The 57671-nt window shown below is 38.3% G+C and carries 52 protein-coding genes and 1 pseudogene (1 of these 53 running past the window's edge); 20 read left to right on the forward strand and 33 right to left on the reverse strand.

Annotation, left to right across the window (positions count from 1 at the left end):
* Window positions 1-590 precede the first annotated feature (590 nt).
* The 6 genes from H4J54_RS08675 to H4J54_RS08695 form a co-directional block, all read right to left on the reverse strand.
* Window positions 591-959, reverse strand: a complete 369-nt coding sequence (locus tag H4J54_RS08675; RefSeq protein WP_310650108.1) for a YqhA family protein — start codon at window positions 957-959, stop codon at window positions 591-593.
* Window positions 956-1093: a hypothetical protein gene (locus tag H4J54_RS19430; RefSeq protein ID WP_259367397.1), complete on the reverse strand. Its 138-nt coding sequence runs from the start codon at window positions 1091-1093 to the stop codon at window positions 956-958. Before H4J54_RS19430 ends, H4J54_RS08675 begins: the two co-directional genes overlap by 4 nt.
* Before the next feature lie 31 nt (window positions 1094-1124).
* A complete protein-coding gene (locus tag H4J54_RS08680; RefSeq protein ID WP_182190494.1) occupies window positions 1125-2051 on the reverse strand; it encodes a bestrophin family protein in 927 nt (308 codons plus the stop codon).
* A gap of 93 nt (window positions 2052-2144) precedes the next feature.
* Complete coding sequence (gene fghA / locus H4J54_RS08685; RefSeq protein WP_220464213.1) at window positions 2145-2996, reverse strand: S-formylglutathione hydrolase; 852 nt, start codon at window positions 2994-2996, stop codon at window positions 2145-2147.
* Between the two features lie 81 nt (window positions 2997-3077).
* Window positions 3078-4208 carry an S-(hydroxymethyl)glutathione dehydrogenase/class III alcohol dehydrogenase gene (locus tag H4J54_RS08690; protein WP_220464212.1) on the reverse strand — a complete coding sequence of 377 codons (1131 nt, stop codon included), beginning with the start codon at window positions 4206-4208 and terminating at the stop codon, window positions 3078-3080.
* A gap of 210 nt (window positions 4209-4418) precedes the next feature.
* Complete coding sequence (locus H4J54_RS08695) at window positions 4419-4745, reverse strand: multidrug efflux SMR transporter (protein ID WP_182190495.1); 327 nt, start codon at window positions 4743-4745, stop codon at window positions 4419-4421.
* A 180-nt stretch (window positions 4746-4925) separates the two neighbouring features.
* Between H4J54_RS08695 and H4J54_RS08700 the strand changes: the two genes are divergently transcribed.
* From H4J54_RS08700 to H4J54_RS08715, 4 genes are all read left to right on the forward strand, one after another.
* A complete protein-coding gene (locus tag H4J54_RS08700; protein ID WP_182190496.1) occupies window positions 4926-5792 on the forward strand; it encodes a LysR substrate-binding domain-containing protein in 867 nt (288 codons plus the stop codon).
* Window positions 5793-6146: 354 nt separating this feature from the next.
* Window positions 6147-6530 carry a VOC family protein gene (locus H4J54_RS08705; RefSeq protein ID WP_182190497.1) on the forward strand — a complete coding sequence of 128 codons (384 nt, stop codon included), beginning with the start codon at window positions 6147-6149 and terminating at the stop codon, window positions 6528-6530.
* A 182-nt stretch (window positions 6531-6712) separates the two neighbouring features.
* The gene (locus tag H4J54_RS08710; protein WP_182190498.1) at window positions 6713-6979 is read left to right on the forward strand and encodes a DksA/TraR family C4-type zinc finger protein; all 267 of its coding nucleotides are present in this window, start codon (window positions 6713-6715) and stop codon (window positions 6977-6979) included.
* 462 nt (window positions 6980-7441) lie between these two features.
* Window positions 7442-7843 carry a CBS domain-containing protein gene (locus H4J54_RS08715; protein ID WP_220464211.1) on the forward strand — a complete coding sequence of 134 codons (402 nt, stop codon included), beginning with the start codon at window positions 7442-7444 and terminating at the stop codon, window positions 7841-7843.
* A gap of 223 nt (window positions 7844-8066) precedes the next feature.
* Here the strand turns inward: H4J54_RS08715 and H4J54_RS08720 are convergent, their stop codons facing one another.
* From H4J54_RS08720 to H4J54_RS08735, 4 genes are all read right to left on the reverse strand, one after another.
* Window positions 8067-8564, reverse strand: a complete 498-nt coding sequence (locus tag H4J54_RS08720) for a regulatory protein RecX (protein ID WP_182190499.1) — start codon at window positions 8562-8564, stop codon at window positions 8067-8069.
* 283 nt (window positions 8565-8847) lie between these two features.
* Window positions 8848-10128, reverse strand: coding sequence for a hypothetical protein (locus H4J54_RS08725; protein WP_182190500.1), 1281 nt, complete (start codon window positions 10126-10128; stop codon window positions 8848-8850).
* Between the two features lie 609 nt (window positions 10129-10737).
* On the reverse strand, window positions 10738-11925 hold the full coding sequence (locus H4J54_RS08730) for a cystathionine beta-lyase (RefSeq protein WP_182190501.1): 1188 nt from the start codon (window positions 11923-11925) through the stop codon (window positions 10738-10740).
* 529 nt (window positions 11926-12454) lie between these two features.
* Window positions 12455-14908, reverse strand: coding sequence for a DNA polymerase II (locus H4J54_RS08735; RefSeq protein WP_182190502.1), 2454 nt, complete (start codon window positions 14906-14908; stop codon window positions 12455-12457).
* An 83-nt stretch (window positions 14909-14991) separates the two neighbouring features.
* Here H4J54_RS08735 and dinG point away from each other — a divergent pair, with 83 nt between their 5' ends.
* Window positions 14992-17106 carry an ATP-dependent DNA helicase DinG gene (dinG, locus tag H4J54_RS08740; protein WP_182190503.1) on the forward strand — a complete coding sequence of 705 codons (2115 nt, stop codon included), beginning with the start codon at window positions 14992-14994 and terminating at the stop codon, window positions 17104-17106.
* Between the two features lie 73 nt (window positions 17107-17179).
* Here dinG and H4J54_RS08745 read toward each other — a convergent pair whose 3' ends face one another.
* Window positions 17180-18139 (reverse strand): magnesium transporter CorA family protein, encoded by a 960-nt coding sequence (locus H4J54_RS08745; RefSeq protein WP_182185427.1) that lies wholly within the window; start codon window positions 18137-18139, stop codon window positions 17180-17182.
* 311 nt (window positions 18140-18450) lie between these two features.
* On the opposite strand from H4J54_RS08745, the gene H4J54_RS08750 reads away from it, so the two are divergent.
* Together H4J54_RS08750 and H4J54_RS08755 are read left to right on the forward strand one after the other, a co-directional pair.
* The gene (locus tag H4J54_RS08750) at window positions 18451-19803 is read left to right on the forward strand and encodes a magnesium transporter (protein ID WP_182136827.1); all 1353 of its coding nucleotides are present in this window, start codon (window positions 18451-18453) and stop codon (window positions 19801-19803) included.
* A 24-nt stretch (window positions 19804-19827) separates the two neighbouring features.
* Window positions 19828-20937 carry a DUF21 domain-containing protein gene (locus H4J54_RS08755; protein WP_182190504.1) on the forward strand — a complete coding sequence of 370 codons (1110 nt, stop codon included), beginning with the start codon at window positions 19828-19830 and terminating at the stop codon, window positions 20935-20937.
* Window positions 20938-21090: 153 nt separating this feature from the next.
* Here the strand turns inward: H4J54_RS08755 and H4J54_RS08760 are convergent, their stop codons facing one another.
* The 4 genes from H4J54_RS08760 to H4J54_RS08775 all read right to left on the reverse strand — a co-directional run bounded on the left by H4J54_RS08760 (window position 21091) and on the right by H4J54_RS08775 (window position 25105).
* Entirely contained in the window at window positions 21091-21957 is an 867-nt protein-coding gene (locus tag H4J54_RS08760) for a universal stress protein (RefSeq protein WP_182190505.1), read from the reverse strand.
* A 192-nt stretch (window positions 21958-22149) separates the two neighbouring features.
* Window positions 22150-22353, reverse strand: a complete 204-nt coding sequence (locus H4J54_RS08765) for a hypothetical protein (protein WP_182136830.1) — start codon at window positions 22351-22353, stop codon at window positions 22150-22152.
* 189 nt (window positions 22354-22542) lie between these two features.
* On the reverse strand, window positions 22543-23757 hold the full coding sequence (locus H4J54_RS08770) for a CaiB/BaiF CoA-transferase family protein (RefSeq protein WP_182190506.1): 1215 nt from the start codon (window positions 23755-23757) through the stop codon (window positions 22543-22545).
* A gap of 91 nt (window positions 23758-23848) precedes the next feature.
* Window positions 23849-25105 carry a bifunctional alpha/beta hydrolase/OsmC family protein gene (locus H4J54_RS08775; RefSeq protein WP_182190507.1) on the reverse strand — a complete coding sequence of 419 codons (1257 nt, stop codon included), beginning with the start codon at window positions 25103-25105 and terminating at the stop codon, window positions 23849-23851.
* A 180-nt stretch (window positions 25106-25285) separates the two neighbouring features.
* On the opposite strand from H4J54_RS08775, the gene H4J54_RS08780 reads away from it, so the two are divergent.
* The 4 genes from H4J54_RS08780 to H4J54_RS08795 all read left to right on the forward strand — a co-directional run bounded on the left by H4J54_RS08780 (window position 25286) and on the right by H4J54_RS08795 (window position 28293).
* A complete protein-coding gene (locus tag H4J54_RS08780) occupies window positions 25286-26506 on the forward strand; it encodes a Xaa-Pro peptidase family protein (protein WP_182190508.1) in 1221 nt (406 codons plus the stop codon).
* A gap of 385 nt (window positions 26507-26891) precedes the next feature.
* Window positions 26892-27194, forward strand: a complete 303-nt coding sequence (locus H4J54_RS08785) for a YciI family protein (protein ID WP_182190509.1) — start codon at window positions 26892-26894, stop codon at window positions 27192-27194.
* Window positions 27195-27209: 15 nt separating this feature from the next.
* Complete coding sequence (locus tag H4J54_RS08790) at window positions 27210-27614, forward strand: lysozyme inhibitor LprI family protein (protein ID WP_182190510.1); 405 nt, start codon at window positions 27210-27212, stop codon at window positions 27612-27614.
* 238 nt (window positions 27615-27852) lie between these two features.
* Window positions 27853-28293 (forward strand): hypothetical protein, encoded by a 441-nt coding sequence (locus tag H4J54_RS08795; RefSeq protein ID WP_182190511.1) that lies wholly within the window; start codon window positions 27853-27855, stop codon window positions 28291-28293.
* A 51-nt stretch (window positions 28294-28344) separates the two neighbouring features.
* On the opposite strand, the gene H4J54_RS08800 is transcribed toward H4J54_RS08795, so the two are convergent.
* The 6 genes and pseudogenes from H4J54_RS08800 to H4J54_RS08825 all read right to left on the reverse strand — a co-directional run bounded on the left by H4J54_RS08800 (window position 28345) and on the right by H4J54_RS08825 (window position 33167).
* A complete protein-coding gene (locus H4J54_RS08800) occupies window positions 28345-29082 on the reverse strand; it encodes a DUF1461 domain-containing protein (RefSeq protein WP_182190512.1) in 738 nt (245 codons plus the stop codon).
* A 21-nt stretch (window positions 29083-29103) separates the two neighbouring features.
* On the reverse strand, window positions 29104-29838 hold the full coding sequence (locus tag H4J54_RS08805; protein WP_259367031.1) for a hypothetical protein: 735 nt from the start codon (window positions 29836-29838) through the stop codon (window positions 29104-29106).
* Window positions 29838-30650: a hypothetical protein gene (locus H4J54_RS08810; protein WP_182190513.1), complete on the reverse strand. Its 813-nt coding sequence runs from the start codon at window positions 30648-30650 to the stop codon at window positions 29838-29840. Before H4J54_RS08810 ends, H4J54_RS08805 begins: the two co-directional genes overlap by 1 nt.
* A 70-nt stretch (window positions 30651-30720) precedes the next feature.
* Window positions 30721-31086: pseudogene (locus tag H4J54_RS08815) on the reverse strand (cupredoxin domain-containing protein); the annotation flags it as partial.
* Window positions 31083-32498 (reverse strand): ATP-binding protein, encoded by a 1416-nt coding sequence (locus H4J54_RS08820; protein WP_182190515.1) that lies wholly within the window; start codon window positions 32496-32498, stop codon window positions 31083-31085. The pseudogene H4J54_RS08815 and the gene H4J54_RS08820, both read right to left, overlap by 4 nt.
* Window positions 32499-32507: 9 nt before the next feature.
* Window positions 32508-33167, reverse strand: coding sequence for a response regulator transcription factor (locus tag H4J54_RS08825; protein ID WP_182190516.1), 660 nt, complete (start codon window positions 33165-33167; stop codon window positions 32508-32510).
* A gap of 504 nt (window positions 33168-33671) precedes the next feature.
* Between H4J54_RS08825 and H4J54_RS08830 the strand changes: the two genes are divergently transcribed.
* Together H4J54_RS08830 and H4J54_RS08835 are read left to right on the forward strand one after the other, a co-directional pair.
* Window positions 33672-34205 (forward strand): hypothetical protein, encoded by a 534-nt coding sequence (locus H4J54_RS08830; RefSeq protein ID WP_182190517.1) that lies wholly within the window; start codon window positions 33672-33674, stop codon window positions 34203-34205.
* A gap of 192 nt (window positions 34206-34397) precedes the next feature.
* On the forward strand, window positions 34398-34886 hold the full coding sequence (locus H4J54_RS08835) for a YchJ family metal-binding protein (protein ID WP_182190518.1): 489 nt from the start codon (window positions 34398-34400) through the stop codon (window positions 34884-34886).
* On the opposite strand, the gene H4J54_RS08840 is transcribed toward H4J54_RS08835, so the two are convergent.
* The 3 genes from H4J54_RS08840 to H4J54_RS08850 all read right to left on the reverse strand — a co-directional run bounded on the left by H4J54_RS08840 (window position 34883) and on the right by H4J54_RS08850 (window position 37624).
* Window positions 34883-35416, reverse strand: coding sequence for a VC2046/SO_2500 family protein (locus H4J54_RS08840; protein ID WP_220464209.1), 534 nt, complete (start codon window positions 35414-35416; stop codon window positions 34883-34885). The two genes, H4J54_RS08835 and H4J54_RS08840, sit on opposite strands and share 4 nt — an antisense overlap.
* A 123-nt stretch (window positions 35417-35539) precedes the next feature.
* Window positions 35540-36832: an ATP-binding protein gene (locus H4J54_RS08845; RefSeq protein WP_182190519.1), complete on the reverse strand. Its 1293-nt coding sequence runs from the start codon at window positions 36830-36832 to the stop codon at window positions 35540-35542.
* A 75-nt stretch (window positions 36833-36907) separates the two neighbouring features.
* Window positions 36908-37624, reverse strand: a complete 717-nt coding sequence (locus tag H4J54_RS08850; RefSeq protein ID WP_182190520.1) for a response regulator — start codon at window positions 37622-37624, stop codon at window positions 36908-36910.
* Window positions 37625-38006: 382 nt separating this feature from the next.
* On the opposite strand from H4J54_RS08850, the gene H4J54_RS08855 reads away from it, so the two are divergent.
* Entirely contained in the window at window positions 38007-39266 is a 1260-nt protein-coding gene (locus tag H4J54_RS08855) for an MFS transporter (protein ID WP_182190521.1), read from the forward strand.
* Window positions 39267-39546: 280 nt separating this feature from the next.
* On the opposite strand, the gene H4J54_RS08860 is transcribed toward H4J54_RS08855, so the two are convergent.
* From H4J54_RS08860 to H4J54_RS08895, 8 genes are all read right to left on the reverse strand, one after another.
* Complete coding sequence (locus H4J54_RS08860; RefSeq protein ID WP_182190522.1) at window positions 39547-41817, reverse strand: hypothetical protein; 2271 nt, start codon at window positions 41815-41817, stop codon at window positions 39547-39549.
* 2 nt (window positions 41818-41819) lie between these two features.
* On the reverse strand, window positions 41820-44342 hold the full coding sequence (locus H4J54_RS08865) for a hypothetical protein (RefSeq protein WP_182190523.1): 2523 nt from the start codon (window positions 44340-44342) through the stop codon (window positions 41820-41822).
* Window positions 44342-46042 (reverse strand): BatA domain-containing protein, encoded by a 1701-nt coding sequence (locus H4J54_RS08870; RefSeq protein WP_182190524.1) that lies wholly within the window; start codon window positions 46040-46042, stop codon window positions 44342-44344. The genes H4J54_RS08865 and H4J54_RS08870 overlap by 1 nt, the downstream gene beginning before the upstream one ends.
* On the reverse strand, window positions 46042-46977 hold the full coding sequence (locus H4J54_RS08875; RefSeq protein ID WP_182190525.1) for a DUF58 domain-containing protein: 936 nt from the start codon (window positions 46975-46977) through the stop codon (window positions 46042-46044). Before H4J54_RS08875 ends, H4J54_RS08870 begins: the two co-directional genes overlap by 1 nt.
* A gap of 15 nt (window positions 46978-46992) precedes the next feature.
* Window positions 46993-48030 (reverse strand): MoxR family ATPase, encoded by a 1038-nt coding sequence (locus H4J54_RS08880; protein ID WP_182190526.1) that lies wholly within the window; start codon window positions 48028-48030, stop codon window positions 46993-46995.
* A 73-nt stretch (window positions 48031-48103) separates the two neighbouring features.
* Window positions 48104-48805, reverse strand: coding sequence for a DUF4159 domain-containing protein (locus tag H4J54_RS08885; RefSeq protein ID WP_182190527.1), 702 nt, complete (start codon window positions 48803-48805; stop codon window positions 48104-48106).
* 102 nt (window positions 48806-48907) lie between these two features.
* Window positions 48908-50275, reverse strand: coding sequence for a TldD/PmbA family protein (locus tag H4J54_RS08890; RefSeq protein WP_182190528.1), 1368 nt, complete (start codon window positions 50273-50275; stop codon window positions 48908-48910).
* 49 nt (window positions 50276-50324) lie between these two features.
* Window positions 50325-51953 carry a TldD/PmbA family protein gene (locus H4J54_RS08895; protein ID WP_182190529.1) on the reverse strand — a complete coding sequence of 543 codons (1629 nt, stop codon included), beginning with the start codon at window positions 51951-51953 and terminating at the stop codon, window positions 50325-50327.
* Window positions 51954-52406: 453 nt separating this feature from the next.
* Here H4J54_RS08895 and xthA point away from each other — a divergent pair, with 453 nt between their 5' ends.
* Window positions 52407-53216, forward strand: coding sequence for an exodeoxyribonuclease III (gene xthA / locus H4J54_RS08900; RefSeq protein WP_182190530.1), 810 nt, complete (start codon window positions 52407-52409; stop codon window positions 53214-53216).
* A 75-nt stretch (window positions 53217-53291) separates the two neighbouring features.
* Window positions 53292-54116, forward strand: a complete 825-nt coding sequence (gene rlmA / locus H4J54_RS08905; protein WP_259367029.1) for a 23S rRNA (guanine(745)-N(1))-methyltransferase — start codon at window positions 53292-53294, stop codon at window positions 54114-54116.
* A gap of 78 nt (window positions 54117-54194) precedes the next feature.
* Here rlmA and yfbV read toward each other — a convergent pair whose 3' ends face one another.
* Window positions 54195-54626, reverse strand: coding sequence for a terminus macrodomain insulation protein YfbV (yfbV, locus tag H4J54_RS08910; protein ID WP_182190532.1), 432 nt, complete (start codon window positions 54624-54626; stop codon window positions 54195-54197).
* A 671-nt stretch (window positions 54627-55297) separates the two neighbouring features.
* Here yfbV and H4J54_RS08915 point away from each other — a divergent pair.
* The 4 genes in view from H4J54_RS08915 to H4J54_RS08930 are tightly spaced (at most 15 nt apart) and all read left to right on the forward strand, a layout consistent with a single transcriptional unit that may run on beyond the window.
* The gene (locus H4J54_RS08915; RefSeq protein ID WP_182190533.1) at window positions 55298-55678 is read left to right on the forward strand and encodes an ACT domain-containing protein; all 381 of its coding nucleotides are present in this window, start codon (window positions 55298-55300) and stop codon (window positions 55676-55678) included.
* Between the two features lie 13 nt (window positions 55679-55691).
* Complete coding sequence (locus H4J54_RS08920) at window positions 55692-56036, forward strand: ArsC family reductase (protein ID WP_182190534.1); 345 nt, start codon at window positions 55692-55694, stop codon at window positions 56034-56036.
* 15 nt (window positions 56037-56051) lie between these two features.
* Window positions 56052-57200: a succinyl-diaminopimelate desuccinylase gene (dapE, locus tag H4J54_RS08925; RefSeq protein WP_182190535.1), complete on the forward strand. Its 1149-nt coding sequence runs from the start codon at window positions 56052-56054 to the stop codon at window positions 57198-57200.
* A gap of 1 nt (window position 57201) precedes the next feature.
* Window positions 57202-57671, forward strand: the 5' portion of a protein-coding gene (locus tag H4J54_RS08930; RefSeq protein WP_259367028.1) for a M15 family metallopeptidase. The gene runs 208 nt beyond the window's last position; 470 of the gene's 678 nt are visible here — the first part of the coding sequence; it begins with the start codon at window positions 57202-57204; the stop codon falls past the right edge of the window.

Raw genomic sequence — 57671 nt, forward strand, 5'->3', positions numbered from 1 at the left:
ACCTTTCAAGATCGCTTCAACCATTAATTGCGTATTTTCTGAAGGAGCATGCGCTACAATTAAAAGTGTTTTCATTGGTCAACTCACTTTGACTTAAAACGCCCCTTTGGAAATAAAGGTTCATCGAAGCTTAGTCCGTTTATAGTGACATAGTCAATTTAGCCACAAAGTTAGCATTAACAGTTTGATGACGAATGACCCCTGTGGTGGCTCAGTTCTCTGTCAGAGTAAATACAAGTCTATGCCTCCTGAAAGCTCATATCTGCCTGTTACATCCCATCTCATAACGCTAGCTTTTGCCACCAAGGGGACATTAGCACCAACAAATATTAGTGCTAAAAACTAAACTGATTGGGAGTTTGGTTTACTCGTCACTTATGCCACAAAACGGTCCTACTTTTTATGTCAATTATTACCAATATAATGTCCACTATCCTCAAGGATAGTGGACATTATAAGTATTTTCTATTTCGCCCTATTGCGTGATAGAAAACCACTAAAGGACAGACCAAACTAACGTAGCGAATACAAAAGAACTCCTCTATTGCAAAGTACCTATACCTATATGTTTAATCACTCTCATTTCCATCCTATTTTTCCTCACGACCTAATCCCAAAAACTTTAAACTGCCAGAAAGCATTAGAATAGAAATAGGCAGTATTAATATCTCCCACTTGAAGTTATTAACATTAATCAAAATAATTTCAAGAAACTTTACAAACAGGATAATAATAATGGCTTCACCCAAGATACTTTTTAAACGGCCAATGTTTAGCGTGCTTATCCATTTGAGTACGGAGGTTTTCTTCGCCAGTTTCTTATCAGAAATAAATAAGGTGAATACACCATGAGCGAATATATAAAATACCAGAGCAATAATAAAAGTATCCAATGATTTAATCAAATATGTCGTTGCTACCTCAGCGCTATCAAGGTGAGACAAACTTTCATTACTCACTTCACCAAAAAAAAGGCGGTATAGGCTGAATAAGTTTTCATTGCCCCAACAACAAACAGTAAAACAGAGCCTAATAGCGAGCAAAAAATGGCTATCCAGCTAATCAATCGAAATATATTAAATTTTTTTTTCATAGTTAAATCCTTCAATTGTTTTTTATATACCTCATTCAAGGCGGTGTTTTACTGGCTGTATAGGTTTGGGGAAATCAGACGCCCCCAAAATTTCTAATAGATTAATTTCAGTGTTACGGGACATAGTCGTTAACGCTAAATCGTTCGCAGAAACGCCAAACGGCTCTTCTAATTCTTCACTTAAGGCATCTAGACCAAAAAAAGTGTAGGCAACTATTGCGCAAAACAACGGCGTTAGCAAGCCTTGTGACGCGACAATACCAAAGGGTAATATCAAGCAGTATAGATAAGCGGTTCGCTGTACAAGTAACAAGTAGGCAAACGGTAATGGCGTGTTATGAATTCGCTCACATGCAGCCTGTACTGCTGCCATAGAGCTAATATGGTCATCAAGACTTTGTATTAAGAAATCAGACAATAGTTTTTTATGGCGACAGCTTCCTAGCTTTTTTCCCATCAGGCGTAACAGCGCGTCAGGTAAATTTTTTGACTGGCGTAAAGGCTCAATATCCTCAGGTTCAAGGTGTTTTTCTATTTCGCCCCAAGGATCAGATTCTCTAAGCTGATGTCTTAACGCATGATTAAAAGCGATCGTTAGATATATCATGCGTTTTTGTACTTCTACGCCACCTTTAGCTTCGCCATCTATATAGGAAGTAACCTGCCTCGATAGGCTCCGGGAATCGACAATAAGTTGTCCCCATTGCTTACGTGCTTCCCACCAACGGTCGTAACAGGCGTTGTTTCTAAAACCAAGAAACAGCGACAAGGCTATGCCTAAAAGTGCAAGCGGTGCCAGAGTAAAACTTGGAAAGATAGCCGGATAATAATATTGAGTAGCCCCAACAATGGCGCCTAGAATACTCATAAAGGCTATTTGTGGAAAAATAAGAGGGACTACGGAGCCACGCAGAATAAAGAATAGTTGAAATGCATTGGGTTTATCTCTAACAATCATAATACCGCCGGCGAGATGTTATGTTGATCTCATGAAATTTTAATTAAAAAAATGCCACCTTGATGCTAGGCGGCAGTTATTAGGCATTAACCATTACTTGCTTAAGTGCTCGGCGTGAAATCGCAGATGCGCTTCAATAAATGCTGAGATAAAATAGTAGCTGTGATCATAGCCATCATGGAGGCGCAGATCCAATGGATAGTTGCTGGCTTTTGCTGCTGCTGCTAACACTTCTGGTTTTAACTGCTCAGTGAGAAAATCATCAGCTCCACCTTGGTCAACTTTAGCCGGAATATACGCTGTTGCTCGTCGCATCAAGTCACTTGCATCATGATTATGCCAAGTTGCTTTGTCTTTACCTAGGTAGGCGCTAAACGCCTTTTTACCCCAAGGCGCATTCACTGGATTACAAATTGGGCTAAACGCCGACATTGAGCTATAACGATCAGGATTTAACATGGCAATGGTCAATGCGCCATGTCCTCCCATTGAATGTCCGCTAATGGCGCGTTTATCTGATACGGGGAACGTCGCTTCAATTATCTGAGGTAACTCATTAACCACGTAATCGTACATGTGAAAATGACGATTCCAAGGTGCTTGCGTAGCATTCACATAAAACCCAGCGCCTTGACCTAAGTCATAATCTTCATCATTAGCGACCTCTTTACCACGAGGGCTAGTATCAGACGCCACAATGGCAATACCTAATTCGGCAGCCATGCGCAGTGCACCTGCTTTTTGCATAAAGTTTTCATCGGTGCAGGTAAGGCCAGAAAGCCAATACAATACCGGGACTTTTTCTCCGCTTGATACTTGTGGAGGCAAGTAAATAGCAAATCGCATAGCACAATTTAACGTTTTAGATTGGTGGCTATATTGCTTGTGCCAGCCACCAAAACTTTTGTTCATGCTTACGTTTTCAATTAAATGGTCGATTGTCATGGTAAAACCTTAAGACGTTACCCCTGTTCATTTATGGTATGAAAGGGGTAATGGCATAGCTGTTATGTATTGAAATGGATGCTATTTATCGAAGTGAATAACAGAACGAATACTTTCGCCTTTATGCATCAATTCAAATGCTTCATTAACATCTGCAAGACCCATGGTATGGGTAATAAAGTCACTTAATTTAAATTCACCGGCTAAATAACGTTCAACATAATCAGGTAATTCAGTACGGCCTTTAACACCACCAAACGCAGAGCCTCTCCATACACGACCAGTCACTAACTGGAACGGACGGGTTGAAATTTCTTTACCAGCACCAGCAACACCAATAATTACTGACTCGCCCCAACCTTTGTGACAACACTCTAATGCAGATCGCATTAAGTCTACGTTACCGATACACTCAAACGAGTAATCAACACCGCCGTCAGTTAATTCAACAATCACATCTTGAATAGGTTTGTCGTAATCTTTCGGGTTAATAAAGTCAGTTGCGCCTAGTTTTTTCGCCAGCTCAAACTTACTTTCATTAATATCGATAGCAATAATACGACTAGCTTTAGCCATTGTTGCGCCGATAACCGCTGAAAGACCAATACCACCAAGACCAAAGATAGCAACCGTTGCACCCTCTTCAACTTTTGCTGTATTCATTACCGCGCCCATACCTGTGGTAACACCACAACCTAATAAACAAACTTCTTCTAGTGGCGCTGCTTTATTTACTTTCGCTAAAGAAATTTCTGGTAGCACTGTATACTCAGAAAAGGTTGAACACCCCATATAATGGAAGATAGGCTGACCGTCTTTGTAAAAGCGTGTCGTGCCATCAGGCATTAACCCTTTACCTTGTGTTTCACGAATTTTCTGACAAAGGTTAGTTTTACCTGATAGACAGAATTTACATTCACCACACTCTGGTGTGTATAAAGGAATAACATGGTCGCCTACTTTTACACTCGTTACGCCTTCGCCGATTTGTTCAACAATACCGCCACCTTCGTGACCTAAAATCACTGGGAAAATACCTTCTGGATCATCACCAGATAAAGTAAAAGCATCGGTATGACATACGCCAGAAGCAATAACTTTAACTAACACTTCACCTTTACGCGGTAGCATTACATCGACTTCTTCGATAGATAAAGGTTGGTTTGGCCCCCAAGCAATAGCGGCTTTTGATTTAATAAATTTATCTGACATGTTTATTCTCACTTTTCTAATAATTATATTTAATTGTGTTTAAATTGTAGGCTAACTCGTTATTTATGAGTCTAGTCTACTGTATTAATTTAAACGTGATAATACGCTTAAATCGTAATTCAGCTTTACCATATAGTAACAATTCAGACGTAATGACCTGCCTCAGTACCATAATTTAGCTAACTATCGCATAGGTTCGTTGCACTGGTATTAATGGGTATGACCTTGAGAAAGGTTAATCATCCCTATTCCTACTGCGACTAACCCCATACCAAGCCATGTAGTTAACTCAAGATGTTGACGATAAATAACAGTAGACAATAAAGTCACTGTAATAATAGCTAATCCGGCCCAAAGTGCATGAACGATACCAACAGGCATACCTTTCATTGCTTGACCTAAAAACATGAACGCCGCTAAGTGCCCTAATAAAACTAATGCACTAGCTACTGGTTTAGTAAAACCATCCGTTTCTTTTAATGCCACATGAGACATAGCTTCAGCAGCGACACCTAAAAAAAGAAATAACCAACTCATACTTGCTTCCTATAAAGTTATGTAAGTTTTGTTGCTTAGGTAGATCTCATTTTTCTCAATAAATCATTTATGGATTATCTAAGTCACAGCATACTTTCTCGATGGCTGCTATTATATTCATCCCTTAGAAAATGATAATATGCTATTTTAGTAAATCACTTGTACATATAGGTAACAATCATGCAGTGGGAAGGTATCAGCGAATTTGTTTATGTTGCGGAAAATGAGAGTTTTACGCTGGCCTCAAAAAAAATGGCCATATCAACAGCCCAAGTTAGTCGTCAGGTCAGTGCGTTAGAAAAGCGGCTTAATATCAAATTATTTTATCGCACAACCCGCAAAGTCTCATTAACCGAAGAGGGGCGTGTTTTTTATCAACACTGCCGCAGTGTACTTGACGGCCTAGATGCCGCTGAACGTGCAATTACAAACTTGCAATCTAAACCTCAAGGGAAAATTAAGTTAACGGCCCCTGTAACCTACGGTGAGAAACAGATATTACCCCTAGTGAATAATTTCATAAAGCAATATAGCGATGTAGAAGTTTCAGCTTATTTAAGTAATCAACAAGTTGATTTAGTTGAAGACGGTTATGACTTAGCTATTCGTCTGGGTCAGTTAAGTGACTCGACAATGATGGCAAAAAAATTGGGCAAGAGAACAAACTATGTTTGTGCATCGCCTGATTATTTAGCTAAACACGGTGTACCCCATGCAATATCAGAGCTTAATAAGCACAGTTGTTTATTGGGCACACTAGACTATTGGAATTTTAGGGGTTTAGGCCGAGAAAAGAGTCTCCGCGTAACGGGTAGATTACGTTATAACAATGGTTACAGCTTGACTGATGCGGCATTGAAGGGATTAGGTATAGTGCAATTGCCTGATTATTATGTAGAGCAATATATACAAAGTGGTGAGCTAGTGACGCTATTAGATAATTATCGTGCCCCTGACGAAGGCATATGGGCGGTTTACCCTCAAAATCGCCATTTATCGCCGAAAATAAGGTTGCTTGTCGACTACTTGGCAGAGCAGCTACTTTAACTTCTTGGCTCCCTCACATTACCGGGCAATATAAACAAGGTTTAAATAGTAGTATCAAACATCAGGGGAGTCGATATCAAGGCTGACCTGATTAACGACATTCCGATGATTTACTTCCTCCCTACTGTTATCTTCATACATTCGAGTTTGATACCGCCCAACCATTCCAAAGGTTTATGCATTAACACAAATCATTAACTCCTTACATTGTTACCATACAGCAAAGGTTATTTACATTTACGGCTATTCTAATTATTTTTGAAGTGTATATTATACCTTCATCGAAACGAACCGCAGCAATTTAGCTGCACCTCGATAAGCAAATAATTAACACTTAATATTCGGAGAATTTAAATGAGCATATTTACTCATGTAACTGTTGGCACTAACGACTTAACGGCATCACGCACCTTTTACGATAACGTTTTAAGTACCCTTGGCCTTAAACGCATCACAGATTTAGGTGAAAATGGCACTATTTGGGGCGAAGATGCACCATCATTTTTTGTTTTAAAACCAGCTAATGGTCAAGCTGCTAGCGTTGGTAACGGTGTTACCGTTAGCTTTGAAGCGCCAAACCGCGCAGCGATTGACGCTTTTCACGCGACGGCAATCGCTGCGGGTAGCCCTGATGAAGGTGCTCCTGGTACACGAGATTGGGCGCCGAATGCATATGCTGCTTATACTCGCGACCCTGATGGTAACAAGCTTGCTGTTTACTGTTTTAAAGAAGCTTAATAACATAAGCGACTTATAACCAAGAAAAAATACCGACTTGTCGGTGTTTTTTCTTTTAAATAGCAGTATAAACGTATGCAATTCATAATCAATTAGACCTCATATTTAGAGGTGTCTGTAAAAACTTTAATCAACTATATATCGTCAAAAAGCAAAATCAAGGAATAATTAAGGAGAAATCTATGGCGGGTGGATGGTCAAAAGATGGCGCAGTTCAAGAACAAATAGATTCCAGCGTGGAAGACGCTGTAGCACATGTTCGTCATCAGTTATCGATGGACGAAAGCTTATTATATTGTGAAGAATGTGACGTTAAAATCCCTGAAGCACGACGTAGTGCAATGAGCGGTATCACTTTATGTATCAATTGCCAAAGTAAACTTGAAAAGAACCGAACACGTCATAACCATTATAACCGACGCGGTAGTAAAGATAGTCAACTCCGATAACAAGTCAAAAAAAGTAACTTATTATGGTTAAGTAAAAATAACCACACTTTTATAGCTAATCATTATTGTCCAAACTTGATCTATTCACGTCCAGAATAAACATTAATTAAAGCCGCGTAAAGATAGATTCTAGTTAATCTATAATACCAAGTTGATTAATTACCTGTTCATTTTTAATGGTTAAAATTCAAAACTACTGAGTAAATTTTATACCTTGTATTTATCCATTTTTCTGCATGAAAAAGTAGAACATTTAATTAATCAAATGGCTATAGCTATTGTTTATGCGTTGTTTTATCGCTTATTATTCGCTGGATTGAAAAATATTTATAGTATTCTTTGACTTATATGAGATATCGCGTTTATATTCTATTAAGCTGAATGGCCGATGTTTAAGCTCAAAAAAATCCGGTCTATCTTTTTACATAATGAAATTATTACTAAATTTAAAGGTGATTTACCATGCTTCAATCAGTTGGTTTGCGCGATTATATGATCACTAACCCAATCAAAGTCAAAGATGATGATAATTTATTAGATACGATAAAAATAATCATAGATAATAAGGTCTCAGGGGTTTGTGTAATAAATGAAAAGAATGTCCTCGTAGGCGTACTTTCCGAAATGGATTGTTTAGCCGCCATACTCGAAAGCACTTACAATAATGTTGGTGTTGGTTTAGTGAGTGAATATATGACTAAAGAAAATATAGTTGTTGCTCACCCTAGTGATGGCATTATCAATGTCGCTCAGGACATGCTATTAAAAAAACATCGTCGTCGGCCTGTTATTGAAGAGGGTAAGTTGGTTGGGCAGGTTTCTTGTCGGCAATTACTGACAGCGGTTAATAAATTTAATAAGTAAATTTATTAAATTTACCAGATTTTTTTATCACAGTACGCGCAAATAAGATCAATGACTTTACCTTCATTGATGGTTCGTTAGTCGCGTACACGGCTTTAGGCTTTATCAAACATAAGCCATGGTGCAGCATGCGTTAGCCATAATTGATTATGTTTGATAAAGCCTATTTTTGATTGATGTAGCCATCTGATTAGCTAAATTAAAAAGTATTTTTATCGCCTTGTTAACTGAATTTGACCGCTTTATCAGCGATTGAGTATGTAAAGCCTTTGGATATTAAATGCCGTAGCGCTTTTTGCTTTAATTTCATATCGTCAATAGGCTCTTCGCCAAATTTTCTGATCTTTAATGAAAGTGCCTTAGCAAAATAATCTTCCTCAGATGTTTCTAACGCCTCAACACAGTCATTAATGATCTTGGAGGCGAATCCCTTTAGATACAGTTTTTCTTTGATTTTATTAGGGCCAATATTTTTTTCTGATAAACTTGTCGTTAAGCGGGTTGCATAGCGAAAATCATTAATAATGTCATTTTCTATCAGATAATTAAGTGCTGGCTCATTAAATTGAGTATCATCTTTAAATAACATATTAGCTTTTTGAAGTAACGCTTTTGCGGAGTAATCTCCATACCTTTCAATCATCCAAATCATATAAGATTTGACCCGATCATAAGAAATCACTTGCGGCTTTGCATCTTTTTTACTTGTTTTTTTATACATGTGGCTACTTTGCTACTTTCAAACTCGGGTTTATTATAAGTTAATCTTGCTTATACCCATTTCATTAATTAGCTGGTCTACTTTATACACAGGAAAAATGGCCAAATATAAGGCATTTATTTTAATAACTAGTGGTTCTAATTATTAAATAAATAACGCAGTAGTGGGTTATTTAAACCAGTAAAAATGATCAGATAATGAGTGAGATTGGTATTAAACACTTACGCATTAAATGGCTATCAAGGTTTGCACCTAAGGTCAATAAAATGCCTTCTGATGATAATTAGTTTTGATTACTACATTGCCATGCATTTAAATAAGATGAGTTAACAATAATGCCATCAAAGCCTTGTTCTTTTATCTTAATCAAGCTTTTAAAGGCTTGATCATAGTCTTGATAAGCACCTGTCATCAACGCCACCATTTGCCAGTCAGATGAATAACATAAATGATAATAATCGCTTAATGACTTGTTTGCTTTAGCAAATCTCGTAACAGAATGTTTATATCTATATACGCCATACTGAATATAAACTTGATTGTTTCCTGTCTGTAATTGATGATTTAAATTAATATTATATTCACTTAGCCACTCGCTCGGTAAAAGCTTAAAGTACCAATGTGGTTTTTCTGGCGCTAAAATATGCTCTACAACTTTTATATTGTGCATATTATTTGTTTCATCGGTATTGTTTTTTTCATCAGTATTACTTGCTAATGTTATAGCGAGATTTTGCCGGTTTTCTTTAAGTTCTACACTATCATTAAGTGTTAGAACATTTGCTTGTCTGGTTACCTCGGTTTGTTTGTTATTCTCGTTGACATCGTCAAACGCAGGCTTTGCTGTTATTGCTTTTGGCGCAAGTTTCTCTGTGTTTATATTACTGACTAAATTGTTTGTTGGCTGTGTTGCACTATTATAAATATTTGAAAATTTTTCTAGCAAAGGGGCTACTTGCGGGCCTAAAAGTAATCCGCCTATTAACGCAATGAAGAGTTTAAAGTTAATTGATTTGAAGTTAAATAAGGCGATTTTGGACTTAAGCGTGAGCTTTTCATCAAGATTAATAGGGTAAATTTTACTTTGATAATATTGACTAATTTCCCCTGAGCTATATGATTTTTCTAATAAGGTATGGCCCCATAATTCAATGGTCAATAATGAGCTACCATAGCGTTGCCATGCCAGTAGTTGCCCTAACAAATGATGTATATCACTTGCAATCAAATCAGCATTTTCAAATGCCCAAATAGTGATAACTTCTTTGTCTTTGTTCTCAATTAAATATTGCTTAGCATTTTCAAGAAATTGTTGGTTATTTTCTATTGAGGAAAACTGATCGATACCCGCCGTTATTAAGACACGAGTTAAATCATCAAGGTGCTCAATTTTTCCGGGTAAAAAAACAACTTGATGATGTTCAGGGATATTTTCAATATAGGTTTTTTTTAAACTCGCTAACAGCTTTTCAGATTTGCTGGTAATAACGCGGCAAACACCTGTTTCTATCACAGAATATAAAAGTTGAAATAAACCTTTTCTTATGGGTGAAACACTATTCATTCAACTCTCTTATATCAAGTAGTATACATAGAAGACGGATCACAACTTATTTTACCATAATGCTGACTATAATTATGATTTCTGACATATTACAACAAGGCGAAGGATGAAAACAAGTAAACTGTTTTGATCATCCCCCACCCTTTGTGCTCGGGTATGTTTTAAAAGAAGTAAAGCATTAGGCCTTTGATCTTGATAACCCGTATCAGGATCTGTTAGACAATAATACCTGTTGAAAGTAGAGCTAAACCCTGGCTAAACGATGATGTTCAAAAGTACCTGCAGGCAAACACTTTATTGTACTTTATCAGTGCACGCCTAAAAAGATGCCAACCTGTGCGGTTTTACCCTGATAATTCAGTGAAAAAGATAGTTCAGTGAAAAGTGCTTTATCTTGCGATAAGAGGCGGTATGGAAAAATAGTCCATGCTGATAGCCGCTGGAAAAAGGCTTTGAATCGATTTATGATTAAATTCAAAGCCCGTTTAAAGGCTTTATTTAACATCCACCGTTAGACAAAATTTGTTACTGACGCTTAAGTTAAGTACGTGCTATTGTTAAGTTCACTACTGCAATACTCAATTGACAGTTTGATGATACAAAATGCTCTTAGCTAGCTTCTTGCTCAAGCACTTGATTAAAATGCGCAAAGCCTTGTGCTAAATCATCAATTAAATCATCAACATTTTCCAAACCCACATGCAAACGAATTAGGGGAAATTGATATGGCCAAGTGGTTGCAGTGCGCATATTATTAACCTTTGAAATACCTAAAACAAGGCTTTCAAAACCACCCCACGAATAACCCATTTTAAAATGTTCCATGCTGTCTAAAAATGCAGTTAGTGCCGCTTGATTACCCTTATTTAATACAAACGAAAACAAACCATTTGAGCCGGTAAAATCACGTTTGAATGCTTCATGACCTGGGCAAGATGGTAGCGCTGGATGCAAAATAGTTTCAACCTCTGGGCGCGTTGACAACCAATGCGCTATTTTAAGTGCACTGGCCTGATGCTGCTGTAAACGCACGCTTAATGTTCTAATACCACGCATGGCTAAGTATAAGTCATCCGGAGAGGTACATTGCCCCATAATATAGCTACTTTCACGCAATTGTGGCCAATGCTCAGCGTTTGCCGTTGCTGTACCTAACATAACATCTGAATGGCCAACAATATATTTTGTCGCTGCTTGTATTGAAACATCAACACCGTAATCAAAGGGTTGAAAATTTACCCCTGCTGACCAAGTGTTATCTAACATCACGATACAGTTATGCCTATGAGCCACTTCAGCGATGGCGGGAACGTCTTGAACTTCCATGGTAACTGAGCCCGGTGATTCAAGAAACACCACTCGGGTATTCGCCTTAATTAACGCTTCAATACCTGAACCAATCAGTGGATCATAATAAGTCGTTTCAATACCTAACTTAGCTAATATTTTATCGCAATAATCACGGGTGGGTTCATAGGTGCTATCAACCATTAAGATATGATCGCCCGTTTTAACAAAGGCTAATATGGCATTAGTGATTGCCGCCGTACCCGACGGATATATGGCACAACCTGCTCCACCTTCTAACTCGGTCATCGCATCACTAAAAGCAAATGATGTTGAAGTACCACGACGGCCATAAAACAACACCTGATTAGTTTTATTTGCTGTGGCATGCTTCATTTCTTTGACTGAGTTAAATACTACGGTAGATGCGCGCTCTACGGGTGGGTTAACGACACCGCGTGTCCATTGGCTTTTACGGCCGGCATTAATAAGTTTTGTTTCTTTTTTCATCTCTAGGTTACATTCCACGGTTATATTTTTTGGAGATCGCTCGATAAGGAACTTGTCCTTTTGAAATCAAGCAGCGCTGACAATTCACCAAGCGGCTAACTCATTTTTTAACTTCAACTTGCTAAAGTTCACACTTTTCAAAGTCATTATAGCTATCTAGCCATCTATAGGTATTTGTATCGCGAATTAAGTAAAGAAGCACGCTTTATTTCGTCATAACATAGTCGTGAACAGTATTAAGCACATAAAAGAGTATCATATCAGTAGTAGCCATTTGATTAATTAATACCAATCTCACTCATTATCTGATCATTTTTACGGGTTAAAATAGACCACCTAATTAATGAAATTGGTATAATCAACTTTTTCTGAACTCAAATAAATACAAGCTATAACCAGTAGTTAGGCGTTATTCACCTTATAAATTTTAACCCTTAAGAACTTTAACTCTTAAGAACACAGCAAGCATTAACTGGGTATAACACTATCAGTTGCCACAAGTATCAGTCAGTGGGTTCAAGTGTCAGTTTTAGCGTTCAAACAAATTCATTTGGCTATTGGTGATTTCATCAAAACTGGTATTAATAAAAGGTAAAATAGCATCAGCTACCGCGAGCAATTGTCGGTCAATGTAAAATTGATAATCCAAAGCTGCGCTTTGACAGCCTCTCGCTTGTGGGCCATTGGTGGTCATGAGATATTCAATCCAACCTTTATTTTGATACTTAAGGGGTTTTCCCTGTTGCCTATAAATCTCATCGGCTAGCCTTGCTGCTCTCACATGTGGCGGCACATTTTTAACATAAAGTTCAAGCTTTCTGCGCAAACGTTTACGATAATAAAGTAAGTCATCATGCTTACCCGCTAAGGTATCGGCAACCATTTGCTTGATGTAATCAGCAACCGGTTCGTCATTAAAAATTTTCAAATATAAAGTACGTTGAAATTGCTTGGCTAATTCGGTCCAATCGGTGCGAACACTCTCTAACCCTTTAAACACCAGTTGTTGTTGTTCGCCCTTTTGCACTAAGCCTGCATAGCGCTTTTTGGTACCTATATCTTGGCCACGAATGGTTGGCATTAAAAATTGACTAAAGTGGGTTTCAAATTCAATATCAAGCTCGCTAACAATATGAAACTGTTCTTTAAGTAACTTTTGCCACTTTTGGTTAATGTAATCTTGTAAAATTTTACCAAGCGCCCTACTGTGCTCTGCGCTTTGGTGGTCACCGACATGGACAAATATTGAGTCGGTGTCGCCGTAAATAACTTGATAACCTTTTGCTTCAATCCATGATTTAGTGGTTTTTAGTATGCTATGGCTGCGCTTCGTAATGGAGCCTGATAACCGGGGATCAAAAAACCGGCAGCCGGTTGAGCCTAAAACACCATAAAATGAATTCATAATAATCTTTATCGCTTGTGACAAAGCGGCATTGTTATCTCTTTTGGCAATATCTCGCTCTTTCCAAAGCTCAGTGATGATATCGGGTAGAAAATGCTGCTCTCTTGAAAAATAAGCCCCGTCAAAGCCCTCTATAGCTGTTTCTGGTGATTTTAAACCTTCAATCAAGCCCATAGGGTCAATATTAAAACTGCGGATAATACTGGGATACAGACTTTTAAAATCTAACACCAGCACATTTTGATAAAGTCCAGGGGTAGAGTCCATCACAAAGCCGCCGGGTGATTCAAAGCCTTGATCGCCATCGCCCATATTTGGCGCAATATAGCCACTACGATGTAATTTAGGCAAATATAAGTTGGTAAAAGCCGCGACAGAGCCACCGACTCTATCAATGGCTAAACCCGTTAATTGCGCCCTGAGCATGGCAAATTCTAATAACTGCGTATGCTGAAAAATTAACAGCACTAAGCGACAATCTTCTAAATTATAAAGCGCCAGCGCTGTTTTATCATGATGAAAATTATCAGTTATTTCTTGAATTCGGTGATCAACATCGTCAACTTTTTTGCCAATACCCAGTAAGGTATTCGCGACATTGTCGAGTGAAAAACTGGGAAAGTTATAAGTAGCACTTTTCAGTAAGTCGATACCATCGAGCACTACACGGCCATTAATTTCAATAAATTGCTGTTCACTACTTGGATTTTTACGCCAGTGAGGTGCTTTTTTATCTCGACCAATAGCAAATTTAAGCCGATATAAATCATAACGTTTTTGTAATAAAGCAAAATCAAAATTAATCACGTTCCAACCCATAATAATATCAGGGTCGTGTTGGGTAAACCAAGCGAGCAAACTCACTAATAATTCTTGTTCATTAGCTTGCCAAACAATATCAATGTCACGGGTAGCTTGTTGCTCGCGGGCTATTTCTTCTGCATTGGCAATCATCAACACTTGCTGACAATGCTCGCTATATAGCCCGATAGAATAGAGTTCACCCGACATTGAACATTCGATATCAAGCGATACGCTCGACAGTGCAATGTCAGTTTGTTGCGCTTTATCAATACGTTTACATTTAACCTGCTCAAAGCGCTGGTAAGCTTGATTATCAGCCGATCTCACCTTTACTGCCTGACCAGCAAAGGTGAGATCGGCCGTAATAAAACGCTCCATTAAAAAACGATCATCTGGGCGAATGTCGTCTTCATAACACTTAATACCTTTTTGCTTTAGTACAGCGCGGGCTTGGTAAAAATCACGTAAGGTCAAAAAATATACTGCCGCCACCGCGGCTTGGTTAAATGCTTTTAGCGCAAGCGCTTTTATCTCGTCAAGGTTAATGCCTTGTTTAGCTAAAATGTCTTTAACATGAGTCACATCAATAACTTCAACAAAAAAAACCGCACGTTCGTTATCAATAATCAGCTGCACTGGCCCTTGTGGTGTTTTCAACCACAGGGTAATTTCAAGGTGATTGTTTCTGTCTGCCGCATTTCGGGTCAACAGAAAACCACGAGTGCTAGCTAACGATTGAACTACGTCAGGAAGGTTTTCAGGAGAAAGTTGCATTAATGGTTCTAATTACTCATGACAAACTGTTAATATATACAGCAGTGTAAATCATCTTTTGTCGATAGGAAACTACAGCCGCGATGTTAAGCGATAAAATTAAACAAGTTATTAGAACCTCCTATAAAAGCATAGGTGAAAACCTCACCAACTTTAACCCGCGCCAACAGCAAACCTTTTTAATTGCTGAAATTGCCAAAACACTGGCGGGTGATTACGACAAAGTACGTAAAATAATTACTATTGAGGCGGGCACAGGTACGGGTAAGTCTTTAGCTTATGCGCTTGGCGCTATTCCGTTAGCGTTAAATCGCAACAAAAAAGTTTGTATAGCGACCGCGACCGTGGCATTGCAAGAACAACTGGTTGATAAAGACCTGCCCTTTCTAAAAAAACACAGCGGTTTAGACTTTAACTTTACCTTAGCAAAAGGACGCCAACGTTATGTTTGTCGGCAAAAACTCGCGCAAGCGGTGGCGAATGACGACAGCCCGCAAGCCGGTTTTACCTTTGCAGAAAAACCCCAAGCGAGTGATATTCGAACCTTAAATAAGATGCACCAAGCGCTCAATGATAATAGTTGGCCTGGCGATATTGACGCTTGGCCAGAGTCAGTTAATCATCATATTTGGCAACAAATACAAGCCGATAAACATAGTTGCTTAAAGCATGTTTCAGAGCATAGTCATTGTCCATTTCATAAGGCCAGAGAGACCATGGACGCTGCTGATGTGTTAGTGGTTAATCATAGTTTACTCTTGGCTGATTTAGAACTGGGTGGCGGTAAGATATTACCGGCTCCTGAAGACACTTTTTACATTATTGATGAAGCGCATCACTTGCCAAAAGTAACACGCGATCACTCCAGTGCAAACCTGACGCTTAAGGGCGCGATTGACTGGCTGAGTAAATTGCCAGAAACCGGTGATAAAATTGCAAAATTGGTTAACTCAAATAGCGCAATTTCTCCCTCAATAAAAATGGCTGACGATTGCCAAGATATATTAGCTGACATGCAAAAAGTGCTGAGTTTTATTGATAATAATCGCAGCCTTTATTTTCACCAAGCGGTGAAAAATAGCAAACAGATGCAGATGCAAAACCAAGCACTGCAATTTCGTTTTGAAAACGGCGTTATTCCGCAATCATTAAAGGATTGGGCGGAAGATTTAACCCAGAGTTCTAAAAAATGTTTAACGCATTTAAACAAGCTTTATAACCTGCTGATGGAATCGGTGAAAGACGGTGATACGCAAATGTATTTAGCCGAACCCTTGTTGGCCGAATCTGGCTTTATGATCCAACGCTTGGAAAATTTTAATGCCTTATGGCAAATGTATGCCAAAACGGATAGCGACAAAGGTGCCCCTATGGCGCGTTGGCTGGAGCAAATTGAAGGTAAACGTACTGACTATTTAATGAGCGGCTCGCCAATCGAAGTAGGTTTCACCTTAGAAAATATGCTGTGGTCAAAATGTGAAGGCGCCGTGTTGTGCTCTGCCACTATTCTCGCTTTAAACTCGTTTGACCATTTTCGCCGACAAGCGGGTTTAAGAACCGATGATGGCAGCCAATACCAAAAAGTTGATTCTCCCTTTGATTATCAAAACAACGCGCAGCTGATCGTGCCTAAAATGCAATATGAGCCGAGTGCGGATCAGTTTACTGACGAATTAATTGCCAAGTTACCTGAACAAATCAAACGCGGTAAAGCAACGCTAGTGCTGTTTTCCTCGTATTGGCAAATGGACAAAGTGGTGACCGCCCTGCGAGAAAAAACCAAACTCAGTATTTTGGTGCAAGGCGAACAGTCTCGACAAAAAATCATTGAAACTCATAAAGCCCTTTGTGACAAAAAAGAAGACAGTATTATTTTTGGTACGCAAAGTTTTTCTGAAGGCTTGGATTTACCCGGCGACTATCTCACTAATGTGATTATTACCAAGTTGCCGTTTTCGGTGCCATCATCGCCAGTAGAAGAGGCACAAGCAGAATATATCACGGCTAAAGGCGGCAATCCGTTTATGTCTATTTCGGTACCTGAGACCTCGAAAAAGCTGATTCAAGCAACTGGACGACTACTGAGAAACGAAAAAGATTATGGTGTTATTATACTAATGGACCGGCGTGTGGTGAATAAACGTTACGGTAAAGACTTATTAAACTCTTTACCGCCATTTAAACGTATTATTGAGTGAAACGACGCCTAGTTAAGAAACTATACCGGTTTAATTGGGTATAGTTTCCAATAAATTAGCATTTAACTATTTACTACAACCAACGTTTTTTCTTAAATATCATCAGCAGCACCACTGAAACCACCGCCATTACCCCTAATAAAATAAAATAACCATTAGCTGCTTTTAGTTCAGGTATATATTCAAAGTTCATCCCATAGATACCGGCAAGAAAGGTTAAAGGCACAAATAATGCCGTGATCACGGTTAATACCCGCATAGTGGCGTTAAGTTGATGCGAGGTTACAGACATATAGCCATTGATTAAATCACCGCAAATATCGTAATACATTTGCGAAAGGCTCAGCAAACGGTCTAAACGTTCGCGTAAATCATTAACCGTATGGATTTCTTTATCTGTGATTAAATCAGTATCTTCATCATCTACATAAGCTTTTAGCCTTTCTCCCATGGTGACATGATAGTTAAAGGTACGCCTTATTTTCACCAGTTGTGAGCGATATGAGGTAATTTGTTTCATCATCTTGTCATTACCACTTGATTGAAAGTCATCTTCAATTTTTTCTAGCTCAGCTTCAAAACTAAACATTTCCTTTAGATAATAACCACAACTGCTGTGGAAAAGCCTCAGTGCCAAATGCACAGGGCTGCGCTTAAGGTATTTTTCACTGCTTTCGGCAAATAACTCGTTGATCGCTAATGAACTTTGCGGGTGACGGGTAATGAGTACACGTTTACCGATAAACATACTGATTTGCAAATGAGCAAATCTTAGGCCATCGTCATTGGCAATAATGCCGCGGTATAGCATAAAAATATAATCGTTAAACAACTCAATTTTAGGCGGATGGCGCTCACGAAGCGCATCATTTATCGCTAAAGGATGGCAATTAAACTGCGTTAATAGCCGTTTCTCTTCTTCTAATTCAACGTTATCAAGATCAATCCACAGTGTAGTATCGTCATTTTCTTGCCATTGCTTGATTAATTCACTGCTACCAAAGACAGTTTTTTTAGTTGCTGATATCAACATACATTTTATCATTATATACTCTCAATATGCCCCGAGTTAAACGGGATGATTATTACCCCTGACCTTTGATTTTATTGTTATAAAGTCAAAAAAGCAGCAACAAGCCAAAGCTAGAAAAATAGTGAACTAAATTAGCATTAAAACTAACTTATTTCTCCTTGATTGTAATACACTTGTTTTTAAATACGAATCTAATTCACCGAATATAATTCACTAAAAGTAATAACATAAAAGTTAAGAGTAAATGACAAACAGTTACCCTCCCACACAAGGTCATATGCCTTTATTAAAACAACTTTAAGGATAAATAAATGTTAGAAAATCCCATTGATAAATTATCCTTAGTCATTGACGACATTCTCATTGCAGAGCATACGCAAGAAATTGTCCAGGTAATGCGCTCGGCCATTGAAACACTCGCGCCAGAACAATTTGCCCTGTTAATTGAAGCACTGCCACAAGATAAGCGTTTAAGTGTTTGGTCTACTTACCCTGAAACCATGCAAAGGTCTGCTTTTGTCGATATGGGACAAGGCACTCGAACCAGCTTAATTCAGGCGTTGAGCGACGAGGAATGTTTTGAGTTACTTGCCCAACTAGATGTTGATGAAGTAATTGAAATTGCAGAGGAAATACCAAGCCGCCTATTAAAGTATGCGATAAAAAATTTAGATGACTCACAGCGAAAACTTTATCAACAGGCACAGCAATTTAGTGTTGATGAAGTCGGTCACTGGTTAGATTACAATTATGTTCGCATTTCAGAAAAACTTAAAGTCACTAGTGCACAGCTACTTTTACAAAAAGGTCTATCGCCCTATACCGAAGACTTTTATGCGGTCAATAAAGAAGGTGTTTTAACCGGCACTGTCGCCATTAATGCGCTCATACAAAGTGACGGCGAAAGCACGTTAAAAACACTTTTTTCTGCTGAGATAACAAGACTTAATGCTAACGAAGAGTTAACCACTGCGGCGGAAACAGTCATATTATCAGGTAAAATGTCGCTACCCGTTGTGGATGAAAACGAACATTTTCTTGGCCGATTTACTGTCGAAACCGCCTATCAAGTAAAGCAAGAGTCGCAAACAGAGCAAATGACTACCGCCGCGGGTTTAAGTACCGACGAAGACTTATTCGCTAGTGTACGCACCAGTGCCAAAAACCGTGGCATTTGGCTTGGTATTAACTTACTGACCGCATTTTTGGCGTCTTGGTTTATTGGTTTTTTTGAAGCAACGCTACAACAAGTGGTAGCCTTGGCGGTATTAATGCCGGTAGTTGCCTCTATGGGAGGCGTATCGGGTAGTCAAACCTTAACGGTTATTGTTCGAGGCTTAGCCCTAGGGCAGATAACAGAACAAAATAGAAAGGTGCTGCTGCGAAAAGAGTTAAAAGTGGGCGGAGTCAATGGCATTATTTGGTCTATTGTTATCGGCGCAATTACTTATTTTTGGTTTGACAGCATCGAATTAAGTTTCGTTATTGCCTTAGCGATTTTATTAAATTTACTGACCGCGTCTGCATCCGGCGTTATGATCCCGGCATTATTAAACAAATTAAATATTGACCCAGCCTTATCTGGCGCGGTTATTTTAACCACAGTAACCGATATTGTTGGCTTTGTGGTATTTTTGGGATTAGGTAGCTTACTGCTACTTTAGAAAAGTAAAAAAAGGAAAAAAGTAATGCCCGTAGAAACTATCACCTGGATTGCTGTTGTGTTTTGTATTTCACAATCTGCCATTTTTTCTGGATTAAATTTAGCGTTTTTTTCACTCAGTAGGTTACAACTTGAAGTAGAAGCAAATAAAGGTAATAAAGCCGCCATAACGGTATTAACACTGAGAAACGATTCTAACTTTTTATTAGCGACTATTTTATGGGGCAATGTAGGTATTAATGTTTTGTTAACTATGTTGTCTGACTCGGTACTTACAGGTGTTGGCGCCTTTTTGTTCTCAACCATAGTGATCACAGTGGTGGGTGAAATTACGCCTCAGGCTTACTTTTCTCGCAATGCCTTAAAAATGGGCAGCATGCTCGCACCTATCATTCGCTTCTACCAGTTTGTGCTTTACCCCGTTACTCGCCCAAGTGCGCTAATACTTGACGCTTGGTTGGGCAAAGAAGGTATTACCTATTTAGCAGAAAGTGAATTAGGCAGTATTATTAAAGAGCACATTAGCGCTGAAGAAGCTGACTTGAACCATGTTGAGGGTATTGGCGCACTGAATTTTTTTGCTTTAGATGAAATTAGAGTCACAGAAGAAGGTGAAGTTATTGACCCTAACTCTATTATCGCCTTGCCAACAAAGCTTGATTTACCCGTTCTGCCAGATACTTATTCTGGCCCCGACGATCCATTTTTAACTATGCTAAACCATTCTGGTTATAGTTGGGTGGTATTAACCAATCTGGAAGGTAAACCTTTACTGGTTATTGATGCTGATGGCTTCTTGCGTAGCGCACTGTTTCAGTCAGAAAACTTTGACCCTTACAATTTTTGTCATCGTCCGGTTGTTATCACTGATGAAACGACATCGTTAAATGAAGCCATTTTAAAAATGAAAGTAAGTACCTCTATTGATAAAAACTTTGACGGCGTTATTGAACACGATGTGCTGCTGGTATGGGGTGAAACTAAACGTATTATTACCGGTGCAGATATATTTGGCCGTTTACTTAAAGGTATGCTGCCACCTATGCAAGATACCGATAATGCCACGGTAAAAAATAAAACTGAAAAAAGTAAGGCTAAGCCCAGTAAAGCTAAACCAAGTAAAGACCAGAAATAAGCATCTAGCGCTAAAGCATCCTTTTTCAGCGCCCGTTTCGGCTATTAGTTTCGGCTATAAATAGTATAGCCGAAACGCATGGTGTTAGTTCTGGTCATAGTTCTGGTCATAGTCATAACAAAATAGTGATAACTAAGGGTAAATACCCGATAATTATTCTGGTTTTAGTGCTAGCACGTCTGATTTTAACAAGCTTAAAATTTTCTCGGCCGTATTACCTAACACTTTCGCTTTCAAACCTTTTCGGCCCACAGTACCAATAACCACTAACCCTGCTTTTTGCCGGGCCGCCATACTGGGAATTACCTTTTCGGGCTCACCGGCCTTAATAAAAAAATTCGCGACAGGAATGTCATATTCCGCCGCTAATTTTTCAATTTTATGCTTCAGGGTTTCCCCTGCTTTAATTTCTAATTCGTCTTTATATTGTAAACCTAAGTCACGTAAAAACTTTGAAAATTGTAAGGTATAACAGACAAATAATTCTGCGTTGTTCGCTTTAGAAAACTCTTTCGCTGCAGTTAATATCTGATGATTTAGTATTTGTTTGCTTTTACGTTTAGTCTCTAAATCAATAGCGGCTAAGACATTTGGCGATTTACGCCATTTATGATCACTGACAATAAATATTGGCGCTGGGCACTCGCGTAATAATTGCCAATCGGTAGATGTGTATAAAAAAGTCTCAGTGCGATGGGCCGTTTTTACCACCATGAATAACTGATGTTGTTTTGCGTAGTCATTTATCCAACGGTCAATACGCTTTTCCCATACGACTTCATAACTGTAATCAATATCGTCAGGCACTAAGGTCTTGAGTGATTTTTCTGCATTATAGGTAACCGCATCGATTACCGCTTGTTTTATATTTTGTGGATCATCTTGAATATGGCGTAAACTTTGATAACAAAAGTAAACAATATGCAATGATTGGCTTTTAGTTTTAGCCAGTTCACAAGCTCGTTTTATCGCGACTTGTTTGCTGTCTGATAAATCGGCAACAACGAATATTTTACTCATAATATCTTCTTTTATTTATAGGTATAAATTAAAAGTAGCATACAAAAATTTATTTACTTTGATATAAAACAACTATCTAAAAAATTAATGATGAGGAGTTATTGATCACGATAAATTTAACATCTGGGCCGGTAATTTTAAGATCTAAGCAGGTCATTATAGGCGAGTGTCATACTTAACTTGCCAAGGTATTTAATCTTCAACTTTTGCTTTATGTTTTTTATTAAAATAAAGATATAAAAAGCCAGCAATAACAATATTTAATATACAACGCAATACCTCAGCGAGTTGAATATTTGCGTCTGCTAAAGCATATATCAAGTCAACCGCAGAGCCAAACCCTAATATGATCGCTATAATAATAAATATTTTTTCTAAAGACATTGAATTAGACATGGGTTTCTCGATAAATATAACAACATTAAGTTAAATACAGACAATTTCCATATAGATTAATAACTTACTCAACCTTACATTCGCTTTATTTAGCGTGAATTAGCGCGATTTCTTTAAGATAAAAATAACAGAATCCACTGATTTTAGCTATTATCTTTACAAGCAATGAAACGATGCAAACAATAAAAATTACGCTACAACACCAGCTTGCAATAACGCGGCAACTTTCTCGTCATTATACTGTAAAAACTGCGTTAAAATCTGTTGACTATGTTGGCCAATATTCGGCGCGGCGTGTTTATATTGTAATGGCGTATCCGATAAGTTAATCGGTGATGCCACGGTTTTAATTAGCCTACCGTCTTTATCCGGTACTTGTTTTACCATCTCGCGATGGTTTATTTGTGGGTGGTTAAATATTTGTTTCAAGGTATTTACCGGTCCACAAGGTACCGCGATTGCTTCTAATATCGTAACCCAATAATCTGTGCTTTGCTTAGCGAGAATAAGCGCTAAAAGCGGCACAAGTTCAATACGATTTTCGACCCTATGTTGATTAGTTTTAAATAAGGCATTTTTTGCCAATTCTGAGCACTGAGCGGCCTGACAAAATCGTTCAAACTGTTGATCATTGCCTATCGCTAATATCAAGCTGCCATCATTAGTCGCGAAGGTTTGATAGGGCACAATATTAGGGTGAGCATTGCCTAAACGCTTTGGATTTTCACCTGTGGCTAAATAGTTCATGCCTTGATTAGCTAGTGTTGCCACTTGTACGTCAAGTAAGGCAATATCTATGTGCTGGCCTTTGTTGGTATGGGCTTTAGCGAGTAATGCCGCAAGAATAGCATTCGCGCTATAAAGCCCGGTCATTACATCAATCACTGCCACGCCAACTTTCATCGGTTCGCCATCAGCAGCACCGGTTAAACTCATTAAGCCACCTTCACCTTGGATCATGGCATCGTAGCCGGCTTTATGTGCGTATGGGCCATGTTGACCAAAGCCAGTGATCGAACAATAAACTAATTTAGGGTTGAGTTTTTTTACTTGCTGATAACTCAAACCATATTTTTCAAGACCACCCACTTTATAGTTTTCAATTAAGACATCGGCTTTAGTGATCATATCTTTTATCACTTGTTGCCCTTGTCGCAGGGTTATATCAATAGCGATTGACTGTTTGTTGCGGTTTGCACTGTGGTAATAGGCAGCTTGTGCAGGTTCATTATCTTGCGCCGGTTTAATAAATGGAGGACCCCAATGACGGGTATCATCACCTTTTTTGGGTCTTTCCACCTTAATAACTTCAGCCCCCATATCAGCGAGCATTTGTGATGCCCAAGGCCCGGCCAAAATTCGACTTAAATCAACGACTTTAATACCCTTTAACGCTTCAGACATATACCAAACTCTATACTTTACATTGTTTTTATAGCAATGATGATCTTCTATCTGCCAATGATAATTTATCATCAGCAGTTAGGCTAATTTTTTATGCTTGATTAAGCAATGTACTCACCACTTTGACATTATTGTGCAGCGTTTTATGTACTGGACATTTATCTGCTATCGCTAAAAATCGCGCGTATTGAGCTGTTTCTAGCTCGCCAACAAAGCTAATTTTCCGCACTATGGCTTCAATACCCTGACTTTCACTTTCACATTTTTGACAGTCTTGTTGGTAATCTCGACTGTGCGTTAGCTCCACTTTAATATGTTTGATAGCCAAATTTTTACGCTCAGCGTACATACGTAAAGTCATGGCGGTACAAGCGCCTAAGCCCGCTAGCAAATGCTCATAAGGATCAGGTCCCATGTTATTACCACCAACACTTTCTGGTTCATCAGCAAGCCAATAGTGGCTATTGGTGCTGACGTGTTGAGTAAATTTATGGTTTTTTTCTTCTACGATGACATGCCCTTTAGCGATCTCATTTTTGTCATACTTACTGCTAGCAGTTTCAGCAATATGTTTAGCAATATGGTTAGCATTGTCCGCGTAAGTAATATATCGCCCTGCCCACGCCGCTATTACATCAGCAGCATATTCAGCATCACGTTTATTGGTCAGTAAATGGTCGGCATCATCTAAACTAACAAAGCTCTTAGGATGTAAGGCGGCTTGGTATATTTTTTCCGCTTCGCTGATATTTACCGTGCTGTCGATTGGCGAGTGCATGACTAAAAGTGCTTTTTTTAGTTGACCAATATGACGGGTATCGTAGCGCTTTATATCATCTAAAAATTGTTTTTCTATGGTAAATACACGCCCAGCTAAATTAACCTCTGCTTTACCATTTTTTTCAATATCATCAAGCTGCAGGGCAAAGTTTTTCGCGACATGCGCAGCATCTAATGGCGCGCCAATAGTGACCACTGCGCTCGCTTCTTCAACATATTGAGCAACACCAAGCACAGCTGCACCACCTAAACTATGGCCAATAAGCAGTCGTGGTGCTTGATATTCTGTGCGAAGAAAATCTGCCGCCGCAATTAAATCTTGTATATTTGAAGAAAAATTACTGTTAGCAAAATCACCATCACTATTACCTAAACCGGTAAAATCAAACCTTAATACCGCAATACCCTTTTGCACTAAAGCTCGGCTAATACGTGATGCCGCCGCAATGTCTTTGCCACAGGTAAAACAATGAGCAAATAAGGCATAAAACTTAACCTCAGATTCAGGACTTTCCAGTAAGCCACTTAAGCGGTGTTCACCACTGATAAACTCGACTTTTTTGCGCATAGCTATTCCTTTGGTTAATTGGGCTGGTGATCTTTCTGGAATGACAATATTTGACCGTTTAGCGATAGGATAAATTTCTTTTATCATAGCGCTAATTTATTTATTACGATACATGGCTTATTTTTTTGTATAAAATATACCAGTATTAATTAAAATTAATTAAATTTTTTAAGGAAAAATATGACTATAGGTGTTGGCGGCTCTACCGCACAAATTGAACTTGAAAAGTTAGTCAATATGACTAGCAAAGTGCAAGCAATAACAGCGGCTGAATTAAAACAGCGCATTGTGAAAGCGCAAACAATTATGGCTGAAAATAATATTGAAGCCACCTATATCAACGCCGGAACAAATCTATATTACTTTACAGGTACGCGTTGGTACGCCAGCGAACGTATGGTTGGTGCTATTATTCCTCAACAGGGTGAGATTAAATATATCACGCCATTTTTTGAAGTGAATACGCTTGAGCAATATATGACCATTAAAGGCGAGATAAAAGGCTGGCAAGAACATGAAAGTCCTTATCTGCTATTTAAACAAACCTTGGCTGAGTGTGGCATTAACTCAGGCCAAATAGCCATAGATGAGTCGACCGCTTTTTTTATTGCCGACGGTATTAAAAAAGCGGCACCACAGTTTGAACTTGTTGATGCAAAATGTGTAACCGCGGGTTGTCGTGCAGAAAAATCAGACACTGAAATAGCCTTATTGCAACAGGCAAAAAATATGACTATCGAAGTACATAAAGCTGTTGCTCGGATATTACATGTGGGGATTACTACCCAAGAAGTCACCCACTTTATTGACCAAGCGCACCGCAAAGTGGGCGCTACTGCCGGTTCCTATTTTTGTATCGTGCTATTTGGTGAAGATTCATCTTATCCACACGGCGTAAAATCACCAAAAACACTGGCAACAAATGACATAGTCTTGATTGATACTGGCTGTCAGGTTGAAGGATACAACTCTGACATTACCCGTACTTATGTATTTGGTGAGCCTAATCAACGTCAACGTGAGATGTGGCTTTTCGAAAAGCTAGCACAAAAAGCGGCCTTTGATGCCGCCAAAATTGGCGTAGCTTGCGGTGATGTAGATGTTGCCGCCAGAGCTTATTTAGCCAGCCAAAATTTAGGACCAGATTACGAAACTCCAGGCTGTCCACATAGAACAGGCCATGGTGTTGGCTTAGATATTCACGAATGGCCTTACCTAGTGCGCAGTGATAGAACGCCACTGGCTAAAGGTATGTGTTTCTCAAATGAGCCTATGCTGGTATTGCCGAATGAATTTGGCGTGCGTTTAGAAGATCACTTTTACATGACTGATTCTGGCGCAAAGTGGTTTACTGAGCCTTCTTATTCCATTGACGATCCGTTTGGCTATCAGCAAACTTAAGCAAAGCTACAACCAAAAAATAAATACAAGACTTTAACTTCAATACCAGTACCATCTAGTAAAAGCTGAGTAAAGTTAGGGGTAAATGAGCGTTTATCCTTAACTTATCAAAACTATTACCGCTTATATCCTTAAATAGTTTGGTGTATGGCTTAGCTTTGGATAGAATTGTTAACTTATCGTTTTTGATACGAGCTTATACACGCACTTTTAGAAGATATCCCGTTAGTTATTTTATTTGTTCTTTATTGCTATTGGTTCAGTGTTGTCTTGGTATAATGTCTTGTTATAAATACAGGTCTGAAGCTTAGGCAGAAGATAAACAATAATAATGTAACTTGGACGCTACTTGCGGCTTTTAATTAATAATAATTTTGGATGTAATATGTTTTATCTTATCTACAGTGAAGATGTTGAAAATAGTTTAGCTCTGCGTATGAGCGTGCGTGAAAATCATTTAGCTCGTTTACGTGTATTGCAAGATCAAGGCAAGCTACTTGTGGCTGGCCCTTGTCCTGCTATTGATAGTGAAAACCCTGGCGACGCAGGCTTTACCGGTTCACTTATTATTGCACAGTTCGACAGTTTAGCTGACGCACAACAGTGGGCAGATCAAGACCCCTACATAGCAGCGGGTGTTTATAAAAAAGTGACCGTTAAACCTTACAAAAAAGTACTGCCGGCATAATGATTAATATTAATCATGAATAATAACTGTTTTAGCAAATACCTATGGCTTAGCTTGTTGGGGTTTGCTACTGCAGCAATGGCTAAAAATACCATAGAAATGTGTGAAGCCAATATGGAAACCGTTGCTCAAGTGTCACATTGTTTGGATGGCATTAAAAAAAATAAAGATCGTGAGCTGCAAACTTGGGTAAATAATCAGACTTTTATCTTACAAGAATTGGCTAATAATAGTGGACAGAGCACATCATTAAATATGTTTAAACGCTCACAGCGTAATTTTATCCGTTATCGTGAAAATAACTGTCGTTGGCAATATTTAGTGCTAGCGCCTGATGCTAGCGCAGCTATTGCTTATAAAAAATGTTATAATACTTTGACAAAATACCGTATTGAAGAGTTAACCCAACTCAATAAGTAAGTATTTTGACATTAATGACCCATTTTCAAAACACACAACAGTAAAAATCTAGCCTATGTATTAATTTCTTAGCTCATGCCTAAGCGATTTATCTATTTTGTCTTTCAGCATAATTTTTATTGATGTATCTCAACTTACAAACTATTAATTGATGTAACTTATCGAAATATTATCAAACCTATCCGTTTATTTAAGTAATCCGCGTACCTCTTTAAATAATAAACTATTAAAAATTTTCATGTCGATTAAGTCTACTGTTCCTAAATGTGATCGTGTGGGTATTTGGCTATTTCACAGTGACTATTCAGCGATGTTTTCATTAATGTGTGTTGATGAATTTGGTAAACGATCAACAAGTGCACATTTAATTGAAAGTGATTATAAAAATTATTTTTCTCATATAGTAGAGAATGATTTTTTAGTGGCTTGTGATGCAAGAAATGACGAAGTCGCTAAGTGTTTTAACCATGGATATTTTGACGTACACAATATTCATTCTTTATTGGATGTTACCTTCAATAAAGACTTTGTTCCATTAGGTATTATTTGCTGTGAACGTACGGGTAATAAAACAAAGTGGCAGCCACAAGATATAAAAACAATAAAAAACATTGCCGTTAAAGCCTCTTTATTTATTGGTCATAATATCTCTGATATGTACGCTAGTAAACCTCAATAAATTCATCACATGAAGTCGTTAATCTCATATGCGTTTAAGATTAATTAAACTTTATTTTTGACGCTGATAACGGCTTAATATTACATCAATAATTAGCGCTAATAGTATAGCGATTAAGATCAATTGTCCGGCTATAGCAGCAAAAATATCAGGTGCTTTCATAAGTGAAGACATTAATGAGTCTTGATAATAAAAAAACCACTGATGATCGTTAGGAAATATAACGGTATGTAAATAATAAAAAACTTTTGTAAAACCCCATATTCCCAACATAGCGATAACCAAAAAAACAAAGCAGGCTAAAGAGATTAACTTCTGCTTTGCTGTCGGCATTGCTCTTATCGACTCTATTGTTAATTGCTTAACTTTATGGCCATAAAATATTAATAAGCTGAGTAAAAAAAGTAAATTACCCCACCACAATTTACTCATATTATCGAGTAAATTAGCCACATCTTGCAAATGCTGCACTTCACTTGTAGTTAATAATTTTTGTAATATCCCCTGATGATTTAAATAACTAATGTCTGTTAAGCCATCGCCGTGATGGTGAATAGACTGCACAATGTCGGCAAACTTTTTTTCGTGTAATTTCACATCTTTAATGGGAAAGTCACGCTTACCTTGGGTGTTTTTTGGCACGCTTTTACTAATGACCGTATTTATTTCTAATGTTTGGTACCAAACATGATATAAAAAGTTTGTCGCTTTACTCACTTGCCAACTGATACCTAAAGAAAAAACCAGTAATGCTAAGGCAAAAACACACCAAAATAATTGTCGAATCAATAAATGTTTACACATGATTTTTTAAAATTCATATTCAATGGAAGCACGTAAGATATGGTCTTTGTCATCACCATTTAAACCGGTTATAAAACCCAATTCCCATTTCAATTGCTTTTGACCATCAAACCTTTGTATACCCATAAAAGAGGGACCAATACCGGAATAGTCTTGGCCAATATAAATCTCAATGGCTGGCTGGACTTGTGGTAGCCAGCGATAGCGGTATTGCAAACGAAACTCTGTTTCAAATTCATTTTTGATATCACTACCACTTTCATAAATTAAAAACGCATTCAAAGCTAAACTGTCACGGCCAAATTCTTTTTCAAACAACAAACCGGTAGTGACTTCCCAAATATCCAATTTATGTACTTTTTCGACTTCAAGTGACAGACCCCAATCGGCCCAATATTCGCCTTGATCTGTCATCATCCACCGCGTTTCAACTTCATAGGCAGACAAGCCAAAGTCACCATCTCTATCTCGCTCACCAACAATATAAAATTCAATCATAACATTGTTGGTTATTGACGTTCCGTAGGCTATTCGTTGTCCTAAGCTGTTACCCGCGTCATTTTGATGTGACAACATACGCCATTCAAATTCTTGCTCGTTAGGTAGCACATAGGGATGATATACCTTATCAACCACAACACCATCAGCCAGCGCAACTTGACATGTCAGCGCTGAAAAAGCAGATAAAATCAACAGCAAAAAACTAAATTGTGTTAATTTTTTAAAGATTAGAAAGTTCATTACACCATCTCCTTATGACTCACTATAGTGCGTGTTGACTTTGAAAGCGTCGAGCAAAAAAAAGTCAAAGCAAAAGCAATCACAATGGCCGAAATATAAAGTATTAGTTGCAGTAATGTTGGCGTGGCATCGTAGCCAAAAAACACCGTAAACAACTGCCCTAGTTCGGAATTTTCCATTATTAGATAATTAGAGTCCCACAAAAGCCTATTCCCAGGTAAAACATCGATTTGGATCAGTAATTTTGTCGCTTTCATCAATAGGCCAACACTAAAAATTATCAATAGTGCTTCACGAATGAGGCGACAATAACGCTCAATAAACGCCATTAAAAAATACAACAATACAGCGATACTCGCGCAAATACCCACACCGAGAATAACGCCTGCCACCAAGGCATTAGAGGCATTATTTTGATACCAAAAGCCAGTGATATAAATTAGAAAATTCGCGCCATTAAGTGTCATAACAATAACGGTTAAGGCCAGTGCACAAAGCCGAACAAGGGTAAGTTTTCGGACGCTTAATGGCCTTTTTACGATTGAAAGCTGGCTCAATAACAACAGCGATATAAAATAACAAACAATGTAGAGGCAAGCATAAAGCCATTCTCGCCCCGTATCATCTAGTGTATGTGCAATTTCATCACTAGTATTTAATAAAATTAGGCTTAACATTACGCTCGTCAATAACGCGAGATAATACCACCGTAACCTAATACCTTGTTGTTGGAGCATAGAGATCAAAATAATACTAATAACAAATATCGGTAAAGCATCTCTTAAAAAAAGAATAACGGTATTAATTAACATGTAAAACCTCCTTAAGCAGAAGGCTATGCGCTGCTAGCGGTGCAGTATAAGCTAGCGCGAAAGTCTCTATGTTAGTATCAGTTGCACTGTTTTTAGGGACAACAATAATGGTGCCTTGAGCGCTATTAGGGTTAAATTCACCAAAAAATTTGTAACGACCTGGCGGTAAAGGTCCAATAAAAATCACTGATTTTTTTTGTGGAAAAATAACTTTTTCTCTATTAAGGTCAAAACTATCAAACTCTTCAGGGGTAGTATCTCGATTATAAATAACTAATTTTACTTTCGTGTTTGCTGGAATTTCTATTTCAGCCGGATAAAACAAATGATTTTTAAGTTCTACCTCGAATTCCGGCCGATTTGCCAAGCTAGCAAATGACAGTAACGCGAAAAAGACAATAACGCTTTGCATAAGTTTGACAGAAAATAGGCTCATTGATAATCTCCCTTTGCTGGTGAACTGGGTAATTTATTACCCTTAATAATTTCACCGCTGTTACTATCTGCCATAGAAAAAACAACTTTTACACATAAGCCAAACAAAGTCTTTGAGCGATTTAAGCTGATGTTTGCTTGATGCAATTCTACAATATGTTTAACAATCGACAAGCCTAAGCCACAGCCAATAACTTTTGAATTATGGCTATCGCCGCCGACACGATAAAAGCGATCAAATACCCGTGAATATTCTTCTGGCGCAATACCCGGGCCTGAGTCTTCAACACGTAATATAAGCTTATTTTTTTCTTGCACGCACGAAACTAAAATCTTGCCATTATCCGGGGTATATTTAGCCGCATTAGCAAGCAAATTTTTCAATAGTATACCTATGGCAAATCTGTTGCCCAAAATGTTCAATGGCGCACTATTCAGTTCGATATCATGGCCTCTGCTGGCAATATAAGGATAGAGATCACTAATACATTCTTGCAACAGCTCTTGTAAATTAAGCACCGCACTTTCAGCCAATATTTGTTCTGGATTAGTCCGGTTCAAGGTCAATATTTGATCAACCACATGTGCCATACGCTCAACACTTTGCTCTAATTGCTGAAAGGGTAATACTGACAGCGCTGTTGAGTTTTTGTCACTGTTAACAAGCATGACATCATTAAAGCTTTGTTGAAGGTTATAAACATTAATTTTCAATACGCTTAATGGCGTTCTAAGTTCATGGGCAGCATCTGAGGCAAATTGCTTTTCACGTTCAAACGATAATGACAGTCGCAGAAATAATTCATTTAATGTTTCAATCACTGGCGCAAGTTCTGTGCTTGAACTGACCGTTAACGGGCTAAGATCATTTGCTTTTTTATTTTTGAGTGCTCGAGTTAAAAAAGTCAACGGTTTCAAGCCCTGCCGCACCGCCAATGAAATGATGAATGCCAGTAATGGCATGACTAAAATAATGGGGGTAACCGCAGATAAAATTATATCCTCAGCAAGGTCAAATCTTTGTTTTAATGGTTGCGCAATAATAACCCAAGTATTGGTTGCTGAGTTATCTGTTATTTTATCGGTATAAGTCCGCCAGCGTTTACCTAAGAAATTAGTTTCTTTAAAACCAGTATTCAAGGTATTTATTAGTGTGTTTGGCGCATTATCACTGCGTGTTACTACCTGGTTATCAAGCACTATTTGATAAGAAAAATTGCTGGTTGCTTGGTGCGTAATGACACCTTTAGGTAGCTTAACGGCCGTTATAACCTGAGCTAAAGAGACTAATTCATTATCAAATACACTTTCTGCTTTACGCATACTCGCTTTATAACCCTGAATAGCAGAAACAAAAATGACTAAGGTAATAATTGATAACAGCATTAGCACTAGATAACGACGAATAGGCATAATAAACTTTTAAGCCTTATTGATGGTGTAGCCAACACCACGAACCGTTTGGATAAATTTTTCAGGTAACTTTTTGCGTAAATTGTGAATATGGACTTCTACCGCATTACTCATCACTTCTTCACCCCAATCGTAAAGGCGAGATTCAATTTGCTCTCGTGACTGAATTCGCCCAGCATTTTCCATTAATACTTTTAGCACCATATATTCTTTTTTTGAACAGGACAGTTCTTTATCTTCGATGAACACTTTGTGGGCAGTCGTATCAAGCTTGACCAAGGCAATGGAAATTATTGCGCTATCAGCAGTGCCTAATCGGCGTTCAATCACCCGTAAGCGAGCAAGAAGTTCGTTAATGTCAAAAGGTTTAATTAAGTAATCATCGGCGCCAAAGTCTAGTCCTTGTACACGCTGCTCAACAGTATCGCGCGCGGTAAGCACAATAACTGGCGTAGTTTTCTTTTTAGCTCTAAGCTTTTTTAGCACTAATAAACCATCCATGTCAGGCAACCCTAAATCTAAAATTACCATGTCATGATCAGGAATAGCCAATGACATTAAAGCGTCTTCGCCGGTATCAACGTGGTTAACCAAGAAGCCCTCATGTCGCAACGACTGTTGTAATGCTTGTGCTAATGGCAGATCGTCTTCAACGAGTAAAATTCTCATATTGTTACTTTAGAACCTATTTACTTATTTAACTTATTTAACTTATTTCAAGCCAAACTGTGGATGAAAATTTAGCTATTTACACATAACTAATCGTAATAGTTTTAGCACGTAAACTCAATGGCTTGGCTATACAGTTCGAGATAAATTAACAACGTAATTGGATATGTATTGGTTAATATCCTTGGTTATTGTCGTTAGCTCTGTAGACGTTTTATTTTAAATCAATTTGCACCAGTAACATAGCAAAATGCAGTGTTTATCTTTTCACCTTTAATGTTCAGTTAGTGTTTGGATAGTGTTCAGCGCCATTATTCCTTAAAATTTATCCCCTGTCGGTAAGTGACGCAGCTATAATTTACCGAGTGTTGAACAGTCATTAATCTCTACCTATTAAGCGCTAGCTACGCTTACTTTACAGCTAAAAAATCAGATTCACTTCTTTAAATTATCGCTTTAAAAAAGCGACTCTTCTTATAACCTTGAGCAAATATCAGTAAAATAATGCTTGAAATAGCATCAAAACCGATATACTGTACATTCATACAGCATATCGAGGTAGGCACTATGATTAACACTAATAAAATAAATTTAAAAATAAATAACAACAGCTTAGCTATAGCCCCTAGTATTAATTTACCACCTCAAATTAATTTATCTTCTGCTTGGTGTAATATTATTAGTGTAAATAGCCTCGGAGATGTCTCTGAAAAGTACCAAGACATTTGTCAAAACCACCATGATGATAAAAAGTGGATTTTAATGATTAATCCAGAAAATGCTTCGCTAGAACAACTCTCTAACATGGGTAAAATTAATCCAGCAAAAATACTAAAAGTGAATGCCAATAAGGTCAATGTCAGCTTAGAGCATATCAAAAACACCTTATTAAAAGGTACATGTTCTGCGATGATTTTATCAAACGCCAACTTTAATCAAGCCGAATTAAAAGAAATATCTCGCTGTGCTGCCTTAGGAAAAACTCAATGTATTTTATTACAAAAAACAGATTTTAAAGTAATAAACCAACTGCATTAACTAACTATATTTAATCAATATTTTAAAACAAAAGTAAATCAATAAGTTGTGATTAATCCGACGACTTGATCTACAGCGCAGAAACCCTTGGGTTAAGTTAGATTAACTGAAAAATTAAAGCCATAAACCATGCAAAGCATAATAATTGTCATGATAAACTATAGATAATTGCTCTTTAAATAGTTTATCTAGATGTTATGTCCATGCGGCTCAGAACGAAGCTTTGCACTGTGTTGCCAACCTTTAATAATGGTAACAAAACCTGCTCACTCTCCAGAACAACTTATGCGGTCACGCTACTCTGCTTACGCAACACAACAGGCCGAGTATATTTACTTTACTTATGCCCAATCAAGCCAAGCTGAACAATCCATTGATGATATCGCACAATGGGCTGCAGAAACAAAATGGCTGAAACTCATTATTCACTATGCCAGTGATCACGAAAAAGATTTAGCTAACCATAATAGTGCTCAAGTAGAGTTTTCCGCTTTTTATCAAGTTCACAGACAAATTTGGCAAATGCGAGAACAATCTAATTTTGTGCTTGAAGATAGCGCATGGCGATATCTTGATGGTGAGGTGTCAGATAGCAAAGCATTAAATAAACCCAAAAAAAATGAGTTTTGTTTTTGCGGCAGTGAGAAAAAGTTTAAACATTGTTGTGCTAAGGCTTTTTAGGCAACCGTTTCCATTAGTGGTGCTTTAACAATAGTAGTTTGCACTGCCGCTAACCAAGCCTTAGCATTGAAATCAGCTCTTTGCGGTGTTTTTGTTAACGACATCTCTTGATGTTTTTGCTGGCAATATAAACTGGTATTAGTCATAACCTGTTGGTTTATATGTTTCACATCATCACGAAACGCTAATGGTTTAGGATTAAGTATGTTTGCTAGTCTTAAGTCTTCTAACTGCTGTTGTTCAAGCAAACTTGCCTGATTATAGCGGCTTATATCGGCAACATCTTTTAATGCTAAAGGGGCTTCATCAGGTAATTGAAAATATTTTCGTAACTGTTCTGATGAGGTGGTTTTTTCAGGTGTTTGTGAAAGTGGTAGTGTAAATTGGCTATGCGCTCGAACATCGTCGGTTAGCATGGCCAGTAGCAGCGAAAAATCAGAACGACGCTCATGGTGAACACTTTTATTAAGCTGTTCGCCTAACTGAAGTTCATGAACAAGTATGTCGTTTGATAAAGCGTTTAGGGTCAAAATAATCTACTGTGTTACTACCGATAATATTTGTATCGGCAGCAGCACAGTTTACTTTAACGCTACGCGTAATTAATTATTAATTTTTATAGTAAATACAAAGTATTGACTGATTTTTATCCACTAAGCAGCAATTTGTTTAATGGGCCAACGCAGCATAAAGCTCGCGCCACCACTTTTGCTATCAACAACAGATGCACTACCACCATGCCATTCCATAATCCGACAAACGATGGCTAGACCTAAACCAAAACCTCCTGTTTCACGGTTACGAGATATATCACCACGAGAAAAAGCATCAAATATAGTACATTTGAAATCATCACAGACTCCCTCACCATTGTCTGTAACGCTTATCTGACAGTGCTCTTCACTTTTTGTAATTGTGATGTCTATTTCACCGTTACCGTATTTTATGGCATTGGAAATATAATTATTCAACGCTCGACCAATAAAGTGTCGATCGACCTCAACTCTTTCATTGCCAAGTAGGTTAACTATGTTAAATTTTTGTTCAAACTGTTGGTAATTACTGACCTGTTTTTCGACAATATCCACCAATGATTCTTCACTAAAATTTAGTTCGGGTTTGTCATTATCGAAACTAGCGTAAATCAGCATCTCACTAATAAGTTGTTCTAACTCACAAACATCTTTACTAATGGCTTTGCGATATTTCTCTTGTTTGGCTTTATCATCGGTGCAGGCTAGCATTTCTAAGGCAAACTTAGTGCGGGCTAACGGTGTACGTAATTCATGTGCAACCGCAGTTGATAATTCTTTATGAGCATCGATTAAGCGTTTAATACGACTGGCCATAGTATTAAACGCCGTAACCATAGGCGCTGCCATAGTCGATCTTGCTTGTGGTGCAACCACATCAAAACTTTCTTGACCAAACTCTACTGCGGTTTTTTGCAACTGATCCAAGTCTCGAGACAAAAGCCGTAACCAAAAAAATAATATACCGGCTAAGGTTGCCAGCAAAATAACACGAATGAGTGCCTCTAGCCTCGGCTGGGTTGGCATTTTAGCAGGCCCCAACACAATCACAGTGCCAGCATTATTGATCCTGTGATGAATTTCTACCGCGTTATTATCATAATAAATATGCGTGTTTTTTTCTTTGATGACAGCATGCTTTTGATGGCTGATAGCATTTACTTCTTGCGCTGTCATTAACTTTAATGGCAGTTGCCACTGCTTTGCAGCTTTCGATAGTATTTCTTGCCATTGATCTTCTGGGTGCTGTTCTAAATAGTTAGATAGCGCCAACAGCATACTTTTATAACCGGTGTAAGACTCTATATCTTGTTCAAGATATGAACTCCATGCTTCATCAAGCATCCATGAGAATACGATAAAAATAGAAATAATAAGGAAATATAAGCTGAAGAATGAGCGACCAAGTTTCATAAAATGCCTAAATAAAGGAAATAAATACTGATGAGTCGCTATAACAGCTCACCAGCTTACACACTAAAATAATAGTTAACTCCAGGCATCTGGAACAAATAAATAGCCTTGTCCCCAAATGGTTTTAATACGAAAAGGAGTTTCATTACTATCGTGTAATTTTTTACGCAAGCGTGATATACGCACATCAACACTTCTATCCATGCCGTCGTATTCGCGACCAACAACCGCTTTATAAATATAATCACGATTCTGTACTTCGCCTGAACGACTAGCTAATAGCCAGAGTAAGTCAAACTCTTGGCTAGTCAGGTCAACATTTTCGCCATGCAATGTCACTTGTCTAGAACCACGGCTAATATGCAGTTCACCACAATTAATTTTAGCATTTTCTTTACCATCCGTTGGCAACTGGCCACGACGCAATAGCGCATTAACACGGGCAAGCAGTACTCTTGGCTCAACAGGCTTAATCACGTAGTCATCGGCACCAATTTCCAAACCTAACACTTGGTCAAAGTCTGTGCCTTTCGCAGTTAGCATTAAAATTGGGCCTTTAAAGTTAGGCCGTAAATCTTTACAAACAGCAAATCCATCTTTACCCGGTAGCATAATGTCTAAAATAATCAAATCAGGAACGAATTTATCAACTCGCTTTTCTACCGTGTCGCCTCTAAACTCTTGCTTAACGTGATAACCTTCATTTTCTAAAAACTCAGCGACTAGATCAGACAACTGACGGTCATCCTCAACGAGTAATATTTTTTTAACTAACAATTCACTATCTGACATTAACTGCTCCTACTTTATTACGCTGTATTAACAGCATTTTCATGGCTGGTTGATGAACACGGTCAATGTTTACGCTAATCAATCAATAACAACCATTGAAAATATGAATCACTCTACAAGCATAAAATGTTTATTATTAATTAACAACACTATGTACAAGGTGTTACGGCAATAGTACAACTTATTACCTTGAAATTACAATTAATTACACCAGTACTGACCAATAGAGTTTTATGATACTTTGCTATCATTTTATGATGCAAAAGTGCTTATCGCCACTATCGCTGCGTTGATAGAAATTGAAACTTTTTACTTAGTTATAAAGCTAACTTATTATATAATCAATAGGCATTATACCTACTGTATTATATAAATATTCGTTATGACGATTCACGCTACTAAAGTTAAAACATCTGCAAAAAACACCTTAATTACTGAACAGTTAAAAGCAAAAAAAACCTTATTTTCTGTCATGCTGGTGGTGCTGTTTAGCAGTGCCGGCATTGCCTTACCTTATCCTGTATTAGCACCTCTTTTTCTTAATGAAGTTAGCCCTTTAACCACTTTTGCTGATTTACCCAGTAAAATATTACTCGGCATTATACTGGCGATATATCCTTTAGGGGTTATTCTCGGAAGCTCAGTTTTAGGTGCTGCCTCAGGTATTTATGGTCGCAAAAAAACCTTAATCATCACCCTGATTTTAACTGCCGTTAGTTATGTGTTATCCGCTTTAGCTGTTATGGCTGAAAGTTTTTTACTGCTGATTTTAGCGCGTTTTGTTACGGGCATTTTTTCAGGTAATATCAGCATAGCGAAAGCGATAGCGGTAGATTTATCGCCCACGCTAGATAAGACCCACACCTTTAGCCTAGTAAATGCCACCAGCTATTTAGGTTGGTTGCTCGGCCCTTTAGCCGGTGGATTACTGGCAATATACGGTTTAGATACCGTCTTCTACTTCGCCGCCGTTGCGATAGTTATTGCCCTTATCAGCGTCGCTTATATATTACCTGCTGGTAATAGTAAATCCAATCAGCCAAAGATAAAATTCTCTCAACTTTTTAGTAAACAAAACTCATTTGCCTTACTCGCCAATAAAAAAATTAGACGTATCTTTTTAATTTATTTATTGGCAACACTTGGCCTGAATGCCTATTACGAATTTTACCCCGTTTGGTTGGTGGAAAATTTTGATTTCACTAGCCCTGATATTGGTTATATAACGGTTGTTTTAACCTTATTTATGACCATAACCAGTGTGTTTTTTGTTAAGCAATTAAAATACTTATTGGGGCTTAAATTGGGTGCCATTGTTGGCATGATGTTAATGGCATTGTTGTTTAGTTTACACCTTGTATTGTCAGCAACCAGTGTTTGGCCTATTTATGCAGTAATAGGCATCGCCATCGCACTTTTCAATGGTTTATTACCGGTTTATATTTCCGAGCAATATGCTGATATTGAACAAGGACAACTTATGGGCTTAATTACCACCACCTTTAGTTTAGCTAATATGCTTATGGCGCTTATTGGCAGTGTATTAGCCTTATTTGGCGCACACTGGGCCATACTATTTGGCGCCTTTTTGCTTATCATTGCCTCCATCGACTTTCACTTTAGTCAAAAAGATATTCGCTAGCTCATTTCGCGCTAAAGTTATTTGCTACCTAAGTACTAACCCTATTGTAAATTGATGATTGTTGTTAAGAGCAATAGGTCTGCTAAATGATACCAATCTCACTAATTATCTGATCATTTTTACTGGTTAAAATAACCCACTACTGCGTTATTGATTTAATAATTAGAACAACTAGTTATTAAAATAAATGCCTTGTACTTGGCCATTTTTCCTGCGTATAAAGTAGACCACCTAATTAATGAAATTGGTATGACTTTGTCGCATTAGCGTTTGAGCAAACTTAATTTGTTTGCCATTTACGTTCAATCCACAACAGGCCTAGCGAGATAAACATGCACAACCAAAGATAAATTTTATTTATCGGTTGATAAGTATCGGCTGCAATAAAATCATCACGAGATAAAGCCATAATTTTCATAAAACCTTCACTGGCTTGGTGTTTATCCGCTTGTTGCCAGGCTAAAAAGTTTTCAGCTGGATAAAAATATTGTGCTTGCTTTGCCAATAACGCTTGATTATCGTCCAAGGCCTGAAACATATACCAACCTGCTTGGTCAGCCGAAAATTGACCACATTTTTTATGCTTTGATAACACCAAGGCCATTAATTGCATTTGCGGAGAAGAAATCGTTTCTAATGGCGAAATTAAACAAATATCTTGATATTGATTTACCTGCGCTAAAATTGTTGGCATGGGTGATAACCAGCGAGTAGTGCTTTCACTGCGAGATATTTTGGACAATATATATTGCCAATAATGACTATAAACCTCGGGGCTTGCTTGCAGTGACCATTGGTACGTTTGGTTAAGCGATGATATGGCAAGGCTACCAAGTCCTAATGATTGTTTTGCTACTAAGGTTTGCCCTGTTGTTGACTCGACAAGAGGTTCGACAATGATTGAGTTGATATTGCCCCCCACTTTGGCGTTTATCGCAATAGCAGCGGTTTGCGGTGTTATTGTTTGATTTATCTCTACCCTAGGTTTGCCTGGCCAATTGGCAATAACCGGACTTAAAGATACATCAACGGGCTTTATGGAAAATAAATTTAACAGTCTATGCAGTTTATTTATCTTAGATTTTTCGATTTTTAAAAGTGTCGCATCAGCCTTGATCAGCAAACCTAACCCCTTGTTTACCGAGCGATATAAAGCTTGAATTTCACTCTCTTCTAAAGCGAGCAACATTCGACTGTCGATTATCAAGACATCATAATTGTCTAACAATTTTTTCTGCAAAATATGGGCTTGTTCAGCTACATTTTGTTGCTTGCTCTTATCTACATTGTTAATAACAGCGTTACTGTTATCTTCATTGTCTTCACTGGTATTTTTGACATTGATGTGCTGCTGCGCCCATTTATTTTTACTGATCTGACTAATAATATGCACTTCACTATTTGCCTGACTTAACCATTGTTTTAAGCGTCGAGTTTCAAATGAAGGTGCTGACTGTTTAATCAACACGCGTGGTTGATTACCCATCACAACGCTAAAAGCGATGTCTTCGCTAATATCCACTAGTGCTTTTTTACTCGATAAACCTTGTTGTAATAAGGTTTTTTCTCGCTCACGCAAGACTAATTGATAATTGAATAAACCAGAAAACTTGCTGGTTGTGGTGAGCGAAAAAGGCTCATTACCAGCAATAATAATGCTGCTGAGCACATTATTATTATTGACTAAACTCAACTGAAACTGAGCATTATTGTCAATAGGTTGCTGCAACTGCCCAGTGACAGTCAATGCTTGCCCTAAAATTAACTGCCTTGGCCAAGTTAAATGGCTTAAACCTATTATGGCTTTACTGGCAAAGAACCTAAAGTTGACACTAGCTAATCTTTGCTTGTTTTTTTCTTGTTGAATGCCTTCTGGTTGAGTACCTTCTTGGCGGCGCTGTTGAATACCTTGTTGTGCATTGAAAGTTTGAAAATGTTGCCATTGTAACTTTGTTAGTCCGTCACCAAACACCTGTACTAATGACGGAACATTGTTATTGGTTCGAAAATTCATCGGCTGTTTACCAACCCTTTTTGACCAAAAATCAGTAACTTCTTGCACTGAACTCGTGACAAAAACTTTATGCTGATAATGTTTAGCTAGCCATTGATATAATGGTTCATCAGCGCTTGAATTACCTTGTTCGGCCAACAACCAAATACGTTCCGCAGACGTTAGCGCTTGCAGTATTTTTGTCTTATCTATACCGACAAGATTAAAATCATCACCATTAGCCGTGTGTTTAAAACCTGGGGTAAGTAAAACATCGAATGATGATGTTTGTGCTTTTTCTTCCAAAGGTAAAACAAATAACAATACACTGATAAAGGCAATAATATTGCCAAAAAGCAATAAAAAAAAATGTAACTTTTTTCTAGCACCCAATGGCGCTATTTTTTGTTCATCATGAAAAACATCGTCTTTAAAGCGTCGATAAATCAGTAAACAGCTAATCACCAAACCTATAGATGCCAATATCACTAATGCCCAGTGTAAAGGGCTATTAAGTGTTAATCGATAACTAGCCGTTAAGAAATCAGTTAAAAACATAATCACAAATTATCCTTTAAGAATTGACTATAGTTTTTAATTATTGGTTGTTGGTCATAAAAATCTTGCTCTTTACCGTTAGGCGCGGCTGTCGCATTAGGTATTAACTGCTCCAACTTTGTGGCTAATAACACAAGACAATTATCGCACTGCGTTAATTTCAGTTGCCGTTCAAGCAATATACGCTCAATGACCACTAGCACCTGAACCCATGCCGGTCGTTTATCAATAAGCTTTTCTATCCCTATCTTAACCATATTAATAAGCGCTAACTCGTCAACCGCTAACTTTCGATTAATGTTACCGTGATTTTGCTCCTTGTTTGGCTGATTAACATTAGAAAAAACAGCAGGTTTTACAAATGAAGGTACAGATAACACAGGTTGGCTAAATTTATTCAATAATTGTAAAAACTTAAGAAAGGCCAGCTGATCTTGATTAGATAACTGTTCAGTTTCAAAACGAGATACCTGTAAGGTTTTAGCTAAAATATCTGTTTGCTCTCCTTGATAACGGCGCTGCTCAGTCACAGGTGGCGGTTCAAAGCCCAAACGTTTTGTATAGATGCGCTCAGCTGTTTTTGCTAAGTTTAGCAACTTAAGTGCTTGTTGTTCAAAAGGTAAGGCTAGTGATGGCTCTGACAACATTAAATGCAGCTCTGCTTGCCACATATTAGACAGGCTTTTTTTCATTAAAGCTCGCGGATCTTGGCTGGTCATTACCCCGACATCACTATCTTCGTGGTTATGACCATAGCGATTAATCAGCGCTATACGCCCAGAAACGTCAGTATTGTTGCGGTTATTTACGCTATCACTGGCATGATCATGGCTCGTCATATCATCATGCAATTGTTCATCCGCAGCGGTGATCACGGCGTTACTACTACCACTAAGTTCATCGTGCACTTGTATTTGTGGTCTATGCGGCTCAGCAGTACTATGACTTTCATCAAATGTCACACCAAGATTATTTGGCCCTTCAAACTCATCGCCTAAATATTGGCCGTACTTTTGCTTCAGGGCACTTTGTGCTACGCCCAACAATTCTGAGCTTTCAGTAAACCTGCTTGGATCAAGGCCAGTTTTATCTTCAATAAGCGCTATAGTTTCAATAATAATTTGCCGCTGGCTTTTAAAATACGCTGGCATAAAGTCAATCATTATACCGTCGGCATTAATGCCTGTTTGATCTTCCTCTAGCCAACGGATAATTTTCGTTGCCGATCGGGTTTGCTGAGGTTCAGGCTGACGATTGTCAGTAGCTAAAATACTAAAATAGAGTTCATCGCCAGGCTCCATAGCCAAGTCAGTCAATGACCAGCTTTTATAATAATGCATTTTGTTATCAAGCAGTTCACTTCTCTCGAAGCTAAAAATTTGATCTCTAAATTTAACCCCTTCGCCGGAGCCTTTTGCTATTGAGGCTAAAATTTCAACCTTAGTAACAGCAAAATCATCTGATATTTGCACTTGAGCCATTAAGCTCGGTGTACTATTTTTACCATATTCTGTCACCGTGCTTTTTGGATTAATAAAACGAATTTTTGGTGCTTGATCCGCGGTTAGTTGAATACGCTTAATCGCGGCAAATTTTTCTGACACTGGCTGTGCCGTATTTTCAACCGCTAAATGGTAAACCATACTTTTGATTAATTTACGCTTAGCACTATAGCTGCCGTTTTTTTGTTGAGTTAATTGCTGACGTTCTCCATTAGAGAAAACAATATAATAATCCATTGTTTGCTCCGAAAAATAAAAAACCCAGCTTGCATAACTGCCAACTAAAGCGTCAATATCAAGTAACGCTGACACTGACATAACGGCTTGATTCTTTAATAAACTATAGCTAGGCGGCTCAATAATGACTTGCTGTGACAAAATATCAACCGGGGGTTTATTGAGCTTAATTTCGCTGTTTCTTTTTACTACAGGCTTAATTTTTATAGCCGGCTGAAACCAAGATGTGGCTTTATCAAACAATTGCAAGCTATCGGCAAGTGCCAACATTAACAGTAAAACGGCCAGTAAAATATTGGCTACAACGAATTTTCGCTTCGCAAACTGAGGTGATAATTCGAGATAATTCACTTGAGCTTGTTGTTTTAAAATATGGTCTAAACGGCGCTTAATTTTACTGTGTTGTAGTTTTTCTAATGCTGATAACTGCTGTTCAGCACGTAATAACAGTTGTGCACTATCTTCAAGGGCTGAAAAGCGATCATTAAGGTGAACAATAAGGTTACTGAGCGTAATGCTAGCGTAATTTTTGCTTCGAATCGTCAGTACTCGCTTAATAAACAGTCCAACAAAAAGTGCGCTTATAAATATCAGCACAGCACTTTCAATGCTTAAAAGATTAAAGCTTACTAAAGCAAACGCCGTTGTAATGACGATAGCTAAAAATTTTGGAAAAAATAACAACATCTGCTGGTGTAAAAACTGCCCTCGCCAACGGACTAATAGATGATTTAAATGGCTATTAATCGCGGATTTTTGCTGGTTATTGTTATTAACATTAGACATTAATCAACAACCTTAGTTGATTTCACTGCCTGCGCGTTTACAGCTTGAACATCATCATTTCGCTGATTTTTTCTCTTACTGTCTATAGAGATTTTTGGACGAAAAAATTCACTTAAAATACGCTCTAATGTCCAAAGTAAAATGAATAAAACCACAAACAATTCAGTCCAAAAATCAGCGTTATCTTGCTGCTGTACTATTAAGGCTTTAGCCGTTTTTAACTCGGTAATGACTAACGGAGTAGCTTTAGCAAATGCTGCTGATTCAGCGTTTTTGGATTTAGGAAACGGTGATTTAGCATTTTCTGATTTAGTGCGGTCTGGCAAATAAACCAGCTGACGCATTTGCTCTCTGGTTAACGTTTTTTGCGCAGCTAAAGCGTCATTTTGCCACTGGCCAAATAATAAGTTTTGTAAAAAAAGTGGGAATGGTTTCGTGACCAATAAATTGCTCCACGATGGTGAGAATCTCGAATAGAGTTGATAGACATAACTTGCTTGCTTGCTGCTTTTTACTCGCGCATTTTCAGTAACTAAATTTTCTCTCGCTTCGCGATGATAATTCATAGTCGATTTAGTCAACATAGGCAATTTTAAGCCATCTTGCTGAGTAAACTGCCAAAGCACTTCATCGCTTTTTGTAAATTTTTTACCTTTAAGTTGCTTAGCTACTACTAATGGTAAGGCGCGTTGATAAAAAACCGCCTCAGCGCTGAGCAAATAAGTACTGTTTTGATTGATACTCAACGCAGAGCTGAGCATTAAATTAACTTTGGCATTTTCGGCATCAACAAAAAGGTTTGTCCCCGCCGTCATCGCGTTAACAATATGATGATCAACCTGCTTAGAACTTAAATAAAACAACCAATCGGGTTGCTCTTGCATAGCTTGCTGATACGGAACTGAATTTTCTAAACCTTCATTTAGCCAGTGTGATAACAGCAATTTTGGCGCAACTTGTTGCTTAATTAAGCTCAAGGCTTGTTGAAAATACTTCAGATCTACAAAACGGTCTTGGTCATAAACAATCAGCACTTTTATCGCTTTGTTATAATGTCTTTCGCTCTGGCTAACAAGGTTTTTTATTTGCCAGTCAATGATGTTGGTTAGCCTTATGTTTGTCTTTAACTGATTAACCTGATATTGACTGGCTCGGTCAGTAACAAACAGTTTTATGTCAGTTTCTGGTGCCAGTAACTGACTAAAGTAATCAAGATGTAGCAGTATATTTTGCGGCGGTGAAGTTAACTTGTTTTCAGTACTATTTTCTTGTTTTTGCCAAGTCAGTATTTTATCAGCACTGATAAGTTTGGTGTTACGGGCTAACAGGTATATGGGCTTGTTTAAATGCTTGTTTACTAGCTGTTGCCGCTCAGCGTCATCACTTTGGTTTAACCAATCAGGGCTAACCACAAACACGGTTTCATTTGAAATTAAAGACTTATTGATCATAATGTTAGCTAACAGTAATATCGATACAACAAGCAACAAAATACGTAACAACAATAACCAAAATTCAGTTAAATGAATGTGTCGCATATTTTTTGGTTGCAACGAGTCAATTAATGCAATATTGGCAAATTTAACTAGTTTGGCCTGACTTTTACTGATTAAATGCAGCACCAAGGGTACAGCTAAAGCCAATAACGCTGCAAAAGCCCACGGCGACTGCACGACTATTAATGGCAGATTACTCGCCATCACTGGTGATTTCCTCTGGCTCTTACAGCAAGAAAGTCCACTAAAGTTTGATCTAAAGCTTGATCAATATTAGCCTTAAAATAATGTATATTTTGCAATAGCAATTGTGCTTTTAAGGCATCATCTGAGCGTTTTTTATTGTCCAGATAAGCTGCACGAACTTGCTTTGTTGATACATTACGCTGTTCGCCCGTTTCTAGGTCTTGAAACTTAACTACGCCTTGGTAGGGAAAGTTAATCTCATCATCACTGTCCAGATGAAATGCCACGACATCGGTATGCCGATTACTCAATTTTGCAGTTAAGGTCAGTAGTTCATCATTTAATTGATGAAAATCACTAATGACCACAACCAAGCCGTTTTTTCGCACTGCCCCCAATAGCCTTAATATCGCCTGAGTATCAGGAAAAGTGCCACTGGCTTTTAATTGTGTTAATGCTAGTAATAATTTTTGCCAGTGACGCTCTCCAGGCAAAGCCGCTACTTGCTGTTTTGTTTCGCCAGACAGGGCTAAAAAGCCAACAGCATCACCCTGTTTTTGTGCCAAATAGGCAATAGTGGCCGCTAAGTAGCGAGCATAATCTAATTTATTCCACTGGCCAATTATTGATGACTTCTCTGAGTTTTGTCCGGTTATCCGCGTAGATTGTTGTAGCATAGACTCACTGCAATCTAGCACTAACCAAACATTTACCTCGCTTTCTCGTTCAGCTTCACGCACAAAGTATTTATCTGAGCGCGCAAATAATTTCCAATCTATTTTACTGAGCTCGTCACCCGGTTCGTATGATCTAAATTGGCTAAACTCAACGCCAACACCACGTCGATGGCTAGCATGGACGCCATGTAAAAAACCTTGTGCTAGGGTTTTAATTGCCAACGGCAGATCTTTAATACGCAATAAGGTTTGAGCATCAAAATAAGGTTGTTGCATACGTGATAACCCGCTTTATTGCAGTGGACTTGTTGGCACTGCAACAAATGCCAACAGGTCATCAATAATATTATCTGGGGTAATATTTAACGCCTCTGCTTGGAAGTTAACTAAAATTCTATGTCGTAATACGGCCGGTGCAACAAAGCGAATATCAGTGACGGTTATAGCATAACGTCCTAACATTAATGCCCGGGCTTTTGCGCATAATATAAGAGCTTGTCCTGCTCTAGGACCTGCGCCCCAGCGCACATGCTCATTAACACTTTGGCAAGGCTCATTTGTCTGTTCATTAACATTTTCATCCTGCTCACCTTGGTGCTTGTCAGGCCGTGTCGCTCGCGCTAAGCCTGCGGCGTAAACCAGCAATTCATTCGATGCCGTGACACTGCGCACAAGATTTTGTAACGCGATAATATCGTCAGCACTGAGTATAGCGCTAAGTTTATTATGATCGTTGCCTGTGGTACGTTTAATAATTTCAATTTCTTCCTGCTCCGTTGGGTATCCGACACGAATAAACATGACAAAGCGATCAAGCTGAGCTTCAGGCAATGGATAAGTGCCCGCTTGTTCAACTGGATTTTGCGTTGCTAAAACAAAGAAGGGTTTAGGTAGATCATAAGTGGTGCCTGCATAACTTATTCGACGCTCTTGCATCGCTTCTAATAAAGCGGCTTGGGTTTTAGGTGGTGTGCGGTTAATTTCATCCGCTAATAAAATATGGGTAAATACGGGCCCTTTTTGAAATTTAAAAAAGCGTTCACCTGTTTCATGATCCGTTTCCAAAATTTCGGTGCCTACAATATCACTGGGCATTAAATCTGGCGTAAACTGTACGCGTTTAAAATCAAGGGCGAGTGTTTTTGCTAGTGAGCTTACCATGAGAGTTTTGGCGAGACCTGGCACACCCTCTAGTAAGCAATGGCCGCCAGCTAACACACTGATCAATAACTCATCAATTATGTCCTGTTGACCCACAATAACTTTAGCTATTTCATCACTAACTTGACTCAACTTGTCGAGTAATACGGTTATTTGTTGTTCTTGCATTGATTATCCATTTTATAACTTGTTTATTGCTAGGCACTCTTAATGCGAGTTCGAGGTGAGTTTATGCTAGCCACTAACTATTCATTGCATACATGACAATATTAACCGCAAAGCGAGTATTATCGACCTTTAGCCAACGCTTGTTGCGAAAGTCATAATCCCATTCACAGCCTAAATCTTTATTACTGTATAACACCGCAATACGACCATCAATTTCTATTGCTTTTAGATAGTTATGCACCAAATCATCCCCCCAACCATTAAGTTCAACTGAGGTTCTAGGTGGGCCTTCAAAGTTAAAAAAAGAGGAATATATGGGGTGATCGTTAGGAATTTTATTTAATGCTTGCTCGCCAAATATATCTCGCATTTGCCGCTCAAAACTTCGAGCAAACATGCCATCAATATCATGGTTACAATCATCGACAAAAACAAAACCACCATTTTCTACATAACGTTGAAAATTTTGTTTTTCTTCAACATTAAATTGCACTAAGCGATGGCCCGCTAAATAACAAAAGGGTGCGGCCAGCATTTGAGGACTCGATAACGCTATAATACGTTCTTTAATATCAACCCGTAAACTTGTGTATTCAATTAAAGAATTTAATACATTCGCAGGCATTCTTTCGTCAACCTCCCAATCACCTGACTCGTAACTCAAGCGAGTAAAAAAAAAGTCAATTTGCTCTTGCGCACTCAAACGTAAAAACGGTGTGCTTAAAGCGCCAACAGAAAGTAACGAGAGGGTGCGAATAAAATTACGTCGATTCATAAACATCCGAGAAAAAACAAGGGTAAACGTAACTTATTCGTTTACCCTTTTGCTGGTTAGTCTTTCATTAATTTTATGCTTAACCTGAATTATTCAGTTGCACTAAACAGCATCTGACAAGCTGCTAAAGGTGAAGTCACGTATTTTCATCGGCGGTATCATACTGCCATTAATACGCAGTGGTTTGCCTAACGCTTCAATATTATTGAGCATAATGATTGGACTTTCATTGAAACGGAAGTTTTTAATTGGATGTTTTATTTTACCATTTTCAATATAAAAAGTGCCATCGCGCGTAAGCCCAGTGTATAAAAGCGTTTGTGGGTCTAACGCACGAATGTACCATAAACGGGTCACAAGAATTCCCCGACGTGTGTCTTTGATCATATCTTCAATGCTGTCATCACCACCTGCCATGACAATTTGCGCTGGACCACCAAATAAACCTGAACCTGTGTAGGCGGTAGGCGCATAATCTACACCGGTTTTATTGGCCCAATAAGGTGAGTTTGGCATATTGACCACTCGGCCACCTTTTATCCAGTCAATTTTAGCAACGCTATGCCCGTTAGCCGCAAACGGCGCTGTGGGTGCCTCACTGTTCATTGGATCTGAATAGATATGAACACGTTCATCAAAAAGCTTTTCACCTAAGCGATTAGTTGGCCCACCTTCTTTTCCTTCTTCTTGCTTTTTGCTTAAAAAGCTACGGCCTTCATCAGCTGCACGCTGACTCATGCTACCAAACATATTACTCAACAGTTGCACACTGGCTGCAGGCTCTAGAATAACGGTGTATTTACCAGGTTCCATTTCTTTTGCGTCAGCCGAACCTATTGATTTCTCAATAGCAACTTGCGATGCTTTTTTAGTATTTAAGCGTTTAACGTCACTGTAGTCTCGACTGACCCAACCTGAGCCTTTGCCGTCTTCTGTACGAATAGTCACGGTAAATTCGACATTGGTTGCTTTGTTATAAGCAAAAAGTCCTTTGTTGTTCATAATCGCCACAAAGGTTGTCGCGTCTTGTAAAAAACCTGATGAGACCAATTTATTCGCTTTAGAGGGTTTAATGCTATTTTGTGCTGCTTGTGCTCTATCATCAGGCGTAACATTCGAGGTTGAGTCAAATGCGCTATCAGGTTTACTGTATGTTTGTTTAGAAAATATTGGCATGTTTTCTGGATTTTCAGGTGCCAACTTTGCCAACTCTTCAGAGCGTTTCACGACTTTCATTAATGAAGCATCGTCAAACTCATTGATGGTGGCAACGCCGGTTTTCTTACCAAATGTAGATTGTACAGCCAAGGTTAAATCGCTTTGTTCACCGGACGTAGAAACCGTATTGCGTGCGGTTCGGATGTTACCACCGACTTGTCCATCTAAACTACACTCACATTCATCCGCTTTAGAAAATGAAAGTACTTTTTGCAATAAATTTTTCGCGTGTTGTTCTGTTAAAATTGTCATGACGCTTTGCTTCCTTATATGCTTATTTTATCGTCAAACATGAGTTGAATTACACGTTACGAGCGGTATTGATCACGTTGATATTATTAAAACGTGTCGTTGGACAACCATGAGAAACCGCGCTTACTTGCGAAGGTTGACCTTTACCGTCAAAAAATGACCCTCCTAGGCGATAATCAGACTTACCCGCTAGCTGAGTACAGCTATTCCAAAACTCTTGGGTGTTTGATTGATAAGCAACATCTTCAATTTGATCGGTAATTTTACCGTTCTTTATTTCAAAAAATAATTGACCACCAAATTGAAAGTTATAACGCTGTTGGTCAATTGAAAATGAACCACGCCCTGCGATATAAATGCCATTTTCAACATCTTTAATAACATCATCAGCTGACAAATCTTTTTTATTCGGTGTTAAGGAAACATTAGGCATACGTTGAAACTGCACATCACGCCAACTTTGTGAGTAACAACAACCATGGGATTCTTTTTGGTCAATCATATGCACCTGGTCACGAATGGCTTGATAGTTGACCAAGGTACCGTCTTTAACGAGATCCCATTCTTTCGTCTTAACGCCTTCGTCATCATAACCGACATTACCTAATGAATAAGCTTGAGTCTTATCAGCAAATAAATTAACAATATCCGCGCCGTAGTTAAATTTACCGCTTTTCCATTTATCTAGCGTGGCGAAACTGGTGCCGGCAAAATTAGCTTCATAACCTAATACGCGGTCAAGCTCTAATGGATGCCCGACAGATTCATGAATAGTTAACATCAAGTGTGCAGGGTCTAACACTAAATCATATTTACCCGGTTCAACAGATTTTGCCTTTAACTTAGCTTGCAGTTGTTTACCCGCTGCTGTTGCATCTTCGAGCATGTCGTAAGAGTTTTTATAACCGACATTAGCACCTGAAATACGTATTTTATCTTCTTCTTTACCGTCTAAGTATTCAAAGCCCATACCCACCGGACTACCTAAACCGGTCCGTTGTTTAAAGCCAGACTTGCCAACCGCAGTAGCAAAAAATGGCGCCCATAAGCGATGCACATCTTGATCAATATATGAGCCATCTGTTGAAGCAAAATACTTTTGTTCATTGACTAAAAATAAAATAGAGGTGATATAATTGGCGCCATTAGACATTGCCGCATCATTAACCGATAACAACAAATCGACTTTATCTTTGATGGGGATTTCAAGCGCATTCTTTTTAATCGGTGTATTCCAGCTGACCTCTCCAACCCCTTTTACAGGGGCAAGTTGCACCGGAACTGTTTGAAATTTCGCGTTAGCCATTGCCACAGCTACCGCTTTCTCCGCTGTTTTAGCAATACTATCAGGAGTCATATTCGATGTTGAAGCGAATCCCCAAGTACCATTGGCGATAACACGAATGCCAATACCAGCAGATTCTGTATTAACAATATTATCAACCCGCTTTTCTTGTGTCGTAACAAATTGATTGAGGTAACGACCGATGCGCGCATCAGCATATGACGCACCTTTCGCTTTTGCGGCGTTCAAAGCAATATCTGCTAATTTTTTCTTGTAAGCCACATCCATTGGTTTATCTAACAATTGCTCTGCTGACACCGTGAAGCCAGACATCGGCAACATCAACCCACCCGCGCCTACGCCAGTAAGCTTTATAAAATCACGTCTTTGCATTTCCCTTCCCTCGGATAATTTTTAGGTTAATTTTTTGTTGTTTTTATATTTAACTGTTTTTAATAAATAGTTTACTCAATAGCTTGGTAAAAATTTTTTAGTAGATAAAACCACCACTAATCGAATATAGCGCAATATTGCAGTTTATAACAAGGGTAAAAAATATACGGTAATTGTGCATTACAATTAGGTAAAAAAATATTTTGATACTCGAAAATCAGTTTAATTCACTGTAGGTCTGCCAAACGTCCTTAAAAAATGACTCAAGCTGTAATGTATTTACCTCATGAGTGCCTCTTATAATCGGTTATTCTACGATGCTTATTCTCACCTTTATTTAAGGGCTAATTGTTGATTAAATTTAGCGATTCTCATTGAATTTCATCGCAATATTACTACTGCTACTGCTTAAGTTCTGGTAGCATAAGCGCAAAATAATTATCGAGCTTCAATATGAAAATCATCTCATTTAATATTAACGGCCTGCGCGCTCGTTTGCATCAGTTACAAGCTATTATCGATAAACATCAACCCGATATTATTGGCCTACAAGAAATTAAAGTTCATGATGAAGTATTCCCGCTCGCTGATGTTGAGGCGATGGGCTATCACGTTTATTTTCATGGACAAAAGGCGCATTATGGCGTTGCTATGCTGTGCAAAAAAGCCGCTGACGTGGTCACTAAAGGCTTTCCAACCGATGATGACGAAGCGCAAAAGCGCATGATCATGGTGCAAACCACCGATGAGAACGGTGAAAAAGTTACCGTATTAAATGGTTATTTTCCACAAGGTGAAAATATTGCCCATGAAACCAAATATCCTTACAAGCGTCAATTTTATAAAGATTTAATGCAATACTTAAATGAGCACCATACCCCTGATGAAAATATTGTGGTGATCGGTGATATTAATATTTCACCTGCTGATTTAGACATAGGTATCGGTGAGCCAAATAAAAAACGCTGGTTAAAAACGGGGAAATGTAGCTTCCAACCAGAAGAAAGACAATGGTTAGCCACCTTAATGGATTGGGGTTTTATTGATACCTTTAGGTCATTACACCCAACTCGTGAAGAAAGATATTCATGGTTTGATTATCGCTCTCGTGGCTTTGATGATAATCGCGGTTTACGTATTGATGTGGTCTTAGCAACCAAAAAGTTTGCTAGCCGCTGTATTGAATCAGATATTGATTATGAACTTAGGGCCATAGAAAAGCCGTCTGATCATGCACCCATTTGGTCTACGTTCAGTAAATAAAGTTTTCCAAGTAACCGAATACTTATAACAAGGGGCTAGCCCCCTTTTTGTTAAAAATAGACATTAATGATCCCTATGACTGCAACCCACTATGCATGCCCTATATGTAGTTTTCCTCTACAAAATCAAGAAAAGCTGTTTCGCTGTGAGAATAATCATAGCTTTGATCGCGCGAAAGAAAATTACTTAAATTTATTGCCCGTGCAATTTAAGCATTCAAAAAACCCTGGTGATAACAAGGCGATGGTCAATGCTAGGCGAGCATTTTTAGAACAAGGTTACTATCAACCCTTGGTTGATAGACTCGTCGCTTTATACCAAGAAAAAGTGCTTACTGATGCTAGCAAGCCAACGATTGTGCTCGATGCCGGTTGTGGTGAAGGCTTTTATACTCATCAACATAAAAACACTGAAAATACTGTTTATGGTGTTGATATTGCTAAAGAAGCAATAAAAAAAGCTGGCAAGAAATATCCACAATGTCACTTTAGTGTCGCGACGTTATCAAAATTGCCTTTTAGTGATAGCCTATTTTCTTGGATTATATCGGTTTATGCGCCTATTTTAGAAAAAGAGTTTACGCGCGTATTATCAGCCGGTGGTTTTTTGTTAACGGTTACACCAGCAAAACAGCATTTGATGCAACTAAAACAGCATATTTATCATGACGCTAAAGAACATGATGAAGAAAAATTGCCCATTGAACATTTAGCACTGGTGCACCAAGAAAACATCTCTTATCAAATGCATTTAAAAACGGGTCAAGACACGCTAAATTTATTGGCTATGACACCCTTTGCTTTTAAGGCGAGTAAAGAAGCCAAAGAAAGCTTATTAAGTCAGCATGACTTTATCTGTCAGGCTGATTTTCTGATCAGGCTTTATCAAAAATCGAGCTAAAAAATGCGCTACAGATTAACTGTATCGCATTATGAGTCATAACCTTTCCTGATAAACTTTACTTATCAGCCTAGCGAATTAAGAAGTTTTATAGCTATTTTTATAGCTTAAGTTTAATAAGTGAGCCAAGTCTAAATAACGTGGACGTTGAGTTGACAACTTGATGTCACCACCGCTTTGATTAACACGCGCGACACTTTCTTTATACCAATTAGCTAAGGCAGGCGGAAGAAATTTATCGGCTTTAATACCCATCAAAATCAACGCTTGTAATGGAAAGCTCATAATACAAAATGTATATAATAGCGCCTGAGGCAAAGCCGCCATAGAGCCAAAATACAACTGTAAGATTAAGCAAAACAGTGCTAAGCCGGGCATCACTTTACACACCAAACGGCTCACTTTAACCGCCTGATACTCCATAAAGTATTCACCAAGTTCAACGCGTGAGGGCCATAAATTCATGTACTTTCGGCCAAGCGAGATAATTTCTAATATAGATAACTTCATAAGCGATACCCTACAACAGCGGTTGATTAAAAGATAGTACCTTTTTATATACGATGGTATTAAGTAAAATGACCACATTTAATGACATTTTATTGCACGGCATCAATATTTCTCAGTAATTCCTAAGAATTATGAGGCTATAGCTGTTGTCTTGGTTAACGATATAGCCGACACCATTACATTGGTTGTAATTTCAACACACTTGTAGTCTTCGAGCAATATAATCAGTAATTACTAAGATCTGCCCTATAAATAAGTAGATCTTTAGCTGTTTTACTCCTTAATACGACATTTTAACAACTTATCTATGACTTTAAACACAGATTATTAGCTGGTATTTTTTAACCAGCAAAATAAGTAAATAAAAAACAATAACTTAACCATTTAAACAATAGTTACACACAATGATATCCACAGCTTATGTGGATATCATTAAACGTACAATATTATAATTTATACAATTAATTCGCTTTATATAGCCAAATAGACTTAGAAATACACTAGTTTGATAGCAATAATCAATTTAATGCGTAGTAAACACAGGTTAACCAGTTTACTTAAACCTAATATTTAGTTACTAGATTCAAACCCGCGCGAGTATAACCCCTAGAGTTAAACGCTATTAAACGCTATAGTGTCGACATCAGCATTTAAACAGGCAAAGTCGACTTATGAGTAATTTTACCCTACGGCGCTTATCTGAAACGTTTGCTATTCATAGTTTACGACGTGAGAGCTCAATACCCGACGTGGTATTTAATGCCCCGATATTCTTTTTAGCAAAAACCTATGACGAAATTTCAATTGTTATTCCAGAGCATATTGAAATTGACAGTGAAGAAGTCGAACTTGGCTGGCAAGCCTTTGAAGTTGTTGGCCCACTCAACTTTACCTTAACCGGTATAATGTCAAATATATCAACCGTGCTAGCAAATGAAAAAATTAGTATTTTTACCATTTCTACTTTTGACACTGACTACGTTTTAGTAAAATCAGATAAGTTTGCAGACGCTAAAGCCGCGTTAATAGAACATAACTACCAAGTAATATAATTCAGGAAATAAAATGACAATACTTTATGGCATTAAAAACTGCGATAGCGTAAAAAAAGCAAAAAAATGGTTAGAGCAACAAAATATCCCTTATCAATTCCACGACTTTCGTAGCGATGGCCTCAGCCCAGAATTGCTACAGGAGTTTATAAAGTCTGCCGACTTGACTCTGCTGTTAAATAAACGCAGTACTAGCTTTCGTCATTTAACTGACGAAATTAAAAACAACCTCACTGACGAGGTGATGACCGAGATTATTTTAGCGCAACCCACGCTAATTAAACGGCCACTTCTTAAGCACAACCAAGATTTTTTGGTTGGCTTTAAAGATAGTCAATATCAAGAAATTTTGCTTTAGGTATATAGTATTCTCATGATAAAACATAGCAATTGCACCATTTCATTAGCGCAAGCACTGATTGAACGCCCTTCTGTTACCCCTGAAGATTTTGGCTGCCAGCAACTCATGTCTGAGCGTTTAGCCAAGTTAGGTTTTAATAATGAAAGCATGGTATTTGAAGATACCACTAACTTATGGTCTCGAAGAGGCCGTTCAGGGCCAGTATTTTGTTTTGCTGGCCACACCGATGTTGTGCCAGCGGGCAATTTAGAAAGCTGGAACACTCCGCCATTTGATCCCGTTATTGTTGACGGTATGCTTTATGGCCGCGGGGCCTCTGATATGAAAGGCAGTTTAGCGGCGATGATAGTAGCAACCGAGCGATTTGTTGCTGACTATCCTAAACACCATGGCTCTATCGCCTTTTTAATCACCAGTGATGAAGAAGGCCCTTTTATTAATGGCACAACACGTGTGATTGATACGCTTGAAGCCCGCAATGAAAAAATTGACTATTGTATTGTTGGTGAGCCTTCTAGTAGCAATAAATTAGGCGACGTGGTTAAAAACGGTCGTCGTGGTTCAATTTCTGGCGAATTACACATTCATGGTAAACAAGGTCATGTGGCTTATCCTGATCACGTTATTAATCCCATTCATAAGACCATGCCGGTTTTAGCCGAGTTAAGCGAAATGCATTGGGATAATGGTAATGAATATTTTCCGCCAACGAGTTTTCAAGTGTCTAATATTCAATCTGGCACTGGCGCTACCAATGTCGTGCCGGGTCATTTAACTGCATTATTCAATTTACGTTATAGCACTGAATTAACAGCCGAAATGATCGTTGATAAAGTTGAAGCCTTATTAACTCGGCATCAATTAAACTTTGAAATTAACTGGATCTTTAACGGCAAGCCATTCATTACAGAACCAGGTACATTGGTTGATTCTGTTGTACAAGCGATTAAAACTTGCTGCAATATAACCACCGAGCTTTCCACCAGTGGCGGCACTTCAGATGGACGATTCATTGCACCTACTGGCGCACAGCTTGTTGAGCTTGGTCCTTGTAATGCTACTATTCATCAAGTTAATGAATGTGTTGCGGTACAAGATTTGATTTTATTAACTGATGTTTACTATCAAACCTTGGTTAATGTTTTAGCCAACGATGCGTAAAATGTCAGAACTTGAGTTAATATTGACCGGGAAAACTGAAAGTCATATTCATTGGCTAGCACCTAATGTTGGCATTCATACTGAAATGTTGTCGGCATTCAAACAACTACAGCTGGCCGCAAAAAAGGCCGGGATAGAGTTGAGCATTGCCAGTGGCTTTCGCAGCTTTGACCGACAACTCATGATTTGGCAAAATAAGTTTTCTGGTAAAACAGCAATTAAAGATGGCTCAAATCAAATTTTAGCGGTTAAACAACTCAGTGAAGCTGAAAGAATACACGCCATTATGTTATTCTCTGCGCTGCCGGGAGCCAGTCGCCATCATTGGGGCTGTGAAATTGACGTTTATGCGAAAAATTTATTACCCGCAGAGCAATCTTTAGCATTAGAGCCATGGGAATACCAAGCTTCAGGGCACTTCTATCCCTTAACTGTTTGGCTAGCTGAACATGCGAAAACGTATGGCTTCTT

This window comes from Colwellia sp. MB3u-8 (assembly GCF_014076985.1).
Classification (GTDB): Bacteria; Pseudomonadota; Gammaproteobacteria; order Enterobacterales; family Alteromonadaceae; genus Cognaticolwellia.

What these genes read in the sequence shown, in the direction of transcription:
- H4J54_RS19430 (WP_259367397.1), bottom strand. Translation starts at nt 1,093, where the DNA reads ATGAAAAAAAAATTTAATATATTTCGATTGATTAGCTGGATAGCCATT.
- H4J54_RS08680 (WP_182190494.1), bottom strand. Translation starts at nt 2,051, where the DNA reads ATGATTGTTAGAGATAAACCCAATGCATTTCAACTATTCTTTATTCTG.
- fghA (WP_220464213.1), bottom strand. Translation starts at nt 2,996, where the DNA reads ATGACAATCGACCATTTAATTGAAAACGTAAGCATGAACAAAAGTTTT.
- H4J54_RS08690 (WP_220464212.1), bottom strand. Translation starts at nt 4,208, where the DNA reads ATGTCAGATAAATTTATTAAATCAAAAGCCGCTATTGCTTGGGGGCCA.
- H4J54_RS08695 (WP_182190495.1), bottom strand. Translation starts at nt 4,745, where the DNA reads ATGAGTTGGTTATTTCTTTTTTTAGGTGTCGCTGCTGAAGCTATGTCT.
- H4J54_RS08700 (WP_182190496.1), top strand. Translation starts at nt 4,926, where the DNA reads ATGCAGTGGGAAGGTATCAGCGAATTTGTTTATGTTGCGGAAAATGAG.
- H4J54_RS08705 (WP_182190497.1), top strand. Translation starts at nt 6,147, where the DNA reads ATGAGCATATTTACTCATGTAACTGTTGGCACTAACGACTTAACGGCA.
- H4J54_RS08710 (WP_182190498.1), top strand. Translation starts at nt 6,713, where the DNA reads ATGGCGGGTGGATGGTCAAAAGATGGCGCAGTTCAAGAACAAATAGAT.
- H4J54_RS08715 (WP_220464211.1), top strand. Translation starts at nt 7,442, where the DNA reads ATGCTTCAATCAGTTGGTTTGCGCGATTATATGATCACTAACCCAATC.
- H4J54_RS08720 (WP_182190499.1), bottom strand. Translation starts at nt 8,564, where the DNA reads ATGTATAAAAAAACAAGTAAAAAAGATGCAAAGCCGCAAGTGATTTCT.
- H4J54_RS08725 (WP_182190500.1), bottom strand. Translation starts at nt 10,128, where the DNA reads ATGAATAGTGTTTCACCCATAAGAAAAGGTTTATTTCAACTTTTATAT.
- H4J54_RS08730 (WP_182190501.1), bottom strand. Translation starts at nt 11,925, where the DNA reads ATGAAAAAAGAAACAAAACTTATTAATGCCGGCCGTAAAAGCCAATGG.
- H4J54_RS08735 (WP_182190502.1), bottom strand. Translation starts at nt 14,908, where the DNA reads ATGCAACTTTCTCCTGAAAACCTTCCTGACGTAGTTCAATCGTTAGCT.
- dinG (WP_182190503.1), top strand. Translation starts at nt 14,992, where the DNA reads ATGTTAAGCGATAAAATTAAACAAGTTATTAGAACCTCCTATAAAAGC.
- H4J54_RS08745 (WP_182185427.1), bottom strand. Translation starts at nt 18,139, where the DNA reads ATGTTGATATCAGCAACTAAAAAAACTGTCTTTGGTAGCAGTGAATTA.
- H4J54_RS08750 (WP_182136827.1), top strand. Translation starts at nt 18,451, where the DNA reads ATGTTAGAAAATCCCATTGATAAATTATCCTTAGTCATTGACGACATT.
- H4J54_RS08755 (WP_182190504.1), top strand. Translation starts at nt 19,828, where the DNA reads ATGCCCGTAGAAACTATCACCTGGATTGCTGTTGTGTTTTGTATTTCA.
- H4J54_RS08760 (WP_182190505.1), bottom strand. Translation starts at nt 21,957, where the DNA reads ATGAGTAAAATATTCGTTGTTGCCGATTTATCAGACAGCAAACAAGTC.
- H4J54_RS08765 (WP_182136830.1), bottom strand. Translation starts at nt 22,353, where the DNA reads ATGTCTAATTCAATGTCTTTAGAAAAAATATTTATTATTATAGCGATC.
- H4J54_RS08770 (WP_182190506.1), bottom strand. Translation starts at nt 23,757, where the DNA reads ATGTCTGAAGCGTTAAAGGGTATTAAAGTCGTTGATTTAAGTCGAATT.
- H4J54_RS08775 (WP_182190507.1), bottom strand. Translation starts at nt 25,105, where the DNA reads ATGCGCAAAAAAGTCGAGTTTATCAGTGGTGAACACCGCTTAAGTGGC.
- H4J54_RS08780 (WP_182190508.1), top strand. Translation starts at nt 25,286, where the DNA reads ATGACTATAGGTGTTGGCGGCTCTACCGCACAAATTGAACTTGAAAAG.
- H4J54_RS08785 (WP_182190509.1), top strand. Translation starts at nt 26,892, where the DNA reads ATGTTTTATCTTATCTACAGTGAAGATGTTGAAAATAGTTTAGCTCTG.
- H4J54_RS08790 (WP_182190510.1), top strand. Translation starts at nt 27,210, where the DNA reads ATGAATAATAACTGTTTTAGCAAATACCTATGGCTTAGCTTGTTGGGG.
- H4J54_RS08795 (WP_182190511.1), top strand. Translation starts at nt 27,853, where the DNA reads ATGTCGATTAAGTCTACTGTTCCTAAATGTGATCGTGTGGGTATTTGG.
- H4J54_RS08805 (WP_259367031.1), bottom strand. Translation starts at nt 29,838, where the DNA reads ATGAACTTTCTAATCTTTAAAAAATTAACACAATTTAGTTTTTTGCTG.
- H4J54_RS08810 (WP_182190513.1), bottom strand. Translation starts at nt 30,650, where the DNA reads ATGTTAATTAATACCGTTATTCTTTTTTTAAGAGATGCTTTACCGATA.
- H4J54_RS08820 (WP_182190515.1), bottom strand. Translation starts at nt 32,498, where the DNA reads ATGCCTATTCGTCGTTATCTAGTGCTAATGCTGTTATCAATTATTACC.
- H4J54_RS08825 (WP_182190516.1), bottom strand. Translation starts at nt 33,167, where the DNA reads ATGAGAATTTTACTCGTTGAAGACGATCTGCCATTAGCACAAGCATTA.
- H4J54_RS08830 (WP_182190517.1), top strand. Translation starts at nt 33,672, where the DNA reads ATGCTTGAAATAGCATCAAAACCGATATACTGTACATTCATACAGCAT.
- H4J54_RS08835 (WP_182190518.1), top strand. Translation starts at nt 34,398, where the DNA reads ATGTTATGTCCATGCGGCTCAGAACGAAGCTTTGCACTGTGTTGCCAA.
- H4J54_RS08845 (WP_182190519.1), bottom strand. Translation starts at nt 36,832, where the DNA reads ATGAAACTTGGTCGCTCATTCTTCAGCTTATATTTCCTTATTATTTCT.
- H4J54_RS08850 (WP_182190520.1), bottom strand. Translation starts at nt 37,624, where the DNA reads ATGTCAGATAGTGAATTGTTAGTTAAAAAAATATTACTCGTTGAGGAT.
- H4J54_RS08855 (WP_182190521.1), top strand. Translation starts at nt 38,007, where the DNA reads ATGACGATTCACGCTACTAAAGTTAAAACATCTGCAAAAAACACCTTA.
- H4J54_RS08860 (WP_182190522.1), bottom strand. Translation starts at nt 41,817, where the DNA reads ATGTTTTTAACTGATTTCTTAACGGCTAGTTATCGATTAACACTTAAT.
- H4J54_RS08865 (WP_182190523.1), bottom strand. Translation starts at nt 44,342, where the DNA reads ATGTCTAATGTTAATAACAATAACCAGCAAAAATCCGCGATTAATAGC.
- H4J54_RS08870 (WP_182190524.1), bottom strand. Translation starts at nt 46,042, where the DNA reads ATGGCGAGTAATCTGCCATTAATAGTCGTGCAGTCGCCGTGGGCTTTT.
- H4J54_RS08875 (WP_182190525.1), bottom strand. Translation starts at nt 46,977, where the DNA reads ATGCAACAACCTTATTTTGATGCTCAAACCTTATTGCGTATTAAAGAT.
- H4J54_RS08880 (WP_182190526.1), bottom strand. Translation starts at nt 48,030, where the DNA reads ATGCAAGAACAACAAATAACCGTATTACTCGACAAGTTGAGTCAAGTT.
- H4J54_RS08885 (WP_182190527.1), bottom strand. Translation starts at nt 48,805, where the DNA reads ATGAATCGACGTAATTTTATTCGCACCCTCTCGTTACTTTCTGTTGGC.
- H4J54_RS08890 (WP_182190528.1), bottom strand. Translation starts at nt 50,275, where the DNA reads ATGACAATTTTAACAGAACAACACGCGAAAAATTTATTGCAAAAAGTA.
- H4J54_RS08895 (WP_182190529.1), bottom strand. Translation starts at nt 51,953, where the DNA reads ATGCAAAGACGTGATTTTATAAAGCTTACTGGCGTAGGCGCGGGTGGG.
- xthA (WP_182190530.1), top strand. Translation starts at nt 52,407, where the DNA reads ATGAAAATCATCTCATTTAATATTAACGGCCTGCGCGCTCGTTTGCAT.
- rlmA (WP_259367029.1), top strand. Translation starts at nt 53,292, where the DNA reads ATGACTGCAACCCACTATGCATGCCCTATATGTAGTTTTCCTCTACAA.
- yfbV (WP_182190532.1), bottom strand. Translation starts at nt 54,626, where the DNA reads ATGAAGTTATCTATATTAGAAATTATCTCGCTTGGCCGAAAGTACATG.
- H4J54_RS08915 (WP_182190533.1), top strand. Translation starts at nt 55,298, where the DNA reads ATGAGTAATTTTACCCTACGGCGCTTATCTGAAACGTTTGCTATTCAT.
- H4J54_RS08920 (WP_182190534.1), top strand. Translation starts at nt 55,692, where the DNA reads ATGACAATACTTTATGGCATTAAAAACTGCGATAGCGTAAAAAAAGCA.
- dapE (WP_182190535.1), top strand. Translation starts at nt 56,052, where the DNA reads ATGATAAAACATAGCAATTGCACCATTTCATTAGCGCAAGCACTGATT.